The following is a 57,671-nucleotide window of genomic DNA, read 5'->3' as shown; positions in this document are numbered from 1 at the left end:
GTTCGTTTTGCGCCTTATCTACCAACACTTGCAGTTCTGCGCGTTTCGTTGGATCTGTCACTGTGTTGACTTTCGCTTGCGCCGCAACAACTTTGGCTTGATCTGTTGTTGGCTTGATGTGGTTCGCTGAGTTATCATTGATGAAAAGATCGTTGACCGCTACAGTTGCCGCGGCTTCACGTGCTTTTTCTGTGTTTGCTGCATCTAGTTCTGCTTGTGCTTTCGCGATTTCAGCGTTAAGATCTGCTTTCACGGCTAGATCTGTGACTTTATCTACTTTTGCTTTCGCAGCGTCAATTGCGACTTGATCTGTTGTTGGTTTGATATGATTTGCTGGGTTGTTGTCAATGAATAACGCGTCAATGGCTGCTTTCGCTTCATCATTAATAACATTACTATTTTTTTCATTTAGCTCTGTTTGTGCTTTGTCTAGTTCTGTTTGAAGGTCTTCTTTTTGTGTAGCATCTGTAATTGTATTGATTACTGTTTGAGCTTTATCAATATCGGCTTGGGATAAATCTTCTCTAATACCTTTGGAAGAGTCTCCGTCAATAAATAAAGAATCAACAGCATTAGCCGCGTCTACTGATATCTCTTTCGTAAAGTTAGATAGTTGACAATTGAAAGTACCACTGTAAACACTATAGGAATATTGGATATATTTAACATCTTTAGCGTTTGGTAGTATGTCAGGTCTAAAAGGAGCAGAAACGCCATCGGAGATCAAAGAGGTTGTACTCATCAAACCTATATTATTGTGGTTAGCATCGAAGAAATACAAACGTGATCTTAGGTAAAAATTAGCGGGTAAAAGATTGTTGCTTGGTAAATTATATATATGGGTTATATTATCCTTAGTAACATCAAAATTTTTGTCCAAAGTGAAATTCATAGAAACTGCTAACTGCTGTTCTACCAAGTTAATTCTGTTGTTAAGTGAATTTTTTTCTGTAGGAGTGATATCTGAACAATTGTTTAATTTAGTTCGTGCTTCATTAATCATGGCTTGTGTTGTTGATTCTTTGAGGTATTCATATGATGTATTGTCTGGGAAAGAAACTTTATTAAAAAGCCCTGCAACGGCTTCTCTTACTTCTGTAATCGATGTCGGTGCAACCGTTGCAGCTTGTGTTCCTACCGGTAATGTTGAGATGATTGTGCTTGCCAATACGTTTGTTGCTAAAATGACAGTTGCTACTTTTTTAATATTCTTATTCATGTTTTTTAATTCCTCCAAGTTTGTACACCCAATATGGTGTTTGTTTTTTTACTTAACCTAAAAATAGTTTAATGTTCTTAATTTTCAAAAATAAAATAGCGAAAAAATATTGTCACGAAATTTCCTTCCTCTAAAATATGCCATTCCATTCTGTGTTAACTATGCTGTAAGTGATGCGTTTAGATTGACTAATGTTTATGTCTCGCATACCTTACCCATAAAGAATACCATGCTTTTCATGTAGAAAAAACACAGGATTTCCGCATTTTAAAAGAAAAAAGTGTCCATTTTGTGAATGTTGATTTATATTTGAACGATGAAATTATGTACTTAATACGATTATACTTATAGAATAAAGTTGGTTTCCCTATACCTTCTTGAAAATCTAGGTTACAATAGGTATGACTTATTTTTTTAGGAGGAATAGCAGATGTTTAAAAAAATGTTTAAAAAAGATAAAGAGGAAGCCGTTGTAGCACCTGCAACAGGCCAATTTGTGAAATTAGAAGATGTTCCAGATCCAGTTTTTAACCAAAAGATGATGGGGGAAGGAATTGCGGTAAAACCTTCGAATGGAACGATTGTAGCGCCTGTATCGGGTGAAATCATCCAAGTGGCAGATACAAAACATGCTTTTGGAATTCGTTCAGAACTTGGTCAAGAAATTCTGGTTCATATTGGTTTGGAAACAGTGGCGCTTAAAGGCGAGGGATTCAATGTTTTGGTATCTCTTGGCGATAAAGTGAAGGCTGGACAACCAATTGTGGAAGCTGATCTTGATTTTATCGAGAAGAATGCGAGCAGTACGGTGATTCCTGTTGTTGTGACGAATAGCATGGAAAATAAATTTGATTTCGACTGGTCAAATGTAACAGATGTTGTTGCGGGCGAGACGGTTGTATTTGAATCGAAAACAAAATAACTAGGAGAGAGGCATTGTTTCGTAATTTTTGCGGGATGATGCTTTTCGTTTCTTTTGAGAGATATTTAAGCTAAAATATAGATAACTACATAAATGAATAGAATAAAGGAGTGAAGTGGCGTGGTACTAGAGGTTATTGTGGAGAATATTCGGGAGGCATCGCAGGCGGAGCATTTTGGCGTGGACCGGTTGGAGGTTGTTTCGGCGATTAGTGAGGGTGGTTTGACGCCGAGTTATGGTGTTGTGAAGCAAATTACGGAGAATATTAGGGTTCCGGCGATGATTATGATTCGGCCGCATAGCCATTCGTTTTGTTATGATGATTATGATATCGCGATTATGCAGGAGGATATTATGATGGCCTCGGAGCTTGGTGCTGCTGGTATTGTTTTCGGAGCGCTTACGAAATCTGGCGAAATTGATCGTGATTTATTGGAAAACGTAATCGATTGGAAGGGTGATCTGGATTTGACGTTCCATCGGGCGATTGAGGATGCGCGCGATATTGACCAAGCCTACGCGGTACTTCGCGAGTATGGCAATAATATCACGCAAGTTTTGACGTCAGGTGGCGGTGTGAAGGCGACGGACACGATCGATCGGTTGCAAAAATGGGTCGCGGATAGCCAGGCGGACATGACTTCGTTTGAAATTTTGGTCGGGAGTGGAGTGACGGCTGATAATATTGGCTTGTTGCACGAGAAACTTCATAATACGCAATACCATGTTGGTGGTGGCGCGCGGCTGGATGGCGATTTTAGTAAAGGGCTTGATGCCGCTAAAATTAAGGCCTTACAGGAAGCTATAAAATAAGTTTGAGAGTCGAATCTATTTTTTTCGTTTGGAGCGAGAAAGGAAGGTTCGGCTTTTTCGCGAAATAGGCTGTACCGACTTCGCCATTTAAGCTATAATAAGAAAAGAATAACTAATGAGGTGGAAAAGTTGATAAATATGATTGGAACGGCGCAAACGATGACCGTTATTGAAAAAGAAGAAGAATTTTATATACTTGAAAAACGCGGAGAAAAAGTGAAGTTACCGTTTACGAATGCGGGGAATTTGGAGCTTGCGATAGGCGATACGGAAACCGTGTTTATTTATCGTGATTATGATCATGAAATCGTGGCGACAACTGTGATACCTAAGGCGCAAGTGGGGCATTACGCGTGGGGAACGGTGACGGAAGTTCGGAAGGATCTCGGTGTTTTTGTTGATATCGGTATTCCTAAAGACGTCGTTGTTTCGATGGATGACATGCCAGCGCTGAACCATTTATGGCCGAAAAAAGGGGACCGTTTAATGATCGCGCTTCGTGTGGATGAGAAGGAACGTATTTGGGGTGTTTTGGGCGAGGAACATGAGTTCAAGGAAATCGCGACTAGAGCAACGCAAGATATGTTCAATCAAAACGTGACGGGAACGGTGTATCGCTTGCTAAAAGTGGGGACATTTGTGATCACGGAGGATCTTCATATTGGATTTATCCATGAGACGGAACGTACGTCGGAACCGCGTTTAGGGCAAAAATTAGACGGACGTGTTATCGCTGTGAAACCAGATGGCACACTGAATTTATCGTTACGAGGACGCGTACATGAGGTGCTGAGTGATGATGCGGAGATGATTTTGACTTATCTGCGGAGCGTTGGCGGTAAAATGGCATTTTGGGATAAATCAGAACCCGACGCGATTCGTGCGAAATTTGGCGTCAGTAAGGCGCAGTTCAAACGTGCTCTCGGGACTCTAATGAAGGAACGTCGTATTAAACAAGAAGATGGCTTTACCTATTTGCTCGAGAATGAGGACGCGACGGAATCTGGAAACTAAGACTTAAGGTGGAGATATAGTTCCAGCTACAGCGGCTGTTTTGATGGTGCTTCACTATTTATAATGGAAACAGAAGATAATATTCTAGTGACCCGTTTAAGAAAAAACAGGAAGGGGGTGTTTTCAGATGAAAAAATTAGAAGGTTCATTTATTTTCTTATTTCTTGTATTAGTTGCTGTGGGTATCGCTTTTGAGATGCTTTTTAGGTGGGAATTACTTGTGCTATTTGCGGTTGGGATTTGTTTTTTATTCACATCGCGCAAAGAGGGTATTCCAAAGAACAAGGCTCGTACGCGACTTTTTATTGCAGCGATATTTATATTGATTTCGGTGCTTTTAACGGCTACATTCAAAATTGGACTCGTAATCGCAGGAATTTTTGCGGTATATTATTATGTTAGTCGTAAGCGTGCGCCACAATTATTGATGGTTAAAACGAAGGAAAGGGCTGAGAATCCTAATCCGCGCAATACGTTTATTCGCAATCAGTGGTTTGGTAATCAGCGGGTGCTAGATGTAGTATATGAATGGGATGATATCAACGTTCAGACAGGTATTGGTGATACGATTATCGATCTTGGTAATACGGTTTTGCCAACGGGTGAGAGTGTTGTTTTGATTCGGAGTTTTTCGGGCAAGATTCGCTTATTAGTACCGTTTGATTTGGGGATTTGTCTGGAGCACTCAGCTATTTTCGGGCATTTGCAGTATGATAAGGAAAGTACGGCTGTGCAAAATGATACGATTAAATTGTACTCGGATAATTATGAGACGGCGCCGCGTAAGGTGAAGATCATTACGTCTGTCGTGCTTGGTGATTTAGAGGTGATTACACTATGACGTTTACACGCGCATCGATGGCGACAACGACAGGTTTGTTACTCCTTGCCTCGCTTGGAACGACGGTGATTTATCAATCGGGTGGCGATATTTCGTGGTATGACCTTTTGATTGGCAAAAAGATCTTTTACTTGCCGTTTATTGTTTTTATTGTGTTGATGGCGATTTCGGTTGGAATCATTGTTGGAGCGGTGATTGGCTACATTATTAAGCGGAAGTTCGAGGCGATTGATTTCTCATTGCGGCTTTTAGAGCAAGGGGAATTGGAGAAGAAGCCGGCGGATGATGATGAAATTTATGCAGAGATTCAGCAGGTTTATAGCCAGATTGAGCGGTTGCGTGAAAAAATGAAGACACAGACGATGATGACGCAGGAAATTGCGAATGAGCGTGCGGAAACGACGGGGCAGACGAAAGAGGCTATTTTGGCGGAGGAGCGGCACCGGATTGCGCGGGAATTGCATGATTCGGTGAGTCAACAGCTTTTCGCGGCGATGATGCTTTTGTCGGCACTTAATGAGCAAAGCGAGAAGAATGCGACGCCGATGATGCAGAAGCAGCTGAAAATGGTGGAATCGATTGTCAATGAATCGCAGTCGGAAATGCGCGCGTTATTGCTACACTTACGCCCGATTCAGTTGGAAGGCAAGTCGCTGAAAATGGGAATTGAGTTGTTGTTGAAAGAGTTGACGACGAAGTTACCGATTCAGGTTGAATGGCAAATCGAGGATATTTCGTTCCAAAAAGGCATCGAGGATCATTTATTCCGAATCGTGCAGGAGCTACTTTCTAATACATTGCGTCATTCGAAGGCGAATCTGCTGGAAGTTCGGATGATTGTGATCGATAATTTGGTCGTTTTAAAAGTGGTCGATGATGGTGTCGGCTTTGATATGAATAAACCGCAGACTGGTTCGTATGGTTTGCAGAATATGCGTGAACGGGTGGCTGAATTTGGCGGCTCGATTAAAATCATTAGTTTTCCTAAGAAGGGAACGAGTGTGGAAATTAAGATTCCACTGGTGAAGAAAAAGGATGTGGACGGCGAATGATAAAAGTTTTACTAGTAGATGATCATGAAATGGTGCGAATCGGTGTTTCTGCGTATCTTTCGGTGCAGGATGATATGGAAGTCGTTGGGGAAGCGGAGAACGGTCGCGAAGGCGTGGAGCTTGCGATGGAGCTGCGTCCGGACATTATTTTGATGGACTTAGTGATGGATGAAATGGACGGGATTGAGGCGACGCAGGAAATTATGCGTCAGTGGAAAACGGCGAAGATTATCATCGTGACGAGTTTTATTGATGATGAGAAGGTGTATCCAGCGCTTGAGGCGGGTGCATCGAGTTATATGTTGAAAACGTCGACGGCGGGCGAGATTGCAGATGCTATTCGTGCTACATATGGCGGGGATTCTGTATTAGAACCAGAAGTAACCGGGAAAATGATGCAACGTTTGACTGCGAAACCGGAGAAGAATTTGCATGATGATTTGACGAATCGGGAAAACGAAATCTTGTTGCTAATTGCAGAGGGTAAATCGAATCAAGAAATTGCGGACGAACTTTTTATTACGCTAAAAACGGTGAAGACGCATGTGAGTAATATTTTATCGAAGCTAGATGTGCAAGACCGGACGCAAGCGGCGATTTATGCGTTTAAACATGACCTTGTCGATAAAGAGTAAGGGGGCGGATTTTTGCGATGAAAGAAGGATTTGCAGTTATTGGATTAGGACGTTTTGGCGGTAGTATTTGTAAGTCACTTGTGGAGCAGGGAATGGAAGTGCTGGCGATTGACTCGAGTGAGGAGCGCGTCAACGAATTTATGTCGATTGCGACGCATGCCGTGATTTGTAATTCAACCGATGAAAATGCGTTGCGCCAACTTGGAATTCGTAATTTTGAGCATGTGATTGTGTCGATCGGTGAGGATATTCAGTCGAGTATTTTGACGACGCTAATTTTGAAAGAGATGGGCGTGAAGTACGTTACGGCCAAGGCAACGAACGATAAACATGCGAAGTTACTTGATAAAATCGGGGCGGATCGCGTGGTGCATCCAGAGCGTGATATGGGCCGCCGCATCGCGCATTATATCGTTTCTAAAAATATGTTGGACTACTTGGAGCTATCGGATGAGTACAGTTTGGTCGAAATTTCCGTTTCCAACCGCCGCTTCTTAGGGAAAAGCCTGCACGAACTGGATTTTCGAAATACGTATGGCGTGAATATTGTCGGAATTAAGCGTGATAAACAGATGATTATTACACCAGAAGCAACCGACATATTGGAATCGAGCGATGTTTTGATTGTCATTGGTAGCGATGATGATATTGAACGCTTGCAAGAACAAATTCAATAACATGGAAAGTTAAGCATGAAAGGGGTGCTTAGCTTTTTTTATTTTGTCTAGATATCATGTCTATGTGCTGGCAAACTGGGGTATATGATATACAGCTATCCGAATGAGGTAATCTGTGATAAAATTTCTATATGATACTAAAACTTAGAGGAAAAGGGGACAACGCAGAATGAAAAAACTAATTTTAGCGAAACTAGGGACGAAGGGCTTAATACATATGTTGCAAGTTTTTATTTTTGCGCTTATTTGTGTCGGTGTCCATACACTGCTCATACCGCAATTTATTGGCATCCTTCCGATTGCGTTATTGATGGGGATTATCTCGATTCAGCCGACGAGTGGTTTTACAAAAAAGGCAATGTCAAAAATAGGAATTATGTTCGTATTCGCTTGTGTGATCGTTGGGACTTCATCGGTATTTTTTGATATGAATGTGTATGTCTATTTTGTGGTGATGGTCGTTGCGCTCCTTGCGATTAACTTTATGATGCCGCAAAAATATATGGTTATTACGATGGCGATTGGGACGGCGTTATTTTTCTTGGATACATCAGATATGAACGCGCCATATTGGGTCGTTTTAATCATTATGATGGCTGATGTGGCCGTCTTCTTTATCGTGGTTCGCTTGATTGTAAGATTTGTGCATATCCCAGTGGAGAAATCGATTCAGATGATGATGAAGCAAACGATGGGACTATTTCAAAAAGAATTGCATAACATTTTAGTGAAAAAAGAAGGTGGCCGACCGAAGCCTCTGTATGGTATTTTTGTTCAGTCACAAATGTTGATTCGTGAATATGCGGCGGGAAAACAGAAGGACCCAGCGCATGTTGAAATTTACCAGAAAGCATTGGCTTCGTATTTACAAGCTTATTTCAGCCTATTGACGATTTCTGAGTTGGGCGAATATCAAGTCGATGAAACCGTGCAGGGAGCGTTGCGCGCCATAGGTCTTGATGATATTCCTGTTGTTTCGAATGGGGATGCCATTTTGTCGTTCCATATTAAGGAGTTCGCAAAAGGCATGGAAGCCATACGAGGAAGTATTCAAACGCTAAACGGGGGTGAGGTTGCATGAAAACGACATTAAGAGAACGGTTAGCGCTAGACCCTCGCGTTGCTAAAGTGCTTATCAGTATGTTTATTTGTATTTTGCTATACCCTTTTTTCGGGAAGTATATTGTGTATCCGACTTACGTGTTTAATGCGATTTACATTACGGCTCAGCTGACGAAAGGCGCGACGTATAAATCGAGCATGGAGCGTATTTTGGGAACGCTTGTCGGTGGTGCAACGGGGGTTCTGTTCTACTTTATCGTTCCAGATAATCATTTTTTGATGATACCGATTGCGGCGACGATTGCGGTATTATGGGGTTACCTTTTTGTCGGTAAATTTACGCCAGTTATCGCGGTTATTACGGTCATGATTTTGGTTGGAAAGGGTGAGGGACAGCCGGTGCTCTATATTAACAACCGGATTATTGATACGCTGATTGGCCTGGCTATCGGTCTGCTTGTCTACTCCCTTTATCCGAAAAAGAAGACAGAGATGAACCGGGTATTCTATGACCATGCAAAAGCCTGCTTGACGCAAATGGATACAATTCGTGCGAAGTATCAAAATGAAGAAGTGTTGCATGATGATTTAGTCGGGGCGTGGAAAGCTTTACAGGCGCTGAAAGAGGAGCGAATGAAGATTGTGAATGATAGCAGTTTTGTGCCTAAAGTAGGAGAAGCGGAGCCGATGTTATCACTGATTCATGATTTAGAACAAATGATGAATAATTTGGAGGTTTTATACCATCATCCGATGTCTGACAACCCAGGTCCAGAACTAATTGCAGTGATTCCGTATCACGAGCAAGCGTTTGATGCGCTGGATGTAAAGGTGAGGCAAGAAATCGGGATTTAAGTAAAAATAATTTGATAGAGGGTCTACTATTTGGTTGGAGCTATCAAATTCGTATGAGGTGAATATATGGATGCAACAAATTATAATGCGCAAGAGTTCCGGCAAAAAGTTCTTTCCGATTTGGTGATTAAGACGAGCGATTCGATGATTTTAATGTGTGCGATATTGATTGCTTCGGTGGGATTGAATATGAATTCGATTCCGGTTATTATTGGTGCAATGCTAATTTCGCCACTGATGACACCGATTTTAGGGATTGGCTACGGGCTTTCTGTTTTTGATTTTCAGATTGTAAAAAAGGCGGCTTTATTGTTATTTGTGGAGGTTGTTGTCAGTTTAGTGGTTGCTACGCTTTACTTTTCAATTTCGCCGATTACATACGCGAGCAGCGAGCTTATTGCTAGGACTTCTCCGACGATTTGGGACGTTGTCATCGCATTTACAGGGGGCGTTGCTGGAATCATCGGCGCTAGAAAGAAAACGAGTACGAATATTGTGCCGGGTGTTGCGATTGCTACAGCGCTGATGCCGCCGCTTTGTACGGTTGGTTATTCGATAGCTACGTTGCAATTTTCTTATTTTATAGGTGCTTCCTATTTATTTATTATTAATAGTGCATTTATTATGATTGCGACGTTCATCGGTGTTCGCTTCATGCGTTTTCCTTTGCATACAATGAAAAGTAGCAAGGAGAACAGAAGAATGAATGTAATTCTGATTATTTTATCGTTGTTGGTTGTAGTTCCAAGTATTTTTTCAGCGGCAACATTGGTGCAGGAAAGTATCCGGACATCGGCTATTAGTCAGTTTGTGAAGGAAGAGTTTCCTGATGATGTGGTTCTTGATCAGGATTACAACGATGAGACGCAAAAATTAGTTGTTACGATATCAGGTGATTACATGTCTAAAAGCGATGTAGCGAGTGTTCAAGATAGTTTAGCTGACTATGGGTTGGAGGACGTCACGCTAGATATTGACCAAATTCCAGATTTGAATGAGCTCGATGGTGCAGAGTTGAAGCAGTATTTGGATAAATATATTTCAAATCAAGAGGATAATAAAAGTGTAGAACAGCAAGACAGGACAGCAAACTAAATTAACTTGAGGTAACCTTATGGCATTTGTCATAGGGTTTTTCTTTGTGCTCAAAAATAAAAAACGTCACGATTTTGTCGTTTTTTGAATGAAATACTGTTACAAATATACAACGCATAAACTCCCTGTTTGGTATATTTTTAGTATCGATTAATTCAAGTGGAGGTGAGGGTGACCAATGCGTAAAAATTTTAAAAGAACATGGCGTAGTATCCCAACTGTCTTCTTAATAGGCGGACTTATAACATCATCTTTAGTTATAAATCCATGGAACGTGCAGCATGTGACAGCAGCAACTAGTACAGAAAAGAAACAAGTATTACAGGAAACATCTGATGTTATTTCGATAACAAATGGTGATTTTGAAAACCCTCAATTCAGTGGATCGTATAAAGTCTTTGATCAAGCAAGTGTACCAGGATGGAATACAACCGCAAGTGACGGACAAGTTGAGTTGCAAAGAGATGTTCAAGGTATAACTCCATTTTCGGGGGAACAGTATGCTGAGTTAAATGCATCATTTGAAGTCGCCTCTTTATATCAAGATATACCAACGACCCCTGGTTTAAATGTTCATTGGCATGTATATCATAGAGGAAGAAAAGGAACAGATACAGCTTCTATCACATTTGGGGCACCTGGTGGAGCAATGGTTGAACAGGCTAGAATGACTGACGGAAATAGCCAATGGGGCCTTTACACAGGTGTGTATACGATTCCTGAGGGACAGACTGTAACACGTTTTCAATTTGATTCCATTTCGTCGACAGGCGGCGATGGTGTCGGAAATTTACTTGATAATATTCAATTTGCCACGCAATCTATCTTAGATGTAGAAGGTAGTTTTTCTACGGTGGATATGAAAGTACGTAATACTACAAACTACCAATTACAAGTGGCGAATGTTGGTGGTATGACTGCTGTAAACAATACCTTTACTGTTAAAATTCCTCCTGAGTTGAGCTACAGCCCTAGAACGCTTTCTTCTAGTGACACTTCGATTACAAATGAACAATACAATGCTACAACAGGTGAACTTACATTTGCCATCTCGGGCCTTAAAAAAGATGCCTCCGCAATGATACAAATACCTCTTAAAGGGACAGAAATAACGGACGCGGCAACACCAACTACAAGTGTGACGTATAACGATGAGAACTTCGATACAGATGTCTATAATGCAAATGCAGCCGATAGTTCTATAGCCATTTTAGATAATCATATACCAGTAATTACAGGCGAACTGGAAACGATGATTCAGCCTGATTCCTCTTTTGACCCGATGAGTACTATTCAAGCGACTGACGTGGAAGATGGGGATATAACAACAAATGTGAACGTGGCAGGTAGCGTGGATACAAGCAAGTCGGGCATGTATGAACTGACCTATGATGTAACGGATTCTGACGGGAATGTTGCTTCGTTTAGGCGTACCGTTACTGTTGCAGAAAAACCGGTCATTAGTGCTACAACGAAAGTAGCGATTCAAGAGGGAGATAGCTTTGACCCTCTTGCAGGCGTCAAAGCGACGGATAAAGAAGATGGTGATTTGACAAGTCAACTAATGATTGACGGTTCTGTAGATACAAATCAACCAGGTGATTATGAACTAACGTATACAGTGACCGATAGTGATGGCAATACAACAACATTGATCCGTACGATTACAGTGCAGGACAAACCTGTTTTTGAATTCAATGAAGCACCAGAGGATTTAGTTTTTGAAACGACTGAAATTACTAGTGGTGAAGTAGATATTCCACGTCAAAATCCAGATTGGAAGTTGCAAATCAAGGATACGCGGAATAATGGTGAGAAGTGGCAAGTGACAGGAACGGTAAATGGGCCTTTTGTCGACGTGAATAATCCTAGTAATAAAAAACTATATGATGCTTTGATTTACACGAAAGATGGTGTAGAAACACGTATAATGGACAATCAAGCGTTCGTTATCGGGGAAGGTACGTCGAATTCTGATGACATTACGACCATTCAGTATGCAGCTGATGAAGGGATTCATATGAAAATCAATCCTACCGGTGTGAAAGCGGATAGTCATTATCAGACGAGCATCACGTGGACATTAAATGATACCCCGTAAAAGAATATTTGGAAAGGATGTGAGGCACAGAGAGCTTTCACAAGTTATCTAATCCATCAAGCCTTGGCAAATAATTAAGATAGTGAAAAAGCTGATAGCAACATCAAATCGGCACACTTTGAAGGAGACTACTATTTTGAACGTAAATAAAAAAGCAATTTTAGCAACAGTCGCAGTAACAACCGCATTCGCCGCATCTCTTATCGCCCCGAACAACACCATCGCAAAAGCCGCAGAAATTGGTACGCTGGATTCCACGGGTTCTGTCGTTTTTAAAGCGCAAGATAGCTCTGATAACAACAATCCAGTTGATCCACTAAATCCAGATACGCCGGTTGATCCAGATTCAACGGACCCAGGAACAGGCGGCCCATTAAGTATTGATTACGCTTCTTCCTTTGATTTTGGGACACAAACGATTTCTGGGGAAACAAAAACATACACGGCAAAACTAGATCAAATGACCGTTGACGGTTCCAAGGTCGACGTGCCGAATAATGTCCAAGTCACAGATAACCGCGGAAATAACGCTGGCTGGCAGCTGACTGTAGCAGAAAATGGACAGTTAACGGATGGCTCAAGTCGTGCGCTTGATGGTGCGGCAATAACGATTACGAAAGCTTCGGCTGTGACAAGAAGTGATTCGGATATTCCAGCTCCAACAGTCGCCACTTCTATTACCTTAAATCCAGATGGAACGGCTGCTATGGTTATGAATGCAGAAGCTGAGGAAGGTATGGGTCATTGGGTAGATAACTTTGGCGCAGATAATACAGAAGCCGCCGATGCTGTCACGTTAAATGTACCTGGTAAAAGTGCGAAATACTCGGATTCGGCGTATACAACGTCATTGACATGGACGTTATCAGATACACCAAGCTAAGAGTTGAGGACATAAAAAGTACGTATCGAAAAATCTAAACGCAGATTTTTCGATACGTACTTTTTTTGCTTAGTCTAATCCTAAATGGTTTCGGAATGCTTTCGTGGCAGCGGCTTTAGAATCGGCTTCGGGTTCATAGTAATAGAGATTGAAACCGTAAGCCTCACTGTAAATAGAAACGCCTTCTCCCTCCATTTTGAGTGTGTCGACATTGTTTCGAACACTCGAGTAGTTTGTGGCAATTTCGATGATGTCATCCATCACGAGGTTGGTCGTGAAATTGTCGCCTACTGCTTTTAGGAGTTTATTGAAATGTGTGATCGAAGCAGTTCCAGCAAGCTCGTTACTGATTCCCATGATGACGTCGCGTTGACGATCTTGGCGGCCGAAATCTCCGCGGGGATCTTCATGGCGAATTCGAACATATTGCAAGGCTTCTTTTCCATTTAAGTCAATTTTGCCTTTCACAAAGCGCTTGTTGACTTCGGTTAGATTGATATCATTTGTGACACGAACACCGCCCACAGCTGATACGAGGTCGCTGAAGCCTTTCATGTTGATTGTAACGTAATAATCGATGGGAACGTTCATAAGCTTCTCTACGGCGTTTACAGTACCTTCTGCGCCGCCTTTTGAATAGCTACCATTTATTTTTCCAATATCGCCGTCATCGTATGTCACTTTCGTATCGCGAGGGATACTAAGCATCTTGACGGAGTTCTTTTCTTTGTTAATCGTTGCAAGAATCATGGAGTCAGAGCGACCGGTTTTCTCGCCAGCACGGGCATCGGTTCCAATCATCAGGATAGAAAAAGCATGGCCATCTGTCAGCGTACTAGTAGAGACCTTATCCTTTGATAGTGGTACGTGAATACCGTTTAAAGTCTGCTGTATACCATTGTAATAATGAATCGCAAAAGCACCTAGTGTGAAACTGATGCCAAGTAGGATAACAAAGGAGATCTGGAGTCGGTGCATAAGTCTGGATGGTTTTTTCTCAAAGGGTTGAAAGCGAATTGTATCCATATTTTTTTCCTGTCTTTCTGTGTGTGTTTGACACGTCTTATTTATAAATGCTATAAGTGGTATAAATGCTACATTATTGTTAAAATTAACACTATCACAATGTTATCATTCTAAGGGCTATAAATCAAATTAGAATTTAATGATAAAATGGGAGGAATTTTGCCATGAAAGAGGAAGAAAAGGTATCAAAAATGGCTCGGGGACTGATTGTTTCGTGCCAAGCGCTAGAGGAAGAGCCGTTACATAGTCCGTCTATTATGGCGAAAATGGCACTTGCCGCTAAAATTGGTGGGGCTGTTGGGATTCGGGCGAATACGGCGGTGGATATTGAGGCGATTAAAGCAGAAGTGGATTTGCCTGTCATCGGGATTTATAAGAAGAATTACGGCGCGTGTCCGGTCTTTATTACGCCGACGATGCGAGAAGTGGATGAAATTGTAGCGACAGGTGCGGAGATTGTTGCGATGGACGGGACGGATCGGGTTCGACCTGATGGGACAGTCATTGCGGATTTATTTCCTGAAATTAGACGTAAGTATCCGGAACAGCTTTTTATGGCGGATGTGGCGACTGTTGAGGAGGCGATTGCTGCGGAAAAATTGGGATTCGATTTTGTGGCGCCGACTTTATTTGGCTACACGGATGAGACGAGTGGGAAGAAAATTGCGGATGATGATTATGCGCTTTTGCGTCAGATTGCGCGTGAGGTTAAAGAGGCGCGTGTGATTGCGGAAGGGAATGTATTGACGCCGGAAATTGCGCAACATATTCAGGAGATTGGGGTTTTTGCGATTGTTGTCGGTGGGGCGATTACGAGGCCGCAGTTGATTACGGAACGGTTTGTGGATGCGCTGAAATAGATATGATAAGGAGTTTTTTTATGGAGACGAAAGTCAGTCAGAGTGATTTTCCAGGTAAATGGGTATCGGGAATATCGTTACTAGTAGCACCGCTTTACTTTTAACTGGAATGCTTCTACGCGTCAAATTTCATTTCTTTTTTCCAGATCAGCTTAAAGCTTATGTGGGCCATCCGGAATTAATGACGTTAGCCTATAGTTTGTTTGCGTTAGGAAATGTGCTCTTGTTTCCTGGGGTGATATTGCTGGCAAAGAGGATCTGTGTAGATAGGCCGTTGTGGGGGATTTGGGGTGGAATGTTTGTTGTTCTTGGGCTCTTTGCACGGACTTTTCACGCGGGTGCAGATTATTTGGCATTCCAAGTAGCTCACCAGAAAGGCGTGGAGGAAGCGATGGACTTTGTTGCCAATTCGTATGGGACGTTCCATATTTTTCATTCGTTTTCCCTTTTTATCATGATTGGATGGCCTATTCTCGCGATCGGAGCTTACCTTTCAAAAGAACTTCGATGGTACCAATGTATCGGTTTGTTTGTGATGATATCGCTACCTTTAGGCGTTTTAAAGGGAACGACTACGGCTGGGCTGGTGGCTATTGTTGGTTTGTGTATTGCTTTTATACCATTGGGAATAAAAGTATTGCGTGAAGGCGAGAAGGCTAGTCTCAAAAAGCTGATTTTATGGACTAGCGTGGTTGTATTTCTCTGTATTTTTTCGTTTATTTTTGGAGAATTAGGATAGTGGATTTTGATGAGCAGGTGTTTGCTATTTGGGCATCTGCTTTTCTTTAGTTTGTCTATTTGACATGTTATATGACTATGCTATATTTTAATGAAAGCGTTTAACTAACAGGAAGGTGTGATGGAATGTTTTGGACGAAGGAAAAGGTGCAGAATCGGAATGTGGAGGTTAGTGGATATCGGTATGTGAAATCGGAGGTTATCGCGGAATTTGGTATCTTGGAGGATCTGGAAGGTGCGATTGGGAGTTACCCGGATGGGCTTGATTTCACGGAGACGATTGCGCTTGGTGAGGATTGGCGTGGACGGGATCGCTATGTTTGGTTGAAGGCAAGTGTGGTGTTGCCTGCGAAACGAGAGGGTTGCCGGATTCTGGGGTTCTTTGATTTCGGGAAGACGGGGGACGGGAATAATGCTGGTTTTGAATCGCTGTTGTTTGTGAATGGCGAGCCGTATCAGGGCGTGGATCAGAATCATAAGGAAGTGTTTTTTGATGACACGCTTGCTGGGACGCGGGTGGAGCTGATTTTTAGGCTTTGGTCGGGGCTTGAGGGTGGCGGTCAGGTGAGGACGCAGGAGCATCGGTTGAACGAGGCGTTTATTGGGTATTTGGATGTCGCAGTGGACGATCTGTATTATACGGCTTTTGCGGCTTTGCAAACGCTCGATTATTTAGGGGAGAGTAGCACGGAGCGTTACGGTTTGATGCAGGCGCTGGACCATAGTTTTCGCGTGATTGATTGGGCGAATCCTGGGAGTGCGGAGCATGTGGCGTCGCTTTATGAGGCTGGACGGGTGCTTAATGAAAAAATTGATGCGATGCCAAAAAATTTCGATGTGACGGTGACGTGTGTCGGGCATACGCATATTGATGTGGCTTGGTTATGGCGTTTGAAGCATACGCGTGAGAAATCGGCGCGGTCGTTTTCGACGGTGATGCGGTTGATGGAGCAGTATCCGAATTATGAGTTTTTGCAGTCGCAGCCTCAGTTGTACGCGTATATTAAGGCGGATTATCCGGATATTTATGCGAAGATTAAGGAACGAGTTGCCGAGGGGCGTTGGGAAGCGGATGGTGGGATGTGGCTGGAGGCGGATTGTAATATTCCGTCTGGTGAGTCGTTGGTGCGCCAAATTTTGCAAGGGACGCGTTTTTTTAAAGAGGAGTTTGGCAAGGAGAGTAAATTCTTGTGGCTGCCGGATGTGTTTGGGTATAGTTGGGCGCTGCCGCAGATTTTGAAGAAGTCGGGAATTGAGACGTTTATGACGACGAAGATTAGTTGGAATCAGTTTAATCGGATGCCGCACGATACGTTTTGGTGGCGCGGGATTGATGGTTCGGAGATTTTGACGCATTTCATTACGTCGCCGGATGTGCATGATCTTTATTATACGTATAATGGGAATATTACGGCGCGGACGGTGAAGGGTGTTTGGGATGGTTATCGGGATAAGAATCTGAACAATGAGCTGCTGGTTTCGTATGGTTTCGGTGATGGTGGCGGTGGTCCGACGCGCGAGATGCTGGAAATGATTGAGCGGTTTGACAAGATGCCGGGCATGCCAAAAGTGGAGACGGGACTTGCGGGGCCTTATTTTGAGCGCTTGCATGAGCGGGTGGAGAATTCGGAGGAATATGTACATACGTGGAATGGCGAGCTTTATTTTGAGTATCATCGCGGGACGTATACTTCGCAGGCGCACAATAAGAAAATGAATCGGAAGTTGGAGTTGCTGCTTCGGGATGCGGAATGGTTCCAAGTTTTGCAGGCGGCGCAAACGAGGGATTTTACGGCGTATCCGAGTGATTTATTGCGGGAAAGTTGGCGGATTGTGTTGCGGAATCAGTTCCATGATATTATTCCGGGTTCTTCGATTCGGGAGGTTTACGAGGATTGTGTCGAGGAGTATGATGAAGCGGAGAATTTGGCGTTGATGGCTTATGATGAGATGAGTGCGATGGATGAGGAGGCGCCGAATGCGATGACGCTTTTGAATAGTTCGATTTGGGAGCGGCCGCGCTTGGCGGAGATTGCGATTCAGACGGACGAGCCGGTCATTTGGAAGGATGCGGATGGGAAGCAGTTGGATGCCGAGCGGAATGTAGCGGATAGTTGGCTTGTGGCGGTGGATCGCTTGCCTTCGATGGGAGCGGCGACGCTGACGTATGAAGTGATCGCAAAACCGGTTGATACGAAACCGCTTGCTCAAAATGGTGATGGTTTCCTGGAGACGAATCGCTATCGTGTGACTTGGAACGAGGCGGGGCAATTTACGACCATTTTTGATAAAATAAATGAGCGAGATGTGCTTGCAAAAGGCGAGTGTGGTAATGTATTGCAAGTTTTTGAAGATAAGCCGTTGAATTTTGATGCGTGGGATATTGATATTTATTATCAGGAAAAAATGCGCGAGGTGACGCAGCTGGAAAGTGTGGCGGTGACGCAAAATGGTGCCTTGCAAACGACGCTTCACATGACGTGGACTTACGGCGCTTCGACGATTTCGCAGGCGATTCATTTTTACCGTGATAGTGCGCGGATTGATTTTGAAACGGAGCTTGATTGGCACGAAAGGCAGCAACTGCTGAAAGTCGCGTTTCCGGTTGATGTGATGGCGACGGAAGCGACATATGAAATCCAGTATGGGAATGTGAAGCGACCGACGCATTGGAATACGAGTTGGGACTATGCGCGTTTTGAGACGGTTGGGCATCAGTGGGCGGATTTGAGCGAGACGGGGTATGGTGTTAGTATTTTGAACAATTGTAAATATGGCCACGATATTAAGGATCACGTGATGCGTTTGACGTTGCTAAAATCGGCAATATATCCGGACGTGACACAGGATCAAGGCGCGCACAGCTTTACGTATGCCTTGTTGCCACATGCGGGTGATTTTGTGCATGGGGATGTTGTCCAAGAAGCCTGGGCGTTAAATAATCCGCTCCGCGCGGCGCTTGGCTCTCATGATAACCGTTCTTTGTTGAAAACAGACGCGGAGCAAATTCAAATCGATGCCGTGAAAAAAGCAGAGGATGACGATGCGATTATTGTAAGGCTACATGAATTTACCGGCGGGCGTTGTCACGTAACGATGACGAGTGATTTCGAAGTGGAGTCATGGCAAGAATGTGATTTAATGGAGCGTCCAATCGGCGAACAAGAAACGGGTAAATGGGCTTTCCAGGTTACACCATATGAGGTGAAAACGTTCAAAATTAGACTGAAATAAGATCGCGATACCTTAGCGAAAACAGGAAGTAATATTACTGTTTCGTTAAGGTATTTTTAATGGTGTTGAAAAGGGTTGGGGCTTTTGTTACAATGATGAGGTGAGCATAAAACGCTTACAAGTGAGGCGGAATCACTAATTCATATACATAACATAGCCACGGTTTTGCAGCACACAAAAAAAGGGAGGCTTTTAAAACGTGAAAAATATCTACAAAAAGGGATTAAAGATTGTTTTAGCAGCAAGTTTGACGGTTGGAATTGGTGCAACGGCGATTGGAAGCAATGCGTACTCGGCGGATGCGGCAGTCGATCCAAATCTTGTGCCAGTGCAGATTTTGGGGCTCAATGATTTCCACGGGGCACTAGATACACCTTCTAGTTCACCACTAGGAAAAATTGGCGGCGCGGATTACTTGGCGACTAACTTGAACAACACGGAGGCGGCCTTTTTAACAGCGAATGGTTTGGCGGATAACACGGCGAGCAATTCGGTACGTGTACAAGCTGGCGACATGGTTGGTGCGAGCCCAGCGGTTTCTGGATTATTGCAAGATGAGCCGACGATTAAAGTGCTAAATCGGATGAAATTCGAAATTGGAACGCTAGGAAATCATGAATTTGACGAAGGTTTAGCGGAATATAAACGAATTTTAGACGGTGGAGATACGATCAATTTCAATGAAATCACGCAAAATTACGATCATGAGGCATCGGATATGTCAATTGTCGTTGCGAACGTGGTAAATAAGTCAGATGGCGCGATTCCTTATGGTTTCAAACCGTATGAGATTAAAAATATGGGTGGCGTGAATGTTGGATTTATCGGCGTTGTAACGACTGAGATTCCATCTTTAGTACTCGCGAATCATATTCAAGATTTCAACTTCTTGGATGAAGTGGAGACAATCGCAAAATATTCAGCGGAGTTACAGTCAAAAGGTGTGAATGCAATCGTTGTCCTGTCGCACGTTCCAGCGCTTACTCCGGGCAATCCGACGAATGGCGAAGGCGCGGTTTCTGGCGCTGCGGTTGACATGATCAATAAAGTAAACCAAATTGCGCCAAACAATAGTGTAGACCTTGTTTTAGCGGGGCATAATCACCAATATACGAATGGTAAAGTTGGCAATACGCGTTTGGTGCAAAGTTACAGCAATGGGAAGGCGTATTCCAATGTGACTGGCGTGCTAAACAAAACGACAAAAGATTTCGAGACAACTCCGAGTGCGGAAATCAAATATAATTTGCAAGATGTGACGCCTGATGCAGCGGTTCGCAGTGTCATTGACGAGGCATATGCGCTTGTAAATCCAGTCATTAGTAAGCCAATCGGGCAAATGGATAGTGCTGTCATGACGCGTGATACGAATGCAGATAACGAATCTCCGCTTGGTAATTTGATCACGGATGGTCAACGCGAAATGGCGAAACAAGCCGGAATTGCAGTTGATTTTGCGATGACAAATAACGGTGGAATTCGCTCCGATCTTGTTGGAACTGCCGCGAATGGCTCGTTTGCTGTGACATGGGGCGCAGCGCAAGCCGTGCAGCCATTCGGAAACATTTTGCAAGTGGTAGAACTGTCTGGCGCGGATATTATCGAAGCGCTGAATCAGCAATATGATGAATCTGAGAAGTACTTTTTACAAGTTTCTGGCTTGAAGTACACGTACACAAAAAATGATGCTGGCGAAAAACGTGTGGTGGATGTGATGAAAGAAGATGGCACGAAGCTAGACCCAGCAACAACTTACCGCGTTGTCATCAATGATTTCCTATTTGGCGGCGGCGATTCATTCTCGGCCTTCACGAAAGGGAAACAAGTCGATGTTATTGATCCAGACACGGATACATTTATTAATTATATTCAGTCACAAAGCCAACTTGTAACGCCTGCGCTTGGTCGTAAAACATTTAAAACAGAGGCAGAAATAGCGAAGGAAAAAGAAGATGCGGCGATTCAAGCAATCACGGACAGCACAGTTTTCGTGTCTTACAAAGAAAAAGATGCCGTGTTCAAAGGAAAAACCGTTCCTGGTGCAACGGTTACTGTGGATACGTTAGCGGTGAAGGCAAAAGTAGCGCCAATCGTAGCGGACGCAGATGGTAATTTTGAAATCGATATGAGCGGTGAAAACTTGAAAGAGGGCGATACGTTCGGCGTGACGATAACAGATGCGGATGGCTATAGTAAAGCATTCACGGTAGCAGTTATGGCCGCAGATCCAATTGACAATGGCGGCGGAGAAGAAGTTCCTGGGGGTAATAATGGGGGGACAGAAACACCAGATGTTGACGGGAATGGTGATGGCGGAACGGTAACGCCAGAACCAGTTATTCCTTCTGCAACTGGCGGTGATGTCGTATCAGAAGAAGTAGTCCCAGTAAAAAATGAGAACTTGCCACAAACCGGCGATCAAGATCAAACCGGCGTAATGCTTGGTGGACTTGTGTTAGTTGGAATCGGTGTTTATTATTTAAGACGTAAAACAGCGTAAAGAAACACCAGAACAGATGGAGCGCTGGGGCTCATAACTGTTCTGGTGTTTTTTATTTATACTACACTTCCATAATGATCGGTAAAATCATCGGACGGCGTTTTGTTTTTTCGTATAAGAAAGGTTGGAGCGTGTCTGTGACTTCGTTTTTAATCTCAGACCATTGCGTTGTTTTGCTGTCCATCACTTTGTTGAGATGACGGCGTAGCAAGCCTTGTGCCTCATTGATTAGGTTGCCGGATTCGCGCATGTAGATGAAACCGCGTGAAATGATGTCGGGACCTGCCATGACTTTATTTTTAGCAGCGCTTATAGAAACAACAACAATCACTAAACCTTCTTCGGACAAGACGCGGCGATCGCGCAATACGATATTACCGATATCGCCAATTCCGCTACCATCGATATACACGTTTGCTGCTTGGATTTTACCTGCAACATGCGCGGTATCGGCAGTTAGGGCTAGCACGTCTCCATTTTCCATGATAAAGCTGTTTTCATGAGGAACGCCACAATAAAACGCGGATTGAGCGTGCATTTTTTGCATCCGGAACTCACCATGAATCGGCATGAAATATTTTGGCTTCATCAGACGAAGCATTAGTTTCTGTTCTTGTTGGCCACCGTGACCGGATGTGTGAATGTTGTTGACTTTACCGTGAACAACTTCTGCACCAGCTTGGAAAAGTAGATTGATCGTGCGGTTTACGCTGATCGTGTTTCCAGGAATTGGTGATGAGGAGAAGACAACAGTATCGCCAGGTTGAATTTGGATTTGGCGATGGGTACCGTTCGCAATACGCGAAAGTGCAGCCATCGGTTCGCCTTGACTACCAGTACAAAGAATCGTGACTTCGTTCGCGGGTAGTTTATTCAATTGACCCCATTCGATAAACGTATCTTTCGGCGCTTGAATATAGCCGAGTTCGATACCGATTGTGATAGCAGAATCCATACTACGTCCAAAAACAGCAATTTTACGACCTGTTGCGACCGATGATTCAACAACTTGTTGCAAACGATAAATGTTGGATGCAAAAGTAGCGAAAATAATCCGACCATCAACATCGCGGAAAATATTTTTGATACTTTCACCAACGATACGCTCACTCATTGTAAAATTAGGAACTTCCGCATTGGTGGAATCTGAAAGGAGACATAGAACGCCTTCTTTGCCGATTTCCGCCATTTTTGTTAAGTTCGCTGGTTCGCCAACAGGTGTGAAATCGAATTTGAAATCGCCTGTGTGAACGATATTTCCAGATGGCGTTTTGACAACGATACCATATGAATCTGGAATACTATGCGTCGTTGCGAAGAAGGAAATACTTGTTTTGCGGAATTTGAAAACGTCCTCTTCCTCAAACTCGTAAATCTTCGTTTGGCGCAGTAAGCCGTGTTCTTCTAATTTGTTACGAATAAGTGCCGCCGCGAGTTTCCCAGCGTAAACGGGGATATTCAGTTCGCGAAGCAAGTAAGGAACGCCACCGATATGATCTTCGTGACCATGCGTGATGAACAAGCCTTTAATTTTTTCTTTGTTTTTAATTAAATACGTGTAATCAGGAATAACATAATCAATGCCGAGTAGTTCGTCCTCTGGGAACTTGATACCAGCATCGATGAGGATTATTTCATCCTGAAATTGCACGCCGTAAGTGTTTTTTCCGATTTCGCCTAGACCACCGAGTGCGAAAACAGCCGTTTCATTATTTTTTACGAATTTCATAGCGGATTACTGCCCCCACAGTTGAAAATCTTCATTTTGTTTTTCGTATTGTAGGTGCGCCTCGCTCAATTGTTCTACTAGCTCAATATGGAAGGGTTGGTCTTTAAGAATAACGCGCACTTCTGGCACGTCCTTCGCTTCCACATAGATTGATTGTGTTTTTTCTCTGACAGGTGTTTCGGTTTTTGTTGCTTGATAATAAACTTTAAAAATCATTTTTTTCTCTCCTTTATGTTTCGTTATTATTCATTAGTAAAAATAGCATTGCTCCTCATTTGCAATCTATTTACATAACAGTTTCATGGATAAGACGGGTGAGGCTCGTTAAAAAGGCAAAAAGAAACAATAGTAGCCGCGCGTCTGTTTGGCTACGATTTTAGAATATAACATGACATTCTGCGTTTTTTTCGCCTACTCCAATTGAATACCATTATTCTACGCATTTTAAACAAAATGGGCAGAGAATGATTTCAATTCACGGTAGGTTTAACGAGTCACTTCTTTGTGAAATCAAGATCCGAACTTTTATCCTTGAGTTCTAATATACCATAAAAAACGATAAATGCTACTACAATATACTTAAATTGCTCGAAAAAGTGATGGAAAGCTAGAAAATCGTGTTTTTGGGTGACTGCATGTGATTTTAAAAGCCTGATATAGAAGATACTGTTTTTGCCCGCTAGCGCACTTTTTTTGGTATACTGGATGGTGAGATTAGTAAATGGGTGCATTTTTTCCCGCAAATTTGGTCTGAGGAGATTTGAACTATGAAGAAAATTGTGTTTTTTGATGTAGATGGTACGTTGGTAAATGACAACAAGGAGATTCCAGATTCAGCCAGAAAAGCAGTGAAGGATCTGCAGGATAAGGGCGTTTACGTGGCGATTGCGTCTGGACGGGCTCCTTTTTTATTAAAGGATATATGTGAGGAACTGAATATTAATTCATATGTGAGTTTCAATGGGCAATATGTGGTTTTTGAAGGGGAAATGGTGTTTGATAACCCATTACCGCAGGCGTCGATGGAGCGTTTAATCGAAGTGACGGAAGAGCGCGATCATCCACTTGTATTTATGAACGAGGAGACGTTGCGTACGAATATTCCGGATCATCATAAGGTGCACGAGGGCATGAACTCGCTTAAAGAGGGGTATCCAGAGCTTGATGCGGAATTTTATAAAGGGCGGACGTTGTATCAATGTTTGCTATTTGCAGATGAGAGCCATGATGCTTTTTATAAAGAGAAGTTCCCTGAATACGGATTCTTGCGCTGGCACGATGTGTCGATGGATGTGGCGCCGGCGAACGGTTCGAAAGCAGTTGGTATTCGCGAAATGCTGAAGCGCTTGGATTTCAAAATTGAGGATGCGTACGCGTTTGGCGACGGTCTGAACGATATCGAAATGCTACAAGAAGTCGGCACGGGAGTCGCGATGGAAAATGGTCGTGATGAAGTGAAGGCGATAGCTGATTTCGTGACTGATTCCGTGGATAATGACGGGATTTTGAAAGGGTTACAGCGATTGGGATTACTATAAAAAAGAACAGCTGGCTGTTTGATAGAAAAGCGCTAAAAAAGCTTGGTTTGATAGCTTTTTTAGCGCTTTTGATGTTTTGTGAGATTATGTCAAACCAGGTATATCAGCTACTTTACGTCTTTTAAATACGCTTAAAATCAAGCCTAATGCAATCATCTCGAACAATATGTGTGTGCCGCCAAAGCTCATGAATGGCATGGCCGCATCAGATAAAGGTGAGAAGCCTAAGTTTGTCAATATGCTTAGTATAAATTGGCTTGCAAAAGTTACCGCCAATCCTATAACCAGCATTTTGCCATAAATGAAAGGAATGTTTTTCGCCGCACGCAATATTCTACAGATAAAAAAGACAATCAACACAACAGCAATAATCGCGGCTAACCAGCCAAATGAATAGATGATGTACATGAATATTAAATCTGTATGTACCTCAGAAATTAAATTTGGTGTCAGATTAAGACTACTTCCGATAAAATTAGATGCGCCTAGATTTTTAATGTCCACGGTATTGATTAATGTATAATTTTGCAATAGAATCACTAGGTTGAAGACTGGCCATATAAAAGTAGCAGCTGCGTACGCTACAGTTTGTTTAATGCTGGCTTTAGAACTGAGCATAATGGCTATGCAACCAATAATACAAATGATAGAAGTTGCTAAGGCACTTGTTGTAAAGAGCAACAAAATCGGAAATGCCAAGATACCTACTCCAAGCCAAGATTTTCGAGAATCGTTCCAGTTCCAAGAATGAAAGATTCCAGCAAAGGATATAACGAGGAGAAATGGAGTAATCTCGATAAAATTAACATTAGCAAAACCTAAGATTAAAAAAGGTAAACCATCTACTCTAACGCCAAAAATAACCGTTATTAATAGAATTAGGACGGTCCCCACGTATAGGTGTTTGGAATACTTTAACAACTTTCTATAATCAAGCCTAGAAAAGCTTAGCATCAGCAGAATTCCTACTAAGTAAAAGATAAGACTCTTATTAAATACTTTCATATTCTGAAGCTCTGTAAACGTAGAATGAAATTGTAAATAATACATGACGAGTAATCCAAACAGTGAGGCTATCATTACTGGGAGTAAGGTTTTGATATCCATCGGTGCTTTGTGTGTTTTGTTAAGCTGTTTTCCAAGCGATTTCACATCTCCCATACGATCCAACGCCTGAGCAGTAGCCTCTTCTTCTGAGAGCCCTGCAAGTAAGGCTTCCTCCTTAAGCGTTTGAAGATGATCACTTATTTCCAGTTTTAGACTAGCGTGCACATCTTTATTTCTTATTTTTTTACACAATTCTTTCATATATACTTCAAAATCGTCTTCTAATCGCATACAGTTTTCTCTCCTTTCAACACCTCGTCCACGGCAGTTTTAAAGATGGACCATTCCTCTTTTTTTTCCTGTATAAATTCCTTGCCTTTTTCATTGATATTATAGTATTTTCGCTTTCTCTTACCCTGGCCTTCTCCCCAATAAGAGATAATAAATCCTTTATCTTCAAGGGTGTGCAGAATGGGATAGATCGTTCCTTCTTTCAAACTAAAAATTCCCTCAGACTTCATTTCCAACTCTTTAATAATTTCATAGCCATACATTGGTTTTGAATTCAGTAGGCTTAAAATAAGAGTGGTGGTACTACCTTTTAGCAACTCTTTACTAATCTTCATAACAGTCTCCTTCCGATGCATATGTTTTATATGCATAGTAATCATAGGTATATGTTATATTATATATTTATGTGTGTCAAATCTTTTGATAGGGCTTTTACGAATGCATTAAAAATGTTTTCAGACGCAAAAGAACGACCCTTGATACGGTAGTGATGTATCAAGGATCGTTCTTTAAATACGTTACGAAAAAAGTTAGGAAACGATGAGTTATAGAATAATCTTTATTTAAAGATATTGGAAAAAACATGATATAATAGTCGTGTAGAGTAAGGTGTGTAAAGGATGGTGGCTTTCTGATTGAAGGGAGTGATGCTTATGTATGTAGGTTATCAAATCTGGAGAAAGGAAATGTCTGATGTCAGTTGCAGAATCGATTATGATGGCACTTGGGTTTGGAATGTTTATTCTATCCTTCCTCAAGCTCGTTATCGTAATGGTGCAAGCAATGAAAAACGACAAATAAAAAACCATCTGATTATACCCTGACCGGAGATTAGATGGTTTTTATAACATGTAAACGAAAGTCACCGTCTTTGAAGCGGCTTACGTCATTCTATACTAGGGAGTCGTGTACCACCACGGCTCTCTTTTTATTACCCTAAGTATAGCACAGATAAGCATCACTACTCAAGCGACGAATGTAATAGTGTTTTAAAATTGCCATATCTTATGTTTCTCTAGCTACTCGTTACGAGAAAAGTTAGGAAACAATGATTTATAGAATAATCTTTATTTAAAGATATTGGAAATACCGTGGTATAATAGTCGCGTAGAGTAAGGTGTGTAAAGGATGGTGGCTTTCTAATTGAAAGGAGTGATGCTTATGTATGTAGGCTATCAAATCTGGAGAGAGGAAATGCCTAATGTCAGTTGCAGAATCGTTAACTTTGGCGCTTGGTTTTGGTATGTTCGTTATATCATTAATCAAGCTGGTCATCGTTATTGTGCAAGCAATGAAAGAAGACAAATAAAACCCATCTACACACTCTGACAGGAGATTAGATGGGTTCGTACCATTTTAAACGAAAGTCACCGTCTTTGAAGCGGCTTACGTCATTCTATATTAGGGAGTTGTGGTGGAACACGACTCTCTTTTAATTTACCCTAATTATAACATAGCGATGCGTCATTACTCAAGCAGTGATTGTACATTTTTGTTCTTTTGTCCAGATTTCCTTTGCGAAAATAATAAAGTAGCGTTAAAATAGAAACTGAATCTTTGCTTTAAAGGAACAGAGATTACACAAAACATAAAAGGAGTAGTTACAAAATGAGTGATAAAATGGGTAGCAAGAAATTTCAGCCTTACATACCTGCTTCCAAATCACTGCCAGAGTTGACTGCAACTGCCATTATTCTTGGTATTATTCTTTCAATTTTGTTCGGTGCGGCAAATGCTTACTTAGGACTCAAAGTAGGTTTGACGGTATCGGCGTCGATTCCAGCGGCAGTTATTTCGATGGGGATTTTGCGTGGTATTTTTAGACGGGATTCTATTTTAGAAAATAATATTGTACAGACGATGACGACGGCGGGGGAAGCGCTCGGTGCTGGTGCGGTATTTACAATTCCTGCGCTGTTCATGATGGGCGTGGATATCAACCAAATTATGCTGGTATTTATCGTGCTAACCGGGGGATTCCTGGGCGTGTTCATGATGGTGCCACTTCGTAGAATGCTGATTGTTAATGAACATGAAACGTTGCCGTATCCCGAAGGAACGGCCTGTGCGGAAGTTCTGAAAACGGGTGAAAAAGGTGGCGGTGCGCAAGCGAAACTCGTCGTATTTGGTTTCGGAGTTGGTGCGCTTGTAAAAGTTCTTACAGATGGTTTCAAAGTGTTCCGAAGTGATGTGCAGACGGGGATTTATAATTTCCAGAATGCCTTTATCGGGACGCAAATTTATCCGGCCTTACTCGGCGTTGGGTTCATTATCGGGCCGAAAATTGCGGGTCAGATGGTGGCCGGTGGTTTGATGGCATCGCTCGTTTTGATTCCGTCGATTGCGTTTTTCGGTGCTGGGAGTTCGGATGTTATTTTCCCAGCGACAGAGGCGTTGAAGAATTTAGATGCGAGTATGATTTGGGATAATTATATTCGTTATATCGGCGCGGGTGCGGTTGCTGCGGGTGGTCTGATTACACTTGCGAAAACGATGCCGGCGATTATTCAGACACTTCGCAGTACGATGGTTAGTCTGAATAAAAATAAAGGTCAGAAAATGCTTGAAATTGAGCGTACAGATAAAGATATTCCGATGAAATGGGTTTTGATTGGGATTACCGTGCTAATCGTGATTATCGCGTTTGATCCGTTCACGAATGTGGGGATTATTGGCGCCTTGGCGATTGCGATTTTCGGATTCTTATTCGTTACAGTGGCATCACGGATTGTTGGAATTGTCGGCAGTTCTTCGTCACCAGTTTCAGGGATGACGATTGCGACGCTTTTAATTGTGGCGATTGCTTATAAATCGTTTGGTTACAGCGGTACAGAAGGCATTGTGTTGACATTGACGGTTGCCGCGATTGTTTGTACGGCACTTGCGGTTGCGGGTGATATTTCACAAGATTTGAAAACCGGGTATCTCGTTGGTGGGACGCCTTGGAAACAGCAAGTTGCGATGATGATCGGTGTTATCGCCAGTGGTCTTGTGATGGGTTACATTTTGACGTTGCTAGATAACGCATATGGCATGGGTTCTGAAGCATTACCAGCTCCAAAAGCGGCGTTGATGAAAATTCTCGCAGAAGGTATTTTGAATGGTAATCTGCCGTGGACGCTCATCTTTATCGGGGTTTCGATTGCCGTTGTGATTGAATTCCTAGGCATGAACTCGCTTGTTTTCGCAGTAGGTCTATACTTGCCGCTAAACATCAGTGCGACGGTTATGTTCGGTGGATTTGTACGTTTGATCGTAAACCAAGTAATCAAGTTGAAAAAGGACAAGGAAAAAGCAGAGCGCATCGAGCGTGGTACATTGTTTGCGTCTGGTTTAATCGCGGGGGAATCGCTGCTTGGCGTTATAATCGCGTTTGTGATTTCGATTAACCCGAACATTATTCCGACCGAGTACCTGCTTTCGAATCAATGGTTACCATTCTTGGTGTTCTTGATTGTGTGTACGCTACTTTACTTCTCTACAGTACCAAAAAAGAAGAAAGCGTAACGACAAACGCTCAGCTGCGTCGTTAAAGGCTCCGTTCCAGTGCTCTTCTACGCCGTACTTCGCATAACTTCTCACATGGTCGGGGGTGAGACTCCCTTCCTGTTTTTAGTTGATGTACAATTCGTACACTCCGCGCTGGTACTTGCCTTTGCCTAGCATCTAATCATTTGTCGCTCCGCTTTATAGGTACAGCATAGTTTCGTAGTGCTAAATGTTTGGACATAGGGAGGGAATTATTCTATGCGAAAAAAAGAACGGCGCAATATGTTGGAGGAAATTCCAGTTTTGAAGGAGAATCTAGTTTTGGAAGTGGCGGAGCAGGAGAAGTATTTGATTGTGCCGCGTTCGGCTTGGCTCGAGCGCGTGGCGACGAAACTTTTGAAGCAGCCGACAGAACGACGTATTAAGCTTGATGAACATGGGTATTTTATTCTTTCGCAAATGGACGGGGAGACATCGATTCCAGAGATGGAGGAGCGGTTTTCGCGGACGTTTGGAAACGAGGATGGGATGAGTTTGTCGAGGTTAGTCCGGTTCTTGCAAATCATGGATTCGTATAGTTGGTTGCAGTGGAAAAGAGGATAAGGAGAGCGGCGGAGATCAGTTTTTGGTCTTCGCTGTTTTTTTATGATAAAGTGGAATGGGATAGTTTTACATAGGGAAATGGCAGAAAAGAGTGAATTCAGATGATAAAGAAATTAGTTGGAAGTTTGAGTATATTCGCGCTGGCGGGCTGTTCAGGGGCTGGTGATTATGAAATTGCTGTGAATGATAAGTATCAAATCGTGGCGATTAACACGATGGAGCATGACTTTGTGCGGAGGTATCCTGATGGGGCGATGGATAATGTGTTTAAGATTGTCGTGGATGATACGGAAGAAATGATTGGGAATATTGTAGAAGTGGATTGGAATGAGGCGTATTTGATTGCTAAATCGGAGGACGCGGAGGAAGTTGGGGAACGTCGTTTGAAGCATCAGAATCCGCAGTATTGGATTTTTGATTTGGAGTGGGAGAAGCCTTATGGTCCGCTTGATTTGGATGCATTCACGAAACTTAAAGCGAAAAAGGGGATAGATTTGGAGTTGGTTCCTTATGAGGAGCGGATTAAGGGCGAGGAGCGTAGTTATGAATAGAAAAATTTGGATGAATATTTTGGGATGTATGAGTGCGGGGATCATTGGAGTTTTGATTTTTATTCCGGATTATGGCTTTCCTGATATGTATCGCATTCTTATCTTCATGGCCGTTTTTATGATTAATTTTTATATCAATAGGTATCTCCGTGCGCGAAAAAATAATAGCGAAAACCCACCGAATCAGTCGTGAATCGGTGGGTTTTCGTTGGTTATTTAACAGAGGACGTTCCCGAATTAACGAGTGTATCAATCAGATGAAATAATTGGTCGGGTGGTAAATCTTTTTGACGACGTTGCCAAAGACGAATCAGAGAAAACGCAGTCGAGATGTTGAATTCTAATAAATAAGGTGTCATCGCATTGTCTTTTGGAACACAGTGATCCAGTCCGTCAGAAAAAAATTCGTTCTTTAGCTTATCGGTAAAGCGAATGTTCCCGTAATCACCCAATAAGGCAGTTAGATACAATTCTTTTTCTTCAAAAAGCAGGAGAATATCCTTTGACTTTGCGTCTATTTGCTCCGTTTTTTTTACTTTTTCGCGGATATAATCCAAAATATCATTTTCGATGAAGCTAAGTAAATCGTAGACGTCAGTAAAATATTGATAGAAGGTACTGCGATTATATCCGGACTTATTAGCGATTTCTTGTACGGTAATCTTCTCTACTGGTTTTTGACTATACAGTTCGCAGAAAACGTCGACTAGTGATTGCCGTGTTTTATTGGTTATTTCAGGTTGTTTTTTTATCTTAATCTCCTTTCATCGTCCAACAGATTTGAAGAAATTGTGGGTTGATGTGGCTGGCGTGACGCCGTATAATTCATTATACAACACGTTGTCGTATAGTCAATGTAATAGGAGGAGAATTGCTATGAAAATACTTATTTTTGGACGCGGTGCTATTGGAACACAATATGCATGGGCGTTGGAGCAAGCGGGGCATACTGTAGAATTTTATGTTCGGGAGGGTAGGAAAGTGGAATATGGTTCGTATGTGGATTTGGAAATTTGGGATGCGAGGAGGAGTAAAAAAGATAGGCTAGTGAAAGAGAAATGGTCGATTGTCATGCATGAAGAGATAGCGGAAAATCATGACTATGATCTTATTTTTTTGAGTGTTAATCCGGAGCAAGTAGCAATTGCGGCGAAGTATCTTGCTCCGCGAGTTGGACGGGCAACTGTGCTGTTTTTCTGTAATTTCTGGACAGATCCTCAAGTGGCGCTTCAGCCAATTCCACCAAATCAAATTGTGTACGGTTTTCCGAATGCTGGTGGTGGATTTGAAGGCAATAAGGTTTATGGTGGGCTTTACAAAGCGGTGAACTTGGGAACGTTTGAATCGGACTTTAGCAAAAGGGATTTGGAGGTTCAGGCTCTTTTTGCTGGTGCTGGGTTCAAAATTAAGACTTCGAAGGATTTTCAAAGTTGGCTCTGGAATCATTTCGCATTCAACACGGCAATGGAAGTGGAGGTGTTGAAGAGTGGGAGTTTTAAAGGGGTAGTCTCTTCGTCAGTATCACTAGCTGGAATTGGAAGCAACATGAAGGAAATTGTTCTGATTTTGAAGGCGAAGGGGTCGAAGTTGGATGTGTTAAGTCAGATTTTAAATGTGTTGCCGCCAAAACTTGTGGGCTTTTTTCTGAGTAAGCTCGTGTTTTCGCCTAAAAGTGTGAGTTATGCACTCGTGGCCCACAATCATTACAAAGTTGGTTATGCTGTAAGTGAAGTGATTGCGGAGGCTCGGAAATACGATATACGTGCGCCAAGGCTTGATGCTGTAGAACGATTTATTAAGTGAGAAAATAGAACACGTTTTAAGTGATTTTATATGATTTTGGAAGAACCGCTATTCGCATAGAATAGCGGTTTATTTGATGTCGGATTTCTGAATATAAAATCATCTTGATGGAGGACTGTACCATGATCCTTAGCAATGGATTTAGCTTTTTCAACGGCGTACACTAGGAGTTGATAGCTTTCTCATGGAATAATCAACACGTGGTTACCAGCTGCTGTCATTGTACTTTTACCTTCGGGGGTTCTCAGTGTGCGGGATGAGTCTATGGAGAGGTGGATAACTTTCTTGTTATGATCAAATTCTACTGTTCTAAGACTTGTTAATTATTGGTGAAGGAATATGACTTTTTAAATGAGTCATATTACGATTAATGTTATAGGCTTTTTTATTTTGCCTACATTTGTTATACTAAGTGTGGAAAATACTAACATGGGGGGCAAAATATGTGGATGTAAAATATAGAGACGGTGAATGGGATAAGTCCAAAGAAGCCTTGGGAACGCTCATTGGACTTGGTGTATGGGGAAAAGGTGTTATCGATCAGTTGAAGAAAGTCAACGCTAATTTTGAGGATATTCAACAAGATATTCGAAAAGATGATAGTGATGGCGTGATTTCGTTTTCTTTCACGGATATGGAAAATAAGTATCAGCAAATGTTTGAAAAAATAGAAGTACTTCATGATTATGCAGGGGAAGCGGGAAGTATGGTGGAGCGCGTCATTGATGAACCGTTTTATAAGGATATCGATGCGTTTGTGGAGAAGATGGAAGCTTTGTCGATTGATAATTATGAGACGAAGAACACGATTGGCGCGACGACGATTATAACAACAGGCGGATATGATTATGGCGGTTACGGTGCAACGACGACAACGGTGCCAAAAGACAAGATTAAGCTAAGCGACATTATGGCAGGCGATAACTTTTTCGCAGATAACTTGAAGGCATCGTTTGCGGAGTATAGTAAGCAAAATCCCGACCAAGAATTCACGTACGAGGAGTACCAATCGGCGGTATCGAGTTCGCGCGCGTTTGAGTATGATTCGATTCGAGATGGCCAGCAGAATCTCGAATTGTGGCGAGATATTGGAGCAGCGATTGTGATTATCGGCGTCAGCATTGTGTGTCCACCCGCAGGTTTGGCACTGGGCGTTGCGTATGGTACACTAGAATTGAGCAGCGCCGCGACCGGAAAAGACTGGATGACGGGACGCGAAATGGACGGGACCGAACGCGCGACACGCGGGGCGTTTGCGTTGTTGGATATCATTCCGGGCGTGAAGGGAATCCGAGCGTTTAGTACGGCGACGAAGGCTGGCGGATTGGCGTTGGATGCCACGCAGGTAGGGACTAAATTGACATTGCGCCAAACGGCAAAACAAGGCTTGTCTCATGTGGATGCGATGGGAAGACAGGCATTGCGTGAGAGTGCCGAGCGGGTTCGGAATGTGCCGCGGGTTATAAGTGATGTAGCGAGTTCAACTGCGAATGCCACAAAAAATCAAATTAGAAATGGTGCAAGTAAGCTAGGTAAGGTAGCAGATGTTGGAGAGACAACTGCTAAGAACTTTTTTCAACCGCGCGTTGTAGCATCTCCTTTTGGTACCACACAAGTTGTAATGGGGGGCGCAGAAAATACACATCGCTTTGAAAATATGGCAAAAGGTTTATTTGGTGGTAGCGATGAGGTTGTAGAGAGTATTGGCAAGCACACAGATGATATTAAAGTAGGCTCAGAGGACTTGTCTGCGCTCAGAGATAAGTGGAAAGTTCCAGAAACAGATACTATAGCTGCTGGTAAGACAGACGTGAAAGGCTTAGAAGATATGGTCTTTGAAGGTGGTTCCCCTAAAGTGAGGAAGCAAGCAGGATTACCGGATTTAGACGAAATCATGCCTGATCGAGCGATTAAAGCACCCTATGATTCATCTAATTCTAGATTGGTGCAGTTTACTAAACATGCCGAAGAGGGAGTTTTGAATGAGTTTGATATAGCTGTTCAAAAGTTAGGGGTAAAACCGGAAGAGGTAGAAGGTGTTTTAAAAATACATCAATCTAATCCTAATGGAGTATGTAATAAATGTACTAAAGGATTAATAAACACTTTCCCTGAAAATGAATCGGGAATCTTTTATCAATTTAGTGCTAAGTATCCTAACGTTACAGTTATAGTAACATCAGAAATAGATGAGACCATAAAGGCAAGGGATATATTAGAATTTACATTGAAAGACGGAAAAATGTTATAGAAAGGCGGATTGACATGGAGAAAATATGGGGAGAATTAGAGGATAATAGAAAAAAAGTGCTGTATTTAAGTTTGGCTGAAAAAATGTTTTCATTTATGGATACCACGACTTCTAATTATAATGAAGGAAGAATGGCGTTAGATGTATGCTGGAAGAGTCTAATTGATACAAAAATCACTGCTGATGATATTTATGTACTGATAGATAGTCCAGACTATAATGATATAGGTGAGTTTGCTGAACAAGCAGAGGATCCAAAAAACATTGAAATATGGTATACAGTTCTAGACGCAGTAGCTTATATGGCTTGGAAAATGTATGAAGAGAATGGTGTGAAATTTTTACCTCAAGCATTAGAGGAAATCAGTGAAGATAGAATCACAGATTTCATACAAAATATTGAGAAGTCAGGTTTAATGAAAAAAGAAGATATTGAAAAAGCAGTGGAAATAATAGTTGATGAGGATAGTGACTTATCACAGAAAAATATACAAAAGAAATTGGGTATTTGAGGTCTATTTATCTGAATTTATATGAATCAAGACAGCTTAAATTCTGTTACCAGTTACGTGAATGAACGCGCAAAGAATAGTTGGAATATAGGCTCTAAGTATTTTTATGGACATGAGATTAAATGAAGCGGGCTAACCTATTACTAAGGAGAAATTACGACAAAGTTACCTACAGTGATTTGAGAGAGTGAGGGTCAATGGATAATATTTTTTCAGACTTTAAGGTAGTGGAGTATGCTGGTAAAGAAGTTCTAAAAGAATATGAAAATGCTCTTCCGAAAGAAATAATGCATATATGGAGTGAACATGGATTTGGTAATTTTTTGAATGGCTATATAAGAGTTATCAATCCAAACGATTACAGACAAGTACTTGGAATGGTAACGCATTTTCGAACAAAATTTATAAGGTCTTAATTATATTAAAACAACAAAGTACTCATTTATCCATTTTATTAAGTGAAGAAAACCCACCGAATCAGTCGTGAATCGGTGGGTTTTCGCTGTCTTCTTGTAGGTCTTTTTTGAGGAATTTGAGTTCGGCGACGATCATGACGGTGATGATGATTAGCAAGTACCAGCTGGTGATTTTGCCGAAGCCGACGAGTTGCCAGGTGACTTCTTGGTCGGGGTAATACCAAGCGCCGAAGAAGCTGGCGATGTTTTCTGCGACCCAGATGAAGAAGGCGATGAGTAGGAAGGACAGAGATAGCGGCATCCTCAGGCGTTTGTCGCCGACTGTGAACGATACGACGGTGCGCAGGAATAGGATGAGGACGGCGATAATGAGTATGTAGCGCAGGTCCCAGATGTAATGGTGGGTGAAAAAGTTGAGATAAATTGCGGCGCAGAGCGTGATGACGTAGCTGCTTTTGGGCCAATTTTTGACGGTGAGGTCGAAGCGTTTCCATGCTTGGCAAATGTAGCTGGCGACGCTTGAGTACATGAAGCCGCTGTAAAGTGGGACGCCGAGAATTTTTGTGTAGGCGTCTTCGGGATAGGCCCACGAACCCATATGGATTTTGTAGATTTCGAGTACAAGTCCGATGACATGAAAAAGCATGATGACTTTGAGTTCATCCCATGTTTCAAGGCCGAATTTGATCAAAAGTAGTTGGGCGATGATGCAGATGATGAGCAGTAAATCGTATCTTGGAATGAAGGGAATGTCGATGTATTTGGAAAAGGCGAGCGAGAGAAAAATGATGGCTGGGAAGATGCAACAGAGTATTTGTATCCAGGTGAATTGCCAGAGTAGGGATAGGAAACGCATGTGGTACCTCCTGAGGGATGCTTATTTGTAGTTTCTATTTTGAAATGGGGTATCGCTTTGAAAAAGGTGTTTTTGCGTGCCGATGGTTTGCAAAAGTTGCCGAATGCGCAGATTGTCGTCGTGTAACATGGCCTCGATTTCAGATTTGCAGGACGGGATGCAGGCTGTGAGATAGTGGTCGGCGGTTTTGGTCGCGGCATAGGCATTTCCCTGATGGATGAGTTCGGCGAAAATCGCGGTCGTAATCTGAGGTGTGTCGGTCGGTGTGAGGAGGTAACGCTTGTAATCGCTAGCATCCAAAACTGCGTGAATGCCGCCGAGTGGACCTTTGTCTAGGAATGGTTCTTTGTCTGAAAAAACGGTGGTATCGGCGTCTGGAAACAAGGAATTGATGCTTGCGAACAGGCGCTGATTGGTGACGATGAATACATGATCGACAAGTGGGCGCATTTTTTCGGCGGTTTGCTCTACCCATGTTTGCGAGTCGGGTGTCTCTTTGTACAGCGCTTTATCTTCGCCGAAACGTCGGGAATTTCCACCAGCAAGAATGATTCCTGCGATTGTTTTAGTTTTTGACAAGGCGACCATCCTTTATTTTCAAAATTTCTCCTGTGAGCGATTCGGCTTCTTGGTGATAATGGGTCACGAAAATGACGGGAATGTCGAAATCGCGCGCCATTTGGCCAACTAGCTCGATGCAGATGTTGCGGGTGTCTTCGTCAAGACCGTTGAATGGTTCGTCTAAAAGAAGTAGGTTTGGATTGATAATCATTGCTCGCGCCATGGCTACGCGTTGTTTCTCACCGCCGGATAATTTTTGGACGGAGGAAAAAAGGAGATGGGAAATCTGCAAGTAATCGCTTATTTTGCGGACTTGTTGTTCGATTTCGGCGCGATTTTTCTTGTTGACGGTTAGACCGAAAGCGATATTTTGAAAGACGTTCATATTTGGAAAAAGGGCTAGGTTTTGGAATAGGTAGCCGACTTTGCGGGCGGCGGTTGGAACGGTGATATCGCTGTATGTATCGTCCCAAGCGGTGTTGTTAAATTCGATGATACCTTCGTCAATTTTTTTTAGGCCACTGATGCATTGGAAAAGGGTGGATTTGCCGGAGCCGCTCGCGCCCATAATCGCTGTGATTGGGGCGACGAAATCGTAGTTAATATCCAGGTCGTGAAAGGGTAGTTTCTTTTTGAATTTTAAGCGTAGTCCCATGGGTTACATTCCTCTCGTTAAGTTAGTTTGGCGGACGGTCAGGATGTGGATGACCATCAGCGCGAAAATACCAATGATGACGTTGATAAGGCCAAGATAAATGGCGGTGCGCATGTCGCCTTGTTGAACCATGAAATAAATGCTGGACGCGATGGTATCGGTTTTTCCTTCGATGTAACCGGCGACCATAAGACTAGCGCCGAATTCCCCCATTGCCCGGCAAAAACTCAGTAAAATCCCTGCTAAAATGGGTTGCCAGCAGTTTGGGAGAATGATTTTGACAAAGATAGTTCTGGCGTTTGCGGATAAGGTTTGCGCGGCCCAGACGAGGTCGTGATCGATGGAGAGGAACGCGCTTTTAAGGCCTTGGTACATGATTGGCAGGATGATAATCGTTGTGGCAATGATGGCACCGGCGAGCGTGAAGATGAAGCTATAGTTGAAGTTGTCCCATAAAAAAGCGCCGACGAGATCATTTTTTCCGAACAGATTAAGTAGAATGAGACCAACAACGGTTGGCGGTAAAACGAGTGGGAGCAGGATGATGATCTCGATGAGGAGTTGGAATCTGGACTTGCGGTTCGCGAAGTAGTAGCTGAGTGGGAGCATGGTGAGGAACGCGAGAATGGTAGACGCAAATGCGACTAAGAGTGAGTGCAGGACTGGTGTTAGCATGGAAAACCTCCGAATATTATATGTATTTCGTTCTGATTATGAATACAAAAGGACAAAGAATAACCATCTATTAGCTTTAGGCGAGATAATAGATGGTCGTAAAAAGCCTATTTAATTAACTTGAGCTACCATCTTTATTGGCTCTCTTTTCGTATTTATTATAGCACTATTTGAAAATGCCGTCAAAGAAGATTTCGTCGGTTAAAAATATAAAATATAGGGATTCTCCCGATGCGCGAAAATGGGAGAAGTTGTACTATCGGGTTAGATAGGAATTTTACTGTTTTTCTTTGTGAATATAATAACAAAAATGAGGTGGTACATAGTGAGGAAAAAAGGTTTGCGGTTCTTTAAACGGACGGAGAAATTTAATGGAAACTGGACGGTGATGGAGGAGAAAAGTCGTGCTTGGGAGAAGATGTATCGGGATCGCTGGAGTCATGATAAAGTGGTTCGCACGACGCATGGTGTCAATTGTACGGGTTCATGTAGTTGGCAGGTTTTCGTGAAAAACGGGATTATTACGTGGGAAAATCAGGCGACGGATTACCCAAGTTGTGGGCCGGATATGCCGGAATTTGAACCTCGTGGCTGTCCGCGTGGTGCGAGTTTTTCGTGGTATGAGTATAGTCCTCTGCGTGTGAAATATCCGTATGTGCGCGGGAAATTGTGGCGTCTATGGCAAAATGCGTTGAAGCAGTATGGTGATCCGATTAAGGCTTGGGCGAGTATCGTGGAAGATCCTGAGAAGGCGGAGAGCTATAAGAGTGCGCGTGGTAAGGGTGGACAAATTCGGGTGTCGTGGCAGGAAGCGTATTATATGGTCGCGGCGATGCTGATCTATACGATTAAGAAATATGGACCGGATCGCTTGGCAGGCTTTACCCCGATTCCAGCGATGTCGATGATTAGTTATGCGGCTGGGTCGCGGTTTTTGACGCTGCTCGGTGGTGAAATGCTGAGTTTTTATGATTGGTATGCGGATTTACCGCCGGCTTCTCCGCAAATTTGGGGTGAGCAGACGGACGTGCCGGAGTCGAGTGACTGGTATAATGCGGGTTACATTATGATGTGGGGCTCGAACGTGCCGCTGACTCGGACGCCGGATGCGCATTTTATGACGGAGGTTCGTTATAAGGGGACAAAAGTTGTAGCGGTTGCGCCGGATTATGCGGAGAACGTGAAGTTTGCGGATAACTGGTTGGCGCCGAATCCTGGGACGGATGCTGCACTTGCGCAAGCGATGACGCATGTTATTTTGAAGGAGTTTTATGTGGAGCGCGCGGAATCGCAGTTTATTGATTACGCGAAACAGTTTACGGATTTGCCGTTTTTGCTGTTGCTTGACGAGACGGATAAGGGCTTGACGCCGGGCCGTTTCTTGCGTGAGGATGATTTGCATGCGGGGCTTGAAAAGTTAGCGCACGCGGATTGGAAAACGTGTTTGATTGATGAGACGACGGGCGAGATTGTGGTTCCAAATGGGACGATGGGTCAGCGTTGGGAAGAGGGCGTGAAGTGGAATCTGTCGCTTGAACGCGAGGATGGTTCTGTGATTGCGCCTGCGATGACGGTTGGCTTGGATCGGATTGATACGGTTGCGTTTCCTTATTTTGATAATACGGGAAATGGAATTTTTGAACGGGAATTGCCAGTTCGGGAAATTACACTTGCTGATGGTTCGAAGCGCTTAGTGGCAACGGTCTATGATGTGATGTTGAGCCAGTATGGTGTGGCGCGGCATGACGGGGATACGTTGGCTGCTCGTGGTTTGGATGATGCAGAGAGTCTGTATACGCCGGCTTGGCAAGAACCGATTACGGGTGTGAAGGCGGATATCGTGACGCAGATCGCGCGTGAGTTTGCGCAGAACGCGATTGATACTGGTGGTCGTTCGATGATTATTATGGGCGCTGGGATTAATCACTGGTTTAATAGTGACACGATTTACCGCTCGATTTTGAACTTGGTAATTTTGACGGCATCACAAGGTGTGAACGGCGGAGGCTGGGCGCATTACGTTGGTCAGGAAAAATGTCGTCCGATTGAGGGCTGGCAAACGGTTGCTTTTGCGAAGGATTGGCAGGGCGCGGTGAGACAGCAGAATGCGACGAGTTTCTGGTATTTTGCAACGGATCAGTGGCGCTATGAGGAAATGGACACGGATGCTTTGAAATCTCCACTGGCGCAAAAAACGAGCTATAAACACCCGGCGGATTACAATGTGTTGGCGGCGCGACTTGGTTGGTTGCCTTCGTATCCGCAGTTTAACAAGAATAGTTTGCTGTTCGCGGCGGAAAATAAGGACAAATCGGATGCGGAAATCGTGTCGGGTATTGTCGATGATTTGAAGTCGGAGAAATTGCAGTTTGCGGTGGAAGATCCGGATAATCCTGTGAATTTCCCGCGTGGTCTTTTTGTATGGCGCTCGAACCTGGTTTCTTCTAGTGGAAAAGGGCAGGAGTACTTTATGAAGCATTTGTTTGGGACGACGAATAATTTGTTGTCGACGCCAAATGATGAGTTTAAGCCGGAGGAAATGGTGTGGCGTGACGAGGAAACGGAAGGGAAATTGGATTTGATGGTGACGCTTGATTTCCGGATGACGGCGACGCCAATTTATTCGGATGTGGTGCTTCCTGCTGCGACGTGGTATGAGAAAACGGATATTTCAAGTACGGATATGCATCCTTTTGTGCATCCGTTTAACCCAGCGATAAGTCCGCTTTGGGAGTCGAAATCGGATTGGAATATTTTCAAGGATTTGAGTCAGACGTTTTCTGAGATGGCGAAGGATCACTTGCACGAGGTGCAGCGCGACGTGATTATGTTGCCGCTGAATCATGATACGCAAATGGAGATTTCGCAGCCTTATGGTGAGATTAAGGACTGGAAAAAAGGCGAGGTTGAGGCGATTCCAGGCAAGACGATGCCGCAATTCCAATTTGTTGAGCGGGATTATACGCAGATTTATGATAAGTTTGTGACGCTTGGTCCGAACGTTGGAACAGGCAAGGTCGGCGCGCATGGGACGCAGTTCTCGGTGAGTGGCGAGTATGAAGAAATGAAGAGTATCAACGGGATTTATGAGGATGATACGATTAAGAACGGGATGCCGATTATGGAGTCGGAACGACAAGCGGCGAACGCGATTCTGCATATTTCTAGTGCGACGAACGGGAAGGTTGCGGTTCGAGCTTGGGAAGTGGCGGAGGACGCGACGGGAATGGAGCTTAGTCATTTAGCGAAGCCTCGTGAGGCGGAGCGGATTACGTTCCAGAGCATTACGGCGCAACCGCGTGAAGTGATTCCGACGCCTGTGTTTACGGGCTCGAATACGGACGGCAAGCGTTATTCGCCATTTACGACGAATATTGAGCATTTAGTTCCGTTCAGGACGCTTACTGGACGCCAGCATTTTTACATTGATCATGAGATGTTTTTACAATACGGGGAAGCTTTGCCGGTGTATAAGCCGACATTGCCGCCGCAAGTTTTTGCACCTCGTGATAAGGAAATTGTGGAGACGCCGGATACGATTGTGTTGCGCTATTTGACGCCGCATGGTAAGTGGAATATTCACAGTATGTACCAAGATAATCAGCATATGTTGACGCTTTTCCGCGGTGGTCCGAACGTGTGGATTAACCATGAAGATGCGGAAGCTGGCAAAATTAAAGATAATGACTGGCTCGAAGTTTATAACCGAAATGGCGTAGTAACGGCTCGTGCGGTCGTTAGTCACAGAATGCCAAAAGGAACGATGTACATGTATCACGCGCAAGACCGTCACATCAACGTTCCCGGGACTTCGATTACAGGAACACGCGGTGGTAGTCACAATGCGCCGACGAAAATCCACGTGAAACCAACGCAAATGGTTGGTGGATATGCACAACTTAGCTACGGTTTTAACTATTATGGACCAATTGGAAATCAGCGGGATCTCTATGTTGCTGTCCGGAAACTGAACGAGGTGAATTGGCTTGAAGATTAAAGCGCAAGTAGGAATGGTAATGAATTTAGACAAATGCATCGGCTGCCATACGTGTAGTGTGACGTGTAAAAATACGTGGACAAACCGCCCTGGTGCTGAGTATATCTGGTTTAACAATGTCGAAACGAAGCCTGGTATTGGCTATCCAAAGCAATGGGAAGACCAAGAACGCTACAAAGGTGGCTGGAAACTGAAAAAAGGGAAATTGGAACTAGCGGCTGGTTCGAAGTGGAACAAAGTCATGCTTGGGAAAATTTTCTACAATCCGGATATGCCAGAATTGAAGGATTATTATGAGCCGTGGACGTACAATTACGATACGCTTTTCACGCCGAAAGAGAAGAAAAATCAACCGGTGGCGCGTCCGAAATCCGTGATTACAGGTAAAAACATGGAAATCGAATGGGGACCAAACTGGGAAGATGATTTGGCGGGAGCACCAACAACGATGCCACTTGATCCGAACATGAAAAACATCGAAACGGAGATAAAAACGAATTTTGAGACAGCGTTTATGATGTATTTGCCTCGTTTGTGTGAACATTGCTTGAATCCTTCCTGCGTGGCGTCGTGTCCAAGTGGTGCGATGTATAAACGCGATGAGGACGGGATTGTGCTTGTCGATCAAGAAGCGTGTCGCGGATGGCGTTATTGCATGACTGGTTGCCCGTACAAAAAAGTGTACTTCAACTGGAAAACGAATAAGGCGGAGAAATGTACGTTCTGTTTCCCACGTATCGAGGCAGGTTTGCCAACGGTTTGCTCGGAAACGTGTACAGGTCGGATTCGCTATCTTGGCGTAATGCTTTATGATGCGGACGGCGTGAAAGAAGCGGCTTCTGTGGAGGACGAAAAAGAGTTGTATGAAAAGCAATTAGAGCTATTTTTAGACCCACATGACCCGGCCGTGATTGAGCAGGCGCGTAAAGATGGTATTAAAGAAGATTGGATTAAGGCAGCGCAGAATTCACCAGTTTACAAAATGGCGAAGGAATACAAGATTGCGTTCCCATTGCATCCAGAATACCGCACAATGCCAATGGTTTGGTACGTGCCACCACTTTCGCCAATCATGAACTATTTTGAAGGAAAAGATTCGATTAATAATCCGGATATGATTTTCCCAGCGATTGATGAAATGCGGATTCCTGTTGATTATTTGGCAAGTTTGCTGACGGCGGGAAATACGGATGTTATAAAAACGTCGCTACAAAAAATGGCGATGATGCGGACGTATATGCGCGCGGTGAGTTCTGGTAAAGATTTCGATACGACAAAATTGGAACGAATCGGGATGACGGAGCGGGAAGTGAAGAAGATGTATCGTCTGCTTGCGATTGCGAAATATGAGGATCGTTTTGTGATTCCGGCGAGTCATAAAGAGGATTACATTGATACGTATAGAGCGCAAGGTTCATCTGGTTTTTCTGAGGATGTTTGTGGCGGTTGTAGTTTGGCGGATCAGATTAATAAGCCAGATGTGACGAATACGCCGATGCCGATGGGAAATAGTACCCAGCAGCCTTCGAAATCAACGCAGGACATGTATGAAGAAAGTTTTTATGGGGGGATTTGGCGTGATTAATTATGCCTTGCTAGACGAGAAACGTGCTGTTTTTGGCGCTATTTCGGCAGTGCTATCGTATCCTGAAAAACGCTTTATGAATGATCGGTTTTTGCTTGAAGAAACATTTACGAATCCTAAAACGCTGGAATTAATCACGGCGTTTTGGGAGGAGATTTCTGCGCTGACGTTCGGTGAAATTACGGAAACTTATGTGGACACGTTTGATTTTAATAAAAAGACGACGCTTTACATGACGTTTTATAAGTTTGAAGATGCGCGGGAACGTGGGCAGATGCTGGCAAAGTTGAAAGTTTTGTATGAGATGTTCGGTTTGTTGCCGGATGATGCGGAGTTGACGGATTATTTGCCGCTGATGCTTGAGTTTATTGATGCGGGTGACTGGTACATGGACGAGCGTTCGGGGGATAGCATCGAGCTTTTGATTGGTGTGATTGAAGATGGCTCGTATCACTTGCTTCAGGCGCTTGAAGAGGCTGGGAATCCATATCGTTTTGTGATTGAGGCGATGCGGAATGAGTTGCGCGTTTGCGTGAAACAGGGAGAGGAGAAGCAGCATGTGGAATAATTTTTTATGGGTTGTTTTGCCCTATCTTGTTTTGGCGAGCTTTGTGTTTGGCCATATTTTCCGCTATCGGTATGACCATTTTACGGTGACCTCGAAGTCTTCGGAAATGATTGAGAAGAAGCAGTTGATGGTTGGGAGTATTTTGTTTCATATCGGGATTATTTTCGTAGTTGGCGGGCATTTCATCGGCCTAGTCATTCCGAAAACTTGGACGACTTCGATTGGAATTAGCGAGCATATGTATCATATTGTAGCCGTTGGAATTGGTAGCGTGTTCGGGATTATGGCGTTTGCAGGGATGTTTTTACTGACGTTCCGACGCCTGTCAAATGATCGCGTGCGGATGACGAGTTCGATTATGGATATTATCGTAAATTTGGCGCTGCTGGTCACGCTGTTTCTAGGAATGGCAAGTACGCTGTTTGCAAACCCAGCGAATCCAGGTTTTGATTACCGCGAAACAATTTCGATTTGGTTCAGACAGCTGTTCATATTCCAACCAGACGCGAGCTTGATGGCGACTGTACCGGTATTTTTCCAACTGCATATCATATGCGCCTTCATCATTTTCGCGCTGTTCCCGTACACACGACTGGTGCATGCATGGAGCGTGCCGCTGACGTATTTGAAGAGGAGTTATATTATTTATCGACGTTAAAAGGGTGGAAGGTCGTTGGATATAAATCCAACGACACCAGACAAGACACCTTATAAGATTTTCAACATAAGAAGGGAGAAATAAACAATGCAACAAACATCAAAAAAAGACGCGTATATCGCGCTCACCATTGCTACAGTTGCGATGGCGATTTCATTCATGGTCTGGGCTTCTTTATCCCCAGTTTCCAATCAGATTGCCGCGGAATTTGGTTTATCTGCTTCACAAAAAAGCTTACTTATTGCAACACCCGTACTTCTAGGCTCTATCATGCGGATTCCAATGGGGATTTTAAGTGATCGGTACGGCGGGAAGAAAATATACATTATCACGATGCTTTTCACGCTAATTCCGCTCGTTTTGATACCTTTCGCGAGCACTTATTTATACTTGATGCTTTGCGCGTTTTTCATCGGTATGGCAGGGACAACTTTTGCCATCGCGATTTCTTACGTTTCGACCTTTTTCCCAGCTGAAAAACAAGGCTTAATTCTTGGTATTGCGGGGATGGGTAACATTGGTAATGCGCTTTCTGGTCTTATTATTCCGCGTATAAATGCAAACTGGGGATTCGATTGGATTTACTATTCCTTGATGATTGCGATTGTGATTATTGTCGCTATCTTTGCTATTTTCGCGAAGGAAATGAAGCTCTCGACGGAAAAGAAAACGTTGAAGCAGTCGCTATCGGTTGTGAAGGATAAAAATACGTGGTACTTATCGCTGTTTTATTTCCTCACATTCGGTTCTTTCGTAGCGCTTAGCAATTATTTGCCAGCGTTTATGGGTGACCAATTCTCGATTGGGGCAGTTAACGCGGGGCTATTCTCTGCTGGATTTGCTGCAACAGCGACATTCATGCGTCCTGTCGGTGGGATTTTGGCGGATAAATTCAATCCAACGAAATTGCTGACAACCGGTTTTGCACTCGTTGCCGTGGCCGCGTTCCTGATTGCGTTCTCACTGACGCAGTACGGCATTTTCACGACACTTATCTTTATTACCGCGCTGATTGTTGGGCTTGGTAACGGGATTATTTTCAAAATGGTGCCGATGGTTTCAAAAGGAAATACAGGTGCAGTGACGGGATTCGTTGGTGCAGCTGGTGGACTAGGTGGATTTTTCCCACCGCTTTTACTCGGTATTATTAAACAAAATACAGGTTCTTATACGCTTGGATTTGTCTTGCTTGGCGTGTTTGCACTCGTTTGTCTTGTGACAGTCTGGGCTGTTTATTTGCGCAAACCAACCGTAACGACCTGATCTTAAAAAGGAAGACAGTGGAACTATTTCGCTGTCTTTTTTTTAGGAAATTCCGTACAATAGGGGTAGACTGGAATAGGGGGAAACGTAGATGAAAATGTGGATAAAAAGCAGTTTGGTTTTAGCGGTGTTATGTCTAGTTTTGGCTGGATGCGGCACGCCGGAACCGCAAACGATACATATTTCTGTGGCGGCGAGTTTGAAAGATGTGATGGATGACGTCAAGCCGCTGTATGAAAAAGAACATGATAACATAAAATTAGAATTTGATTTTGCTGGATCTGGGCAAGTTCGGGAGCGTGTGGAGAACGGTGCACCGATTGATGGTGTGGTACTCGCAAGCGCGGCGGATGCGGATACATTGTTGAAAAAGAAATTAATTAGCGAAAAACAGGAAATTGCTTCAAATACATTGGTTGCTGTGATGCCGAAAAAAAGTGTTCCAACCGGCGATATTAAAACAGAACTTGCGAAGGCGCGTGTGATTGCGATTGGCGATCCTGCTTCTGTACCAGCCGGAAAATATGCAGCGGAATTTTTGACGAAAGAGCAGTTGATGTCGGGCGTGGAATCGCGTTTGGTGAAGGCGAGTGATGTGCGTCAAGTGTTGGCGTACGTTGAATCTGGCAACGCGGATATTGGTTTTGTATATCAAACCGATGCGATGATTTCCAAAAAGGTGCAGACGGCTTATAAAATGAGCAACGCGTCGCACAGCCCAATTGGATATTACGTGGCGACAGTGAAAGATTCTGACGTGGCTGATGAGGCGTCGAAATTTATGGATTATATGGAAGGAACGCAAGCGCAGAAAATTTTGAAAAAGTATGGATTTGGAGCAGCGAACTAACGAGAAGTGAGCGCTTACACTGTTATTTTTACAGCGCTTGATGTATAGTGGAACTAGCTGAAATTTGTGGGAGAAGGAAGTGTTTGGCATGTTGGATAAACGAGTGGCGATTCGGGTGGAAGAGGCCCAGAAAAGATTGTTAGATAACGCGGTCATGCTTGGCGCAGAGCAGATTCAAACCGCAGACGCGAATGGTCGAATCTTGGCAGAAGAAGTCACCGCGACGATGGCGATGCCGTATTTCAGGCGTTCAGGCTACGACGGTTTTGCGATTCGCGCGGAGGACGATTCAAATTACCCGCGAACCTTTCAAGTCGTGGCGGACGTTCCTTGTGGCGCCGCGTACAATCACGATTTGCAGGAAAACGAGACCGTGCGCATCATGACCGGCGCCAAAGTTCCAGAAAACGCCGGCAAAATCATCATGTTGGAGCAGTCACGCGAAACCGGCGACGCGGCGACAATCACACTCATCAACACGCATAAAAATACAAACATCACAGAGCGCGGCGAAGAATTCGAGGCAGGCGCGCCATTACTGCAAGCGCATCACCATCTGAATCCCGGCTCCATCAGCTTACTCGCAGCATTCGGCATACCGACCGTGACCGTTTTCCGCAGGCCGCGCGTGGCGATTTTATCCACTGGTTCCGAGCTTGTCCAACCCGGCGAACCCCTACCAGACGGGAAAATTTTCAACAGTAACCATCTGATGTTGGCGGCGCTCGCGGCAGATGCAGGAGCGGAAGTCATTGCAGTCGAGCAAATCGAGGACGACCTAGCCTTGACGAAAAATCGACTCACTGATCTCGCGAAAAAAGCCGATCTCATTCTCACAACAGGCGGAGTTTCCGTCGGGGACTTCGATTTCATGGCGATTATCGCAAAAGAGGACGCCGAACTGCTCTACAACAAAATCCAAATGCGGCCCGGCAGCGTCACGACAGCGATGCGCTACGAAAACACGCTAGTCGCAGCTTTGTCCGGCAATCCCGGCGCCTGTTTCACAGCATTTCACCTACTCATCGCGCCAGTACTCGCCAAAATGAGCGGTGACATCGAAACCCAATTCACTTTTCAAAAAGCTAAAATGGGCGCGGATTATTCGAAAAACAACGCTTACGATCGCTTTTTACGCGGGCAATTATTATACGAAGCCGGCGAATTAACCGCGGTTCCCGTTGGCAGCGACATGTCGAGCGCGCTTGGCAATTTACACTTAACCGAATGCCTCATCAAAATCCCCAGCGGCAAAACAGGCAAAAATAAAGGAGAGGAGATAGAGATATGGCGATTATCCTCCAAATAACAGGATTCAAAAAAAGCGGCAAAACAACGCTCACGAATTGCTTTGTGCAGCAACTAAAAGCGCAAGACTACACGGTGGCAGTCATCAAACACGATGCCCATGCGTTCACCATCGACCATCCAGGCACGGATTCCCACTCGTTTCGTGAGAGCGGCGCGGATGTTGTCGCCCTATCATCCTCTTCCCAACATGCGATTATGGTGGATCAAGGCATCACGCTTCAGAACATGATTGCTCAACTGCCACCGACCGACGTGATTTTAATCGAAGGCTACAAAGAAGCGCCGTTTCCAAAAATCGTGATGGTGCGGGACGCAGAAGATATCACCACACTAGAATCTCTACCAGCAATCCATACGATGGCAACATTGCGCGACGATTTACCAGCCAACATTTTGAAAATAAGCACGCAAGCCGCACAAGTTGCCTTATGTCAGACAATAATCGAGGAATTTTTACAATGATAAATGTTAGATTACAGCAGGAGCCGATTGATGTCGGAGCCACATACCAAGAGTTAGTCAATGCCAGATTCGGCGCTGTGAACATGTTTGTCGGCACGATTCGCGAATGGACCGGCGACATCCAAACCGAGAAAATTCGCTACACAGCATACAAAGAAATGGCGATTAAAGAACTGTCCAAACTAGCACACGAAGTCGAGGCAAAATATGACGCCGATGTGGTCGTGATACACCGTTTAGGCGAGTTGGAACTGACCGATATCGCCGTTTTCATCGGAGTTGCCACACCACACCGCGCCGCCTCTTACGAAGGTTCCCGTTTTATAATTGAAAACTTAAAAAAACGCGTGCCAATTTGGAAAGAAGAAGTCGATACCGATCGTGTTCGTTGGGGAGGTGAGCGAGATGACGCCCATTAAGTTGTTCGCTTTTCTCGTCCAAAAAGCAGGAGTCACGCAACTAGAACTCGACCTTTCTGATTGCAAGACTGTCGCAGATGTGAGACAGTTAGTAAGTAAAGAAATCCCAGCGATTAGAGCCGACGTGGCAAAATGCATGATTGCGGTGAACATGGAGTTTCAGCCAGACGATTGCCTTTTAACAGACGTTTCAGAAATCGCGATAATCCCTCCAGTAAGCGGAGGATGAGATGAAGGAGCCGATAAAATGACTGATGAACTATCCCATTTTAATGACGAACAACGCGCCCACATGGTAGATGTAACGAAGAAAAGTGAAACCCAACGACGCGCGATCGCCGAAACGACGCTACATATGGAAGAAGCGACCTTGACGCGAATCAAAGACGGGCTAATCGACAAAGGTGATGTGCTAGCGGTTGCACAAGTAGCAGGAATCATGGCTACCAAAAAAACGAGCGAACTCATCCCAATGTGCCACCCAATCATGACGACGAAAGTTAACATCATGTTCACAGACGACGGCAAAGACCACTTAACGATCATCGCCGAAGTAGTGACGATTGGCAAAACTGGCGTCGAGATGGAAGCACTGACCGCCGTATCCGTGACCGCACTAACCGTTTACGACATGTGCAAAGCGATAGATAAAAAAATCGTCATTGAAAATACCCATCTTGTTGAAAAAACAGGAGGCAAAAGCGGAAAATTCCGTTTCGATAAATAACGATAGGAGGCAGGGATCATGCAACTATTAACCGATCGCTTTGGACGCGTCCATGATTATATCCGTATTTCCGTCACTGACCGCTGTAATTTACGCTGCGTTTACTGTATGCCCGACGAAGGTATGACATTCCTACCTCACGAAAAAGTACTGTCCAAAGACGAGATTGTAGACTTCATGAAAATCATGGTCGGCTTTGGCATTAAAAAAGTCCGCATCACAGGCGGCGAGCCACTTTTGCGAACAGACATTGTAGATATTATCGCGGGCATTAGCGCGCTCCCAGAAATCGAGGATATCGCCGTCACAACCAACGCGATGTACCTCGTCAAAAAAGCAGAAGCCTTGAAAGCAGCCGGATTAACCCGAGTCAATATCAGTCTAGATTCGCTTCAAGAAGACCGTTTCAAAACAATTACACGCGGCGGTCGATTGCAAAAAGTACTAGATGGCATTGCGAAAGCAGAAGAAGTCGGCTTTTTTCCAATCAAGCTTAACGTGGTCTTGATAAAAGGTCAGAACGACGATGAAATTCTCGATTTTCTGCAGTTCACGAAAGACAAAGATATTAATATCCGCTTCATCGAATACATGCCGATTGGTCACGCTGGCGATAGCTGGAAAAAGCAGTATTTGTCACTAGAAACCATTTTTGATGCCTGTAAAGAAGCTGGCTTAGCGTACCAACCAGTAAACTCGATTCGCGGCAACGGCCCATCAGAAAACTACCGATTAGAAGGCGCAAAAGGGACATTCGGCTTGATTCACCCAGTCAGCTCCCATTTTTGCGCAAGTTGTAATCGACTGCGTCTGACCGCGGATGGCTACATTAAAGCGTGCCTGTATTGGGATGAAGAAATGAATATCCGCCCGTTCATCGACGACCCAGAGAAACTAATGGCACTCGTACAAAAATCAATCGACAACAAACCAGAAAGTCACGAGATGGCGATTGCCCTGCAAGACGAAATGCAATCACACAAACCGACGACCCGGCGCATGAGCCAAATCGGAGGTTAATTAAATTCAGAAGAAGTCTGCACCCGTCTCGGAGGATGCAGACTTTCTTTTCATAGGAGTGAATAAAATGTCTGAAAAACCAAATATCGGCCTCATTATTGGAAGCAACCGCCCAACACGCGTCTGCCGTACAGTCGCTGAATGGGCGATGAAAGAGATGGAACACGACAAGCTGAACCTGAGCCTCATCGATCTCGCCGAAATAAATCTCCCATTTCTAGACGAACCAGAAATTCCAGCGCACGGTAATTATCAAAAAGAGCACACCAAAGCTTGGAGCGAATTAATCAAAGGCTACGACGGTTTCGTATTCATTTTTCCACAATATAATTGGGGCTATCCCGCTGTTTTGAAAAACGCCTTGGATTTTCTATACGACGAATGGCGCGGGAAACCAGTGAGCATCATGTGTTACGGCGGTCACGGCGGCTTTCAAGCAGCGCTCAGCATGAAACTTGTGACACAAGGCTTGCACATGTATAATATGGCAACCAACCCACCACTCGATATTTCCGATGAGATGTTCGATGAGCGCGGCCAATTTAAAAACATTGAGAAAGACTTCGCTCGCTATAAATTACCATTGCAGGCCGTCTCAGCAGAATTTGCTAGTATACTTGTACAATAATGAAATAGAAGCAATATAAAGAAGCAGTAACAGTTTGGCATAAAAGGCTGAACCGTTACTGCTTTTTTGTTGAATCCACAATAAAGCGTCACAAAATAGATACATTTCGATTCAATAAAGAAGAAATTCTGTGTTTTTTGTAAGGAACAAAGCTGTTAGAGTAATGGATGTAAGAGTCAGTATGATACTTACCTGAACGACAGCAACACATGTCATTTTTTAAGAATCATGGTAGAAAGGAGCAGTCATTAAGCAAAGGATTTCGATCAAAATAATACAAATAAGAGGAGCAAATTATAAAATGAATAAGAACATGAAGAAAATAGCAATGGTTTTAGTAGCAACGAATGTATTAGCAAGCACGATTATTACAGGATTACCACCTGTAGAGACACATGCGGCAGAGAACAAGCTAACAGGAAGTCTATTGACGGCTAGTCAGGGAGGTATTTTAAATCCAGTTTTAGTTGGAGACAAGACTATAACTGGGCATATCCCAAATGGCGCCGGACAATCTGTAACTGTTAGTGCGGGGGTTTATAGCTATCCTATTGATGACTCACGTAGAGATTATAAGTTGCTGGCAGTAACAGTAACAGCAGATGCCAATGGTGATTATGCAGCTACATTTCCAAAAACTACAAACGGTGGAACTAATGGATTTCAGTTAAATAGTTCTTGGGGATATCCATCAATCATCACCGTAGAAAGCATGGGGTATAAAGTAGAAACTGTTGTTAGAGAAAATAAAGATTATTCTGGTTATGTCAATAAATTTAAACTAGGGGACAAAATAATAAGTGGACATGTTGATAACGTTTCTAACCGGGATATAACTTTATCAGATGTGGATTCAGGTTACGGGGGATTAGGAACCCAGCGGGCTCAGGGAAGAATAGATGCAAATGGCGATTTTTCTATAACACTACCAGCAGGGGTTAAGTATGGAGATATTAGAATATCTGAAAATGGTGGAAGTCCACTTCTAAGAAGTATTCCGGATTCGGATAATTCAAACACCTATAATGCCACAGCTCTTGATGTTAGTGCATCAAGTATTAATACTACCCGTACATCTACAGGAAAATTAACTACAACTGTAGCTCCTTCATTCGTAAATCAGGCTGTCACTTTTGCATCTAATAATACCTCTGTAATTAACGTAGATGCAAATGGTAATTGGACAGCTTTAGCCACTGGTTCAGCAACGATTACAGTAACATCGGTTTCGAATCCATCTTTGACAAAGGTCATCCCCGTAACGGTCACTGCATCAGAGGTAGAGATCGCACGCACCTCGGTTAATAACCTATTCGTCAATGACAATCCAGGGAATCACATCAAAGAAGCAACGAACCAAGCAGCGATTGACGCGGCGCAAGCAAAAGTCAATGCGATTACCAACGATCCGACAGCCAAAACAGAACTGCAAGGCTATGTTACGAAAGCGCAAAATGAACTAAACACAAACAACGTAGCAAAAGCTACAGCAGATGCCCTATTTATCAACAACAATCCAACAAACAATATCAAACCAACAACAAATCAAGCAGCCATTGACGCGGCGAAAACAGCGGCAGGCAAAGTAACGGTTCCAACCAAACAAACGGAAATTAATGCTGAAATTGCGAAAGCCCAAACACAATTGGATGCCAATACAGACCAAACAGCGAAAGTAGCAGCCGCAGTCACGGCAGTCAATGATCTGTTCCTGGATAACAATCCAGCCAATCACATTAAAGCGTTGACAGATCAAGCAGCCATCAACGCCGCGCAAGCGAAAGTAAACCTTGTCACAGACCCAACGAAAAAAGCAGAATTACAAGGCCAAGTCAACAAAGCACAAACCGAATTAAACACGAATAATGCAGCGAAAGCAACAGCGGATGCGCTATTCATCAACAACGATCCAAATAACCACATTAAAGCCACAACGGATCAAGCAGCCATTGACGCAGCGAAAACAGCGGCAGGCAAAGTGACGGTTCCAACGAAACAAACCGAAATTAACGCGGAAATCGCTAAAGCACAAACAGAATTGGATGCAACGAACGCAGAAAAAGCACGCGAAGCAGCCGCAACCGTAGCCATCAATGATCTTTTCATTAATGACAACCCAGCCAACCACATCAAACCAACCACAGATCAAGCCAAAATCGATGCGGCGCAAGCAAAAGTCAACACGGTCACAGATCTAACCAAACGCGCAGAACTGCAAGTATTGGTAGACAAAGCACAAAACGAACTCAATACGAAAAAAGTAACAGATGACGCAACAGCGAGTGTAAACGCCCTGTTCGCCGATGCCCCAACGAATTCGGTGTTGAAAGATAGTACAACACAAGCAATGATTGACGCAGCGAAAGCAAAAGTCGACGCATTACCAGCGACAACACCAGAAAAAGCAGGATTAGCCGCTGATGTAGCGAAAGCTAATACGTTATTCAATCAAATCACACCAACAACCATCGGCGGATTAACGACAGATAGCACGACGGTATCCGGAAAAGGCGAAGCCAACGGCACGATTGTCATTAAAAATGGCGCAACAACCATTGCGTCTGGTAAAGTCGGCAGTGACGGTAACTACAGCTTCACGATTGCCAAACAACCCGCACTCGCAACCGTTACCGCAACCGTAACGAAAGCAAGTAACGGTAAAACAGCCAGCGCAAGCACGGTCGTGAAAGACGAACAAATCGTCCAAACAACCCTGGATACACTAACGATAGACTCCACAACGGTGACCGGTAAAGGCGAACCAAATGCCGATATCGTGATCAAAAATGGCGCGACAACGATTGCGTCCGGTAAAGTCGCAAGCGACGGCAACTACATGTTCTTCATTCCTAAACAAGCTGCCGGTTCGACGATTACAGCAAGCGTAACGAAAGCAAGCAACGGTAAAATCTCAACAGCAAGTCAAACAATCGCAGATACAACGATTGTTCAAACAACAATCAGTAGCCTAACAACAGATAGCACGAACGTATCCGGAAAAGGCGAACCAAACGCGGATATCGCGATTAAAAATGGCGCGACAATCATTGCATCAGGTAAAGTCGGCAGTGACGGTAATTACAGCTTCACGATCTCGAAACAAGCCGCAAATTCAACGGTTACCGCAACGGTAACGAAAGCATCGAACGGTAAAACATCGAGCGCAAGCAGCATCGTCAAAGACGAGCAAATGGTTCAAACAACACTCGATGCCATAACGGAAGATTCCACAGCCGTTAGCGGAGAAGGCGAACCAAATGCCAATATCATCATCAAAAATGGCGCGACAACGATCGCGTCTGGTAAAGTCGCAAGCGACGGCAGCTACATGTTCTACATTCCAAAACAAGCTGGCGGCTCGACGATTACAGCAACGGTCACAAAAACAAGCAATGGCAAAACCTCATCGGCAAGTCAAACGATCGCGGACACAGCGATTGTTCAAACAACGATCAGCAGCTTAACCACAGATAGCACCACCGTATCTGGAAAAGGCGAACCAAACGGCACGCTTGTCATCAAAAACGGTAGCACCACGCTCTCCACTGGTAAAATCGGTAGCGACGGCAATTACAGCGTCACCATTCCGAAACAACCCGCTGGATCGACGGTTACAGCAACCGTAACGAAAGCATCGAATGGTAAAACATCGAGCGCAAGTAGCGTTGTCAAAGACGACCAAATCACCCAAACAACGCTAGACGCTATCACAGTTGATTCCACATCCGTTAGCGGAAAAGGCGAACCAAATGCCGATATCGTGATTAAAAATGGCGCGACAACGATTGCTTCCGGTAAAGTCGCAAGCGACGGCAACTACCTGTTCTTCGTAACGAAACAAGCCGCCGGTTCCACGATTACAGCAACCGTAACGAAAGCAAGCAACGGTAAAATCTCGTCTGCGAGCCAAACGATTGCTGACACAACGATGGCCCAAACAACGATCGGTGCCCTCAACGTCAACAGCACGACGGTAACAGGAACAGCCGAAGCCAACAGCGCCATTGTCATCACAAAGAACGGTACAATCATCGCTTCTGGGACAGTTGGAAGTAACGGCCAATACCAACTAACGATGGCGAAACAAGTCGCAGGCTCCATCATCATCGCGACAGCAACCAAAGCAAGCAACGGTAAAACATCCACGGCAAGCACAACCGTCGCTGCGGTAGCTGCCGATTACAAACTAACAGCCAAAGACTACAAAATCGGTGACACTTCCCTAACAGGAACGTACGGTGCGAACATCGCGAAAGTTCGTCTGTTTGTAAACGGCGTACTGATTGTCCAAGGCGCAACAAGCAACGGCAACTACACGTTTGCGAACATCGCCAGCTACATCACCAAACCAACCGATAAAGTCGAAATCGCTGGTGTCGATGGCGGGTATGTCGAACGCGCACGCGTAGCCGTGAAAGTAACAGGAGATCCCGTCTACGATTACAGCCTAACAGCCAATGATTATACCCTTGGTGGTGCAACCATCACTGGGAAATACGGCAAAGACGTATCCAAAGTCCGTCTATGGGTCAACGGAACGGTTGTAGGTCAAGCAACAACGAACGCAGATGGCACCTACAGCATCGGAAGCGTCCCATCTTGGGTGAAGCTAAGCAGCGATAAAGTCGAAGTAGTCGGTGTGAATGCCGCCTACAAAGAGGTCGCACGCAAAACAGTCGTAACAAAAGGTGGCTCGATTCTTGATACAAGCCTTACACCAAACACGTATACGAAGGGCGATGCCAATCTGACTGGAACATTCGGAAAAGATATTAGCAAAGTCCGTCTGTTTGTGAATGGAGCTTTAGTCAAACAAGCAACAACCAACGGCAGCACATTTACCGTAAGTGACATCGCAAGCTTTATCACAAGCAAAGACGACAAAGTCGAAGTAGTCGGTGTCAATGCCCAATACAACGAAGTTAATCGCGTCACGGTGCCAACGGCAGGTTTTAGCAGCTTAGACAACGCCTTAACAGCCCCACCGACATACGTGTTAAACAGCAACACAAACAACATCACGGGCACGTACGGTTCTAACGTATCTAAAGTTCGCTTACTAGTGAACGGCGTCGTTGTGAAACAAGCCGTATCATCTGCGGGCACCTACAGCTTAAATGGCATTGCCGACTATATTAAACAAACCACAGACCTAGTAGAAGTGGTTGGCGTCGATGCCCAATACAAAGAAGTCAATCGCAAGACCATCAGCGTCGAAAACAATCCTATCGTCAAAGATTACACGCTGACAATGGATGGAGCTGCCTACACGATTGGCGCTAAAACCATCACAGGAAACTACGGTAAAGATATCGCTTTCGTGAGACTAGCTGTTGATGGCGTCAACGTCAAAACAGCCGTTCTCAATAACGGTGCCTATACAATCAACGGCGTGGACGGATCTGTCACAGACGGCACGCACTTAGTAGAACTTGTAGCAGCAGACGCAGGTTACAAAGAAGTGAAACGCATCACAGTTACAGTCAAATAAACAACATTTAGAAGCAAACGAAAAAGATCAAAATCGAGAAACATGATTTTGATCTTTTTTTTCGGTTCTATAATAAATGTTGGGGTAGAAATTAATCTGCCTCAACATTTTTTTGTTCTCATTTCAAGACAAAAAAATACACAGTAATATCAACATCCGTTAAGATAAAAGTGACGAAACCCAATCCA

Annotated in this window: 52 protein-coding genes and 2 pseudogenes (1 of these 54 running past the window's edge); 42 read left to right on the top strand and 12 right to left on the bottom strand. The window is 43.8% G+C overall.

Annotated features, from left to right (window positions below; translation table 11 throughout):
* Positions 1 to 1,219 carry the start of a toxin Cry1Ac domain D-VI-related protein gene (locus HPK16_RS12490; protein WP_181677273.1) on the bottom strand. It extends 1,769 nt beyond the left edge of the window, so 1,219 of the gene's 2,988 nt are visible here — the first part of the coding sequence; it begins with the start codon at positions 1,217 to 1,219; the stop codon falls past the left edge of the window.
* Between the two features lie 430 nt (positions 1,220 to 1,649).
* Here HPK16_RS12490 and HPK16_RS12485 point away from each other — a divergent pair, with 430 nt between their 5' ends.
* The 13 genes and pseudogenes from HPK16_RS12485 to HPK16_RS12430 all read left to right on the top strand — a co-directional run bounded on the left by HPK16_RS12485 (position 1,650) and on the right by HPK16_RS12430 (position 13,169).
* On the top strand, positions 1,650 to 2,141 hold the full coding sequence (locus HPK16_RS12485; protein ID WP_181677272.1) for a PTS sugar transporter subunit IIA: 492 nt from the start codon (positions 1,650 to 1,652) through the stop codon (positions 2,139 to 2,141).
* A gap of 120 nt (positions 2,142 to 2,261) precedes the next feature.
* Positions 2,262 to 2,954: a copper homeostasis protein CutC gene (locus tag HPK16_RS12480; protein WP_181677271.1), complete on the top strand. Its 693-nt coding sequence runs from the start codon at positions 2,262 to 2,264 to the stop codon at positions 2,952 to 2,954.
* A 105-nt stretch (positions 2,955 to 3,059) separates the two neighbouring features.
* A pseudogene (locus HPK16_RS17210) lies at positions 3,060 to 3,263 on the top strand (S1-like domain-containing RNA-binding protein); the annotation flags it as partial.
* The gene (locus HPK16_RS12475) at positions 3,264 to 3,968 is read left to right on the top strand and encodes a CvfB family protein (RefSeq protein WP_425487937.1); all 705 of its coding nucleotides are present in this window, start codon (positions 3,264 to 3,266) and stop codon (positions 3,966 to 3,968) included.
* Positions 3,969 to 4,095: 127 nt separating this feature from the next.
* Positions 4,096 to 4,809: a cell wall-active antibiotics response protein LiaF gene (gene liaF, locus HPK16_RS12470; RefSeq protein WP_181677270.1), complete on the top strand. Its 714-nt coding sequence runs from the start codon at positions 4,096 to 4,098 to the stop codon at positions 4,807 to 4,809.
* Positions 4,806 to 5,861 carry a sensor histidine kinase gene (locus HPK16_RS12465; RefSeq protein WP_181677269.1) on the top strand — a complete coding sequence of 352 codons (1,056 nt, stop codon included), beginning with the start codon at positions 4,806 to 4,808 and terminating at the stop codon, positions 5,859 to 5,861. Before liaF ends, HPK16_RS12465 begins: the two co-directional genes overlap by 4 nt.
* Positions 5,858 to 6,496, top strand: a complete 639-nt coding sequence (locus HPK16_RS12460; RefSeq protein ID WP_036090513.1) for a response regulator — start codon at positions 5,858 to 5,860, stop codon at positions 6,494 to 6,496. Before HPK16_RS12465 ends, HPK16_RS12460 begins: the two co-directional genes overlap by 4 nt.
* 17 nt (positions 6,497 to 6,513) lie before the next feature.
* Positions 6,514 to 7,173 carry a potassium channel family protein gene (locus HPK16_RS12455; protein WP_181677268.1) on the top strand — a complete coding sequence of 220 codons (660 nt, stop codon included), beginning with the start codon at positions 6,514 to 6,516 and terminating at the stop codon, positions 7,171 to 7,173.
* 169 nt (positions 7,174 to 7,342) lie between these two features.
* Positions 7,343 to 8,254: a hypothetical protein gene (locus HPK16_RS12450; RefSeq protein WP_181677267.1), complete on the top strand. Its 912-nt coding sequence runs from the start codon at positions 7,343 to 7,345 to the stop codon at positions 8,252 to 8,254.
* Positions 8,251 to 9,090 (top strand): FUSC family protein, encoded by an 840-nt coding sequence (locus HPK16_RS12445; RefSeq protein ID WP_181677266.1) that lies wholly within the window; start codon positions 8,251 to 8,253, stop codon positions 9,088 to 9,090. The genes HPK16_RS12450 and HPK16_RS12445 overlap by 4 nt, the downstream gene beginning before the upstream one ends.
* Before the next feature lie 66 nt (positions 9,091 to 9,156).
* Positions 9,157 to 10,185 carry a DUF389 domain-containing protein gene (locus HPK16_RS12440; RefSeq protein ID WP_181677265.1) on the top strand — a complete coding sequence of 343 codons (1,029 nt, stop codon included), beginning with the start codon at positions 9,157 to 9,159 and terminating at the stop codon, positions 10,183 to 10,185.
* Between the two features lie 178 nt (positions 10,186 to 10,363).
* On the top strand, positions 10,364 to 12,286 hold the full coding sequence (locus tag HPK16_RS12435) for an immunoglobulin-like domain-containing protein (RefSeq protein WP_181677264.1): 1,923 nt from the start codon (positions 10,364 to 10,366) through the stop codon (positions 12,284 to 12,286).
* Between the two features lie 136 nt (positions 12,287 to 12,422).
* The gene (locus HPK16_RS12430) at positions 12,423 to 13,169 is read left to right on the top strand and encodes a WxL domain-containing protein (protein ID WP_220132334.1); all 747 of its coding nucleotides are present in this window, start codon (positions 12,423 to 12,425) and stop codon (positions 13,167 to 13,169) included.
* A 69-nt stretch (positions 13,170 to 13,238) separates the two neighbouring features.
* Here the strand turns inward: HPK16_RS12430 and HPK16_RS12425 are convergent, their stop codons facing one another.
* Positions 13,239 to 14,195, bottom strand: coding sequence for an LCP family glycopolymer transferase (locus HPK16_RS12425; protein WP_181677263.1), 957 nt, complete (start codon positions 14,193 to 14,195; stop codon positions 13,239 to 13,241).
* Positions 14,196 to 14,359: 164 nt separating this feature from the next.
* On the opposite strand from HPK16_RS12425, the gene HPK16_RS12420 reads away from it, so the two are divergent.
* The 4 genes from HPK16_RS12420 (at position 14,360) to HPK16_RS12405 (ending at position 21,527) form a co-directional block, all read left to right on the top strand.
* A complete protein-coding gene (locus HPK16_RS12420) occupies positions 14,360 to 15,055 on the top strand; it encodes an N-acetylmannosamine-6-phosphate 2-epimerase (protein WP_181677262.1) in 696 nt (231 codons plus the stop codon).
* A gap of 58 nt (positions 15,056 to 15,113) precedes the next feature.
* Positions 15,114 to 15,794: a hypothetical protein gene (locus tag HPK16_RS12415; protein ID WP_181677261.1), complete on the top strand. Its 681-nt coding sequence runs from the start codon at positions 15,114 to 15,116 to the stop codon at positions 15,792 to 15,794.
* Positions 15,795 to 15,919: 125 nt separating this feature from the next.
* Complete coding sequence (locus HPK16_RS12410) at positions 15,920 to 19,027, top strand: alpha-mannosidase (RefSeq protein ID WP_181677260.1); 3,108 nt, start codon at positions 15,920 to 15,922, stop codon at positions 19,025 to 19,027.
* Positions 19,028 to 19,226: 199 nt separating this feature from the next.
* Positions 19,227 to 21,527 carry a 5'-nucleotidase C-terminal domain-containing protein gene (locus tag HPK16_RS12405; protein WP_181677259.1) on the top strand — a complete coding sequence of 767 codons (2,301 nt, stop codon included), beginning with the start codon at positions 19,227 to 19,229 and terminating at the stop codon, positions 21,525 to 21,527.
* A 61-nt stretch (positions 21,528 to 21,588) separates the two neighbouring features.
* Here HPK16_RS12405 and rnjA read toward each other — a convergent pair whose 3' ends face one another.
* Together rnjA and HPK16_RS12395 are read right to left on the bottom strand one after the other, a co-directional pair.
* On the bottom strand, positions 21,589 to 23,256 hold the full coding sequence (rnjA, locus tag HPK16_RS12400; RefSeq protein ID WP_181677258.1) for a ribonuclease J1: 1,668 nt from the start codon (positions 23,254 to 23,256) through the stop codon (positions 21,589 to 21,591).
* A 6-nt stretch (positions 23,257 to 23,262) separates the two neighbouring features.
* A complete protein-coding gene (locus tag HPK16_RS12395; protein ID WP_181677257.1) occupies positions 23,263 to 23,472 on the bottom strand; it encodes a DNA-dependent RNA polymerase subunit epsilon in 210 nt (69 codons plus the stop codon).
* A 551-nt stretch (positions 23,473 to 24,023) separates the two neighbouring features.
* On the opposite strand from HPK16_RS12395, the gene HPK16_RS12390 reads away from it, so the two are divergent.
* Positions 24,024 to 24,794, top strand: a complete 771-nt coding sequence (locus tag HPK16_RS12390; protein ID WP_181677256.1) for a Cof-type HAD-IIB family hydrolase — start codon at positions 24,024 to 24,026, stop codon at positions 24,792 to 24,794.
* A gap of 84 nt (positions 24,795 to 24,878) precedes the next feature.
* Here the strand turns inward: HPK16_RS12390 and HPK16_RS12385 are convergent, their stop codons facing one another.
* Together HPK16_RS12385 and HPK16_RS12380 are read right to left on the bottom strand one after the other, a co-directional pair.
* Complete coding sequence (locus HPK16_RS12385) at positions 24,879 to 26,132, bottom strand: FtsW/RodA/SpoVE family cell cycle protein (protein WP_181677255.1); 1,254 nt, start codon at positions 26,130 to 26,132, stop codon at positions 24,879 to 24,881.
* Positions 26,123 to 26,467: a PadR family transcriptional regulator gene (locus tag HPK16_RS12380; RefSeq protein WP_118907660.1), complete on the bottom strand. Its 345-nt coding sequence runs from the start codon at positions 26,465 to 26,467 to the stop codon at positions 26,123 to 26,125. Before HPK16_RS12380 ends, HPK16_RS12385 begins: the two co-directional genes overlap by 10 nt.
* Before the next feature lie 358 nt (positions 26,468 to 26,825).
* Here HPK16_RS12380 and HPK16_RS12375 point away from each other — a divergent pair, with 358 nt between their 5' ends.
* The 6 genes from HPK16_RS12375 to HPK16_RS12350 all read left to right on the top strand — a co-directional run bounded on the left by HPK16_RS12375 (position 26,826) and on the right by HPK16_RS12350 (position 30,968).
* Positions 26,826 to 26,933, top strand: coding sequence for a putative holin-like toxin (locus HPK16_RS12375; protein ID WP_077912427.1), 108 nt, complete (start codon positions 26,826 to 26,828; stop codon positions 26,931 to 26,933).
* Between the two features lie 400 nt (positions 26,934 to 27,333).
* Positions 27,334 to 27,441: a putative holin-like toxin gene (locus HPK16_RS12370; RefSeq protein ID WP_181677254.1), complete on the top strand. Its 108-nt coding sequence runs from the start codon at positions 27,334 to 27,336 to the stop codon at positions 27,439 to 27,441.
* A 299-nt stretch (positions 27,442 to 27,740) separates the two neighbouring features.
* Complete coding sequence (locus HPK16_RS12365) at positions 27,741 to 29,639, top strand: OPT family oligopeptide transporter (protein ID WP_181677253.1); 1,899 nt, start codon at positions 27,741 to 27,743, stop codon at positions 29,637 to 29,639.
* Between the two features lie 240 nt (positions 29,640 to 29,879).
* On the top strand, positions 29,880 to 30,224 hold the full coding sequence (locus HPK16_RS12360) for a PqqD family protein (protein WP_181677252.1): 345 nt from the start codon (positions 29,880 to 29,882) through the stop codon (positions 30,222 to 30,224).
* Positions 30,225 to 30,325: 101 nt separating this feature from the next.
* The gene (locus HPK16_RS12355; RefSeq protein ID WP_181677251.1) at positions 30,326 to 30,775 is read left to right on the top strand and encodes a DUF3997 domain-containing protein; all 450 of its coding nucleotides are present in this window, start codon (positions 30,326 to 30,328) and stop codon (positions 30,773 to 30,775) included.
* Positions 30,768 to 30,968, top strand: coding sequence for a hypothetical protein (locus HPK16_RS12350; protein WP_181677250.1), 201 nt, complete (start codon positions 30,768 to 30,770; stop codon positions 30,966 to 30,968). Before HPK16_RS12355 ends, HPK16_RS12350 begins: the two co-directional genes overlap by 8 nt.
* A 19-nt stretch (positions 30,969 to 30,987) precedes the next feature.
* Here HPK16_RS12350 and HPK16_RS12345 read toward each other — a convergent pair whose 3' ends face one another.
* Together HPK16_RS12345 and HPK16_RS17020 are read right to left on the bottom strand one after the other, a co-directional pair.
* Complete coding sequence (locus HPK16_RS12345) at positions 30,988 to 31,332, bottom strand: hypothetical protein (RefSeq protein ID WP_246369414.1); 345 nt, start codon at positions 31,330 to 31,332, stop codon at positions 30,988 to 30,990.
* Between the two features lie 36 nt (positions 31,333 to 31,368).
* Positions 31,369 to 31,464, bottom strand: a pseudogene (locus HPK16_RS17020) (TetR/AcrR family transcriptional regulator); the annotation flags it as partial.
* A 187-nt stretch (positions 31,465 to 31,651) separates the two neighbouring features.
* On the opposite strand from HPK16_RS17020, the gene HPK16_RS12340 reads away from it, so the two are divergent.
* From HPK16_RS12340 to HPK16_RS12325, 4 genes are all read left to right on the top strand, one after another.
* Positions 31,652 to 32,578, top strand: coding sequence for a ketopantoate reductase family protein (locus HPK16_RS12340; RefSeq protein WP_181677249.1), 927 nt, complete (start codon positions 31,652 to 31,654; stop codon positions 32,576 to 32,578).
* A 445-nt stretch (positions 32,579 to 33,023) separates the two neighbouring features.
* On the top strand, positions 33,024 to 34,829 hold the full coding sequence (locus HPK16_RS16855) for a hypothetical protein (RefSeq protein WP_343064816.1): 1,806 nt from the start codon (positions 33,024 to 33,026) through the stop codon (positions 34,827 to 34,829).
* A gap of 14 nt (positions 34,830 to 34,843) precedes the next feature.
* Positions 34,844 to 35,341 (top strand): Imm6 family immunity protein, encoded by a 498-nt coding sequence (locus tag HPK16_RS12330; RefSeq protein WP_181677248.1) that lies wholly within the window; start codon positions 34,844 to 34,846, stop codon positions 35,339 to 35,341.
* Positions 35,342 to 35,538: 197 nt separating this feature from the next.
* Positions 35,539 to 35,757: a GAD-like domain-containing protein gene (locus tag HPK16_RS12325; protein ID WP_181677247.1), complete on the top strand. Its 219-nt coding sequence runs from the start codon at positions 35,539 to 35,541 to the stop codon at positions 35,755 to 35,757.
* 61 nt (positions 35,758 to 35,818) lie between these two features.
* Here the strand turns inward: HPK16_RS12325 and HPK16_RS12320 are convergent, their stop codons facing one another.
* The 4 genes from HPK16_RS12320 to HPK16_RS12305 are packed head-to-tail and all read right to left on the bottom strand — an operon-like array spanning position 35,819 to position 38,504.
* Positions 35,819 to 36,613, bottom strand: a complete 795-nt coding sequence (locus HPK16_RS12320) for a DUF817 domain-containing protein (protein WP_181677246.1) — start codon at positions 36,611 to 36,613, stop codon at positions 35,819 to 35,821.
* A 21-nt stretch (positions 36,614 to 36,634) separates the two neighbouring features.
* Positions 36,635 to 37,192 (bottom strand): molybdenum cofactor guanylyltransferase, encoded by a 558-nt coding sequence (locus HPK16_RS12315; RefSeq protein ID WP_181677245.1) that lies wholly within the window; start codon positions 37,190 to 37,192, stop codon positions 36,635 to 36,637.
* The gene (locus tag HPK16_RS12310) at positions 37,179 to 37,829 is read right to left on the bottom strand and encodes an ATP-binding cassette domain-containing protein (RefSeq protein ID WP_181677244.1); all 651 of its coding nucleotides are present in this window, start codon (positions 37,827 to 37,829) and stop codon (positions 37,179 to 37,181) included. Before HPK16_RS12310 ends, HPK16_RS12315 begins: the two co-directional genes overlap by 14 nt.
* Before the next feature lie 3 nt (positions 37,830 to 37,832).
* On the bottom strand, positions 37,833 to 38,504 hold the full coding sequence (locus HPK16_RS12305; RefSeq protein ID WP_181677243.1) for a molybdate ABC transporter permease subunit: 672 nt from the start codon (positions 38,502 to 38,504) through the stop codon (positions 37,833 to 37,835).
* A 322-nt stretch (positions 38,505 to 38,826) separates the two neighbouring features.
* On the opposite strand from HPK16_RS12305, the gene HPK16_RS12300 reads away from it, so the two are divergent.
* From HPK16_RS12300 to HPK16_RS12235, 14 genes are all read left to right on the top strand, one after another.
* On the top strand, positions 38,827 to 42,501 hold the full coding sequence (locus HPK16_RS12300; RefSeq protein ID WP_425487936.1) for a nitrate reductase subunit alpha: 3,675 nt from the start codon (positions 38,827 to 38,829) through the stop codon (positions 42,499 to 42,501).
* Positions 42,491 to 44,086 (top strand): nitrate reductase subunit beta, encoded by a 1,596-nt coding sequence (gene narH, locus HPK16_RS12295; RefSeq protein ID WP_181677241.1) that lies wholly within the window; start codon positions 42,491 to 42,493, stop codon positions 44,084 to 44,086. Before HPK16_RS12300 ends, narH begins: the two co-directional genes overlap by 11 nt.
* Positions 44,049 to 44,654, top strand: coding sequence for a nitrate reductase molybdenum cofactor assembly chaperone (gene narJ / locus HPK16_RS12290; protein WP_246369412.1), 606 nt, complete (start codon positions 44,049 to 44,051; stop codon positions 44,652 to 44,654). Before narH ends, narJ begins: the two co-directional genes overlap by 38 nt.
* Positions 44,644 to 45,312 carry a respiratory nitrate reductase subunit gamma gene (gene narI / locus HPK16_RS12285; protein ID WP_181677240.1) on the top strand — a complete coding sequence of 223 codons (669 nt, stop codon included), beginning with the start codon at positions 44,644 to 44,646 and terminating at the stop codon, positions 45,310 to 45,312. The genes narJ and narI overlap by 11 nt, the downstream gene beginning before the upstream one ends.
* An 87-nt stretch (positions 45,313 to 45,399) precedes the next feature.
* Positions 45,400 to 46,575, top strand: coding sequence for a nitrate/nitrite transporter (locus tag HPK16_RS12280; RefSeq protein WP_181677239.1), 1,176 nt, complete (start codon positions 45,400 to 45,402; stop codon positions 46,573 to 46,575).
* Positions 46,576 to 46,672: 97 nt separating this feature from the next.
* Positions 46,673 to 47,425 (top strand): molybdate ABC transporter substrate-binding protein, encoded by a 753-nt coding sequence (modA, locus tag HPK16_RS12275; RefSeq protein WP_425487935.1) that lies wholly within the window; start codon positions 46,673 to 46,675, stop codon positions 47,423 to 47,425.
* An 88-nt stretch (positions 47,426 to 47,513) separates the two neighbouring features.
* On the top strand, positions 47,514 to 48,734 hold the full coding sequence (locus HPK16_RS12270) for a molybdopterin molybdotransferase MoeA (protein WP_181677237.1): 1,221 nt from the start codon (positions 47,514 to 47,516) through the stop codon (positions 48,732 to 48,734).
* Positions 48,713 to 49,198 (top strand): molybdopterin-guanine dinucleotide biosynthesis protein B, encoded by a 486-nt coding sequence (mobB, locus tag HPK16_RS12265; RefSeq protein ID WP_181677236.1) that lies wholly within the window; start codon positions 48,713 to 48,715, stop codon positions 49,196 to 49,198. Before HPK16_RS12270 ends, mobB begins: the two co-directional genes overlap by 22 nt.
* Entirely contained in the window at positions 49,195 to 49,617 is a 423-nt protein-coding gene (locus HPK16_RS12260; RefSeq protein WP_181677235.1) for a molybdenum cofactor biosynthesis protein MoaE, read from the top strand. Before mobB ends, HPK16_RS12260 begins: the two co-directional genes overlap by 4 nt.
* On the top strand, positions 49,604 to 49,846 hold the full coding sequence (gene moaD, locus HPK16_RS12255; RefSeq protein ID WP_181677234.1) for a molybdopterin converting factor subunit 1: 243 nt from the start codon (positions 49,604 to 49,606) through the stop codon (positions 49,844 to 49,846). The genes HPK16_RS12260 and moaD overlap by 14 nt, the downstream gene beginning before the upstream one ends.
* 18 nt (positions 49,847 to 49,864) lie before the next feature.
* The gene (moaC, locus tag HPK16_RS12250) at positions 49,865 to 50,344 is read left to right on the top strand and encodes a cyclic pyranopterin monophosphate synthase MoaC (RefSeq protein ID WP_181677233.1); all 480 of its coding nucleotides are present in this window, start codon (positions 49,865 to 49,867) and stop codon (positions 50,342 to 50,344) included.
* Between the two features lie 18 nt (positions 50,345 to 50,362).
* Complete coding sequence (gene moaA / locus HPK16_RS12245; protein ID WP_181677232.1) at positions 50,363 to 51,364, top strand: GTP 3',8-cyclase MoaA; 1,002 nt, start codon at positions 50,363 to 50,365, stop codon at positions 51,362 to 51,364.
* 67 nt (positions 51,365 to 51,431) lie between these two features.
* Positions 51,432 to 51,992, top strand: coding sequence for an NADPH-dependent FMN reductase (locus HPK16_RS12240; protein WP_181677231.1), 561 nt, complete (start codon positions 51,432 to 51,434; stop codon positions 51,990 to 51,992).
* Between the two features lie 301 nt (positions 51,993 to 52,293).
* Positions 52,294 to 57,483: a toxin Cry1Ac domain D-VI-related protein gene (locus tag HPK16_RS12235; RefSeq protein ID WP_181677230.1), complete on the top strand. Its 5,190-nt coding sequence runs from the start codon at positions 52,294 to 52,296 to the stop codon at positions 57,481 to 57,483.
* Positions 57,484 to 57,671 lie beyond the last annotated feature (188 nt).

It is taken from the genome of Paenilisteria rustica (genome assembly GCF_013820765.1).
Lineage (GTDB): Bacteria > Bacillota > Bacilli > Lactobacillales > Listeriaceae > Listeria_A > Listeria_A rustica.
This window is presented reverse-complemented; position numbering and strand designations above follow the sequence as displayed.

Excerpts from the sequence above, each read along its gene's own strand:
- narI (WP_181677240.1), top strand. The coding sequence starts at position 44,644 with ATGTGGAATAATTTTTTATGGGTTGTTTTGCCCTATCTTGTTTTGGCG.
- HPK16_RS12390 (WP_181677256.1), top strand. The coding sequence starts at position 24,024 with ATGAAGAAAATTGTGTTTTTTGATGTAGATGGTACGTTGGTAAATGAC.
- rnjA (WP_181677258.1), bottom strand. The coding sequence starts at position 23,256 with ATGAAATTCGTAAAAAATAATGAAACGGCTGTTTTCGCACTCGGTGGT.
- HPK16_RS12325 (WP_181677247.1), top strand. The coding sequence starts at position 35,539 with ATGGATAATATTTTTTCAGACTTTAAGGTAGTGGAGTATGCTGGTAAA.
- HPK16_RS12385 (WP_181677255.1), bottom strand. The coding sequence starts at position 26,132 with ATGCGATTAGAAGACGATTTTGAAGTATATATGAAAGAATTGTGTAAA.
- liaF (WP_181677270.1), top strand. The coding sequence starts at position 4,096 with ATGAAAAAATTAGAAGGTTCATTTATTTTCTTATTTCTTGTATTAGTT.
- HPK16_RS12270 (WP_181677237.1), top strand. The coding sequence starts at position 47,514 with ATGTTGGATAAACGAGTGGCGATTCGGGTGGAAGAGGCCCAGAAAAGA.
- moaD (WP_181677234.1), top strand. The coding sequence starts at position 49,604 with ATGACGCCCATTAAGTTGTTCGCTTTTCTCGTCCAAAAAGCAGGAGTC.
- HPK16_RS12485 (WP_181677272.1), top strand. The coding sequence starts at position 1,650 with ATGTTTAAAAAAATGTTTAAAAAAGATAAAGAGGAAGCCGTTGTAGCA.
- HPK16_RS12355 (WP_181677251.1), top strand. The coding sequence starts at position 30,326 with ATGATAAAGAAATTAGTTGGAAGTTTGAGTATATTCGCGCTGGCGGGC.
- HPK16_RS12320 (WP_181677246.1), bottom strand. The coding sequence starts at position 36,613 with ATGCGTTTCCTATCCCTACTCTGGCAATTCACCTGGATACAAATACTC.
- mobB (WP_181677236.1), top strand. The coding sequence starts at position 48,713 with ATGGCGATTATCCTCCAAATAACAGGATTCAAAAAAAGCGGCAAAACA.
- HPK16_RS12310 (WP_181677244.1), bottom strand. The coding sequence starts at position 37,829 with ATGGGACTACGCTTAAAATTCAAAAAGAAACTACCCTTTCACGACCTG.
- HPK16_RS12455 (WP_181677268.1), top strand. The coding sequence starts at position 6,514 with ATGAAAGAAGGATTTGCAGTTATTGGATTAGGACGTTTTGGCGGTAGT.
- HPK16_RS12435 (WP_181677264.1), top strand. The coding sequence starts at position 10,364 with ATGCGTAAAAATTTTAAAAGAACATGGCGTAGTATCCCAACTGTCTTC.
- HPK16_RS12460 (WP_036090513.1), top strand. The coding sequence starts at position 5,858 with ATGATAAAAGTTTTACTAGTAGATGATCATGAAATGGTGCGAATCGGT.
- HPK16_RS12425 (WP_181677263.1), bottom strand. The coding sequence starts at position 14,195 with ATGGATACAATTCGCTTTCAACCCTTTGAGAAAAAACCATCCAGACTT.
- HPK16_RS12440 (WP_181677265.1), top strand. The coding sequence starts at position 9,157 with ATGGATGCAACAAATTATAATGCGCAAGAGTTCCGGCAAAAAGTTCTT.
- HPK16_RS12410 (WP_181677260.1), top strand. The coding sequence starts at position 15,920 with ATGTTTTGGACGAAGGAAAAGGTGCAGAATCGGAATGTGGAGGTTAGT.
- HPK16_RS12260 (WP_181677235.1), top strand. The coding sequence starts at position 49,195 with ATGATAAATGTTAGATTACAGCAGGAGCCGATTGATGTCGGAGCCACA.
- HPK16_RS12280 (WP_181677239.1), top strand. The coding sequence starts at position 45,400 with ATGCAACAAACATCAAAAAAAGACGCGTATATCGCGCTCACCATTGCT.
- HPK16_RS12235 (WP_181677230.1), top strand. The coding sequence starts at position 52,294 with ATGAATAAGAACATGAAGAAAATAGCAATGGTTTTAGTAGCAACGAAT.
- HPK16_RS12305 (WP_181677243.1), bottom strand. The coding sequence starts at position 38,504 with ATGCTAACACCAGTCCTGCACTCACTCTTAGTCGCATTTGCGTCTACC.
- HPK16_RS12340 (WP_181677249.1), top strand. The coding sequence starts at position 31,652 with ATGAAAATACTTATTTTTGGACGCGGTGCTATTGGAACACAATATGCA.
- narJ (WP_246369412.1), top strand. The coding sequence starts at position 44,049 with ATGAAGAAAGTTTTTATGGGGGGATTTGGCGTGATTAATTATGCCTTG.
- modA (WP_425487935.1), top strand. The coding sequence starts at position 46,673 with ATGTGGATAAAAAGCAGTTTGGTTTTAGCGGTGTTATGTCTAGTTTTG.
- HPK16_RS12420 (WP_181677262.1), top strand. The coding sequence starts at position 14,360 with ATGAAAGAGGAAGAAAAGGTATCAAAAATGGCTCGGGGACTGATTGTT.
- HPK16_RS12360 (WP_181677252.1), top strand. The coding sequence starts at position 29,880 with ATGCGAAAAAAAGAACGGCGCAATATGTTGGAGGAAATTCCAGTTTTG.
- HPK16_RS12365 (WP_181677253.1), top strand. The coding sequence starts at position 27,741 with ATGAGTGATAAAATGGGTAGCAAGAAATTTCAGCCTTACATACCTGCT.
- HPK16_RS12350 (WP_181677250.1), top strand. The coding sequence starts at position 30,768 with ATGAATAGAAAAATTTGGATGAATATTTTGGGATGTATGAGTGCGGGG.
- HPK16_RS12445 (WP_181677266.1), top strand. The coding sequence starts at position 8,251 with ATGAAAACGACATTAAGAGAACGGTTAGCGCTAGACCCTCGCGTTGCT.
- HPK16_RS12450 (WP_181677267.1), top strand. The coding sequence starts at position 7,343 with ATGAAAAAACTAATTTTAGCGAAACTAGGGACGAAGGGCTTAATACAT.
- moaA (WP_181677232.1), top strand. The coding sequence starts at position 50,363 with ATGCAACTATTAACCGATCGCTTTGGACGCGTCCATGATTATATCCGT.
- moaC (WP_181677233.1), top strand. The coding sequence starts at position 49,865 with ATGACTGATGAACTATCCCATTTTAATGACGAACAACGCGCCCACATG.
- HPK16_RS12240 (WP_181677231.1), top strand. The coding sequence starts at position 51,432 with ATGTCTGAAAAACCAAATATCGGCCTCATTATTGGAAGCAACCGCCCA.
- HPK16_RS12330 (WP_181677248.1), top strand. The coding sequence starts at position 34,844 with ATGGAGAAAATATGGGGAGAATTAGAGGATAATAGAAAAAAAGTGCTG.
- HPK16_RS12465 (WP_181677269.1), top strand. The coding sequence starts at position 4,806 with ATGACGTTTACACGCGCATCGATGGCGACAACGACAGGTTTGTTACTC.
- HPK16_RS12370 (WP_181677254.1), top strand. The coding sequence starts at position 27,334 with ATGTCAGTTGCAGAATCGTTAACTTTGGCGCTTGGTTTTGGTATGTTC.
- HPK16_RS12380 (WP_118907660.1), bottom strand. The coding sequence starts at position 26,467 with ATGAAGATTAGTAAAGAGTTGCTAAAAGGTAGTACCACCACTCTTATT.
- HPK16_RS12395 (WP_181677257.1), bottom strand. The coding sequence starts at position 23,472 with ATGATTTTTAAAGTTTATTATCAAGCAACAAAAACCGAAACACCTGTC.
- HPK16_RS12415 (WP_181677261.1), top strand. The coding sequence starts at position 15,114 with ATGGGTATCGGGAATATCGTTACTAGTAGCACCGCTTTACTTTTAACT.
- HPK16_RS12375 (WP_077912427.1), top strand. The coding sequence starts at position 26,826 with ATGTCAGTTGCAGAATCGATTATGATGGCACTTGGGTTTGGAATGTTT.